Consider the following 55,507-nt stretch of genomic DNA (forward strand, 5'->3'; position numbering starts at 1 on the left):
GGCGTCGGGGTCGGGGTCGGCGTGACCGTCGGCGTCGGCGTCGGGGTCGGCGTGGGCGTGGGCGTCGGCGTGGTCGTGCCGCCGCCGCCGATGTTCACGTCGCTGCACAGGAAGTACGTCTGGTCCTGGTGGCTGGCCTGCCAGATCGTGTAGATGATCGCGCGGCCCGAGCGGCCGGACGGGATCGTCACGTCGGTCTGGTAGTCACCGGTCGTGGGGTACGAGCCGGTCGTCTTGATCAGCTCGAGGTCGCCCCAGCCGAGCGCCTTCGTGGTCGGGTCGTAGCCGGCCTTCGACACGTAGATCTTGAGCCAGTCCGCCCCGTGCTTCGCCCCGTCGGTGAGCGTGAGGTGGAACGTTGACGCGACGGTCTTCGCCTGCCAGTTGCCGGGCGTGTCGAGGAAGTCGTACCGCGGGTCCGCCTTCGGGCCGCCCGAGCAGAGCTGACCGTCGGGGATGTTCTCCTCGAACTTGCCGGCCAGCCCGTTGACGTACAGGCCGTTCCAGTTCCACATGTCGTCGGGGTTCGTCTGGAACGCCTGGTAGCACATGGGGTCCTGGGTCACGATGTCGCCCTGGTACCACTTGTCGCCGTTGCCCCACCGCTCCCAGCAGCCGTAGTTGCGGGTGGGCGGGTCGGTGACGGAACCGTGCGCGGACGCCGGGGTGGCTGCCACCGTGAGGGCGACCATGGGGGCGATCACCGCGAGGGGTACGGCGAAGGCGAGGGTGCGGAGGCGTGCTCGTAAGGACATGGAGGTCTCCTGGTGCTCGAGGTGTCGGCCCGTGTCGTCGCTGGCCCGGGGCGTGCTGCTCGCACGCCCCCTGCGGAACCACCTGAGTCGCACCCCGGTCGTGCCCCCGCCGGACGCGTGCAGGTACACCGTGGTGGGAGGCGGTGGAGGTGACCACCGCGTAAAGCGTTTAGGCGGGAGGTTTCGACACCTACGCGGGTGAGCGCTTGCCCAGCACGTAGATCCGCGGGTGGTGGCCCTTGGCGAACACCCGGACCGTCTCGCGCGGGGTCCACAGCGCGTCGGCCTCGCGCAGGCAGCGCTCCATCACGGTGATCTCGTGCGTGAGGACGACGAGCGTGCCGCCCTCCTTGGTGACCCGGTGCGCCGCCCGGAGCAGCCCGCCGTGGACGTCGGCGGCCGTCGCGTGCGAGCCGTGCAGCGTGCCCCAGGGCGGGTCGGCGTACACGACGTCGAACGGCGCCCCGGTGAGGTCGGCGTCGGTCGCCAGGGCGTCGGCCTCGACCAGGGTCACGCGGCGGGTGAGGGCGGCGGCGTCGAGGTTCGCCGCAGCCGCCGTGAGCGCCTCGGGGGCGTTGTCGACCCCGACCGCCGCCTCCGTGGGGCCGGTCAGCAGCCGCTCGACGAGAAGGGTGCCGGACCCGCACATGAGGTTGAGCACCCGGTCGCTCGCCGTCACGCCGCCGAGCCGCACCATCGCGGCGGCGATCGTCGCGTTCACCGCTCCCGGGTAGTCGGCGGCCCGCCACGTGCGCGCCGACAGCGGCCGCGGGCCGACCCGGACGAGCACGTCCCAGCCGGGGTCCGGCGCGCCCGCCCCACGGGCGGCGCCCGAGCGCTCCGGGCCGCGCCGCGCGGCACCCCGACGGACGCGGATGACGAGCTGGCCGTCGCGGTCGTCGTGCTGCAGCCCCGTCGCCTCCCGGATGAGGTCCGCGAGCCGCAGGAACACCGCCGAGTCGCTCCCGGCGGCCTCGAACCGGAACGACGAGGACCCGCCTGCCCGCAGCGAGGCGTACACGGCGTCGACGATCCTGGCCAGGTGGTCGCCGCTGGTCAGCGACCGGGGACGGGGCACGTCGAAGTGCAGGTGCACGAACGCGGCGACGGCCGTGCGCAGCCGCAGGACGTCGGCGAGCGGGCCGGTGTGCCGCAGCTCCAGGGCGTCGTCGCGTCCGGGGACCGGGACCGGAGGCCGGGTGGGCGCGAGCACCTCCGCGACCTCCGCGGCGAGCACGTCGGCGAGGCCGGGCAGGAACGTGAGCTCGACGGTGGTGGGCCGAGGTCCGGCCGGCGCGGGTCTCCCCGCGGTCCGCCGCCGGTCGTCGTGCCGTGGGCCGCCTCGGTGGGACGACGTCGGCCGCCGACCGGGCTGGTCACCCGCGCCGCGCGACGGCCGTCCGCCGCCGCCCTGCCGTCCGCCGCCCTGCGGTCCGCCGCCCTGCCGTCCCCGGTCGCGTCCCCGCCGGTCCTCGGTCACGCGGGGACGGGGACCGCGGCGCCGACGGCCCGCAGCACGAAGGCCTCGGTCTGGGCGATGGCGCGCTCGCGGGCGGGGCCGTCCTCGGCGACGCCGCGGCCGGACAGGCACGCGTTGACGAGCGGGACGGTGACGTCGAGGTCCTGCTCGGGGAACGCGCCGCTGGCGACGCCGGCCGCCAGGATCTGGCGCAGGAGCTGCTCGACCACGACGACGTGCTCGCGGACGCGGGCCTGCGAGCCGCGGGACAGCACAGTGCGCAGCTCGGGGCCGGGGGCGACGTGGTAGACGCGCTTGAGCTGTGCCTGCGCGCGGACGTACGCGCGGAGCTGCTCGACGGGGTCGTCGATGTCGTCGAGCGCGCGCTGCAGGGTGGCGGTGTACTGCTCGGTCTCGTGGGTGATGAACCCGAGCAGGAGCGCCTCCTTGTCGGGGAAGTGGTTGTAGACGGCCGTGCGCCCGACGCCCGCGGCGTGCGCGATGTCGGCGAGGGTGATGGCGTCGAAGCCCTGCTCGGCCATGAGGGTCGACAGCGCCGCGAAGAGCTTCTGCCGGGTCTGCTCGCGGTGCTCGTGCAGGGACCCGCCGATGATCTTGGGCATGGTGACATCGTCGCACGTTCTGTCAGAAAATCCGACCGGCGGATCTGGTCACTCGTTCGTATGCTCGCAGGACGGGGGGATCTGCTCGACGACGGGCGGGAAGGAAGCGCGATGGTCGACGCCGTGCGCGCCGCGCACGAACGGTTCGTCACCACAGGACACGCCCCCGGGCGGCACGTCCGACGCCTCGTCGTGGACTCCTGGCGGCGCAGCGCACGCAGCGGCGTCGACCCCGAGTTCGCCGCCGCCCCGGTGGACATGGCGGGCCGCACGCTCACCGGCTACCGCCGCCAGCACCCTCTCGCGGGCGCGATGCCGGTCGTCCGCGACCTCCTCGTGACCCCCGGTGCCGACGCCGGGTGGGTCACCGCGCTCACGGACGACGTCGGGCGGATGCTCTGGGTCGAGGGGGACGGGGACGTGCGCCGTCGCGTCGAGGGCGTCGGGTTCGTCGAGGGAGCCGTGTGGCGCGAGGACTGCGCCGGCACGAACGCGCTGGGCACCGCGCTCGTCACCGACCGGCCGGTGCAGGTCGTCGGCACCGAGCACTTCGCCCGTCGCGTCCAGCCGTGGAACTGCGCCGCCGCCCCCGTGCACGCGCCGTCGGGTCAGGTGCTCGGCGTGCTCGACGTGACCGGCGGGTCGATCGTCGCGTCCGCCCTGGCGATGTCGCTGGTCCGCGCCACCGTCGCGGCCGTCGAGGCCGAGCTCGCCCGCGCCGCCGGCGTCGACCGTGCCGGGCCCACCCAGGCGCTCGCACTCGGCCACCTGCGTGGCTCGGCCGCCGGAGCACCGGTCGACCTGACCGCCATGCCGCCGACCGTGCCCCCCGTCGGACCTGCCGCCCGGCTGCGCGTCCTCGGCGCCGGGGAGCCGGTGCTGCGGATCGCCGGTGCGCCGGTCCGGCTGAGCCTGCGGCACGCCGAGATCCTCCTGCTGCTCGCGGCGCACCCCGCCGGGCTGTCCGCCGACGAGCTCGCGGTGCTGCTCAGCGCGCACGACCTCTCGGACGTCACGGTCCGTGCCGAGGTCTCGCGGCTGCGCCGGTCGGTCGGGCCCCTGATGTCCGCGTCGCGGCCGTACCGGCTCACCGCTCCGGTCCCCACGGACATCGACCTGGTCCGGTCGCTGCTCGACGCGGGGGACACGTCCGGCGCGCTCGCGTCCTACCCCGGGCCGGTGCTCGCACGGTCGGTGGCACCGGGGGTCGAGCAGCTGCGCGACGAGCTGACGGCCGACGTCCGCGCCGCCGTGCTGGTGAGCCGGTCACCCGAGGTCGTGAGCCGGTGGCTCGCGTCCGACGAGGGCGCGGAGGACTGGCAGGCGTGGGAGCACCTCGCCTGGCTGTCGCCGCGGGGCACCCCGGCGCACGCCCGGGCTCTCGGACGGCTCGACCTGCTCACCCGCCGGCTGGGCTGACCCGTCCCGACCGGCGGGCGGCGACACCGCCGGCAGGTCGGGACGACGGCCGGGTCAGGACGGTCGGGGCACGCAGACGACCCCGGTGCACTGCGGCTCGTTGCCGTTGCGCCGGGCCGTGTTGCCGCCGAGGTCCGTCACGCCGGGGGTGTGGATGCCCCACCCCGTGTTGTTCTCCACGCGGTTGCCGCCGAGCTGCAGGAGTGTCCAGTCCTCGTCGGTGGGCTGCGTGACGATGCCGTCGCCGTTGCGCACGACGACGTTGTCCTGCAGCACGAGGTCCCAGTAGTAGGGCGCCTGCGTGGCGTTGAAGGCGACGCCGTTGTCACGGAACGTCGTGCCGCTGATCAGGCCGCCGGCCAGCTCCGTCACGACGGCCGACGTGTTGCGGCTCAGCGTGGAGCCCTCGATGACGACGTAGCCGAGCCCGGCACTCACCGCGGTGTCGCTGCCGCTGACCGTGGAGCCGCGCAGGGTCAGGGACGACGTCCCGCCGACGGAGATGCCGCTCGTGTTGCCGACGAACCGGCTCGCGTCGACGAGGAAGCTCGCCTCGTTCCCGGACAGCCCCTGGGCGTTGCGGCTGAACGCCGTGCCGCTGACCTGCACGGCCGACGCGTCCGACGAGATGGCGGTGCCGTTGTCCTTGAAGACGCTGTCCTCGACGGTCGCGACGCCGTACCACGTGATGTCGAGCCCGGTCTCGTTGCCGCTGAACGTGGTGCGTCGGACGACGGTCGGACCCCAGGACCCGAGGAACTCTCCCTGCGTGCGCAGCGCGACCCGGTTGTCGGCGAGCCGGACGTCCTCGACGAGGAGCGTGAGCGGGTCCGACTCCGCGTCGGGGTTCGCGGGCTTGTTGCTCACCGCGACGCCCCAGCCGCGGACGGTGCCGTTGCGGACCGTCGCGCCCTCGGGGGCGGCGGAGATCGCACTCCCCGAGCCGTTCCCGACGACGGCGTGGCCGCCGAGATCCAGCGTGACGCCCTTCGCGAGGTGGAAGGCCGGGGACGCGCCCGGGCAGCGCACGTCGGCGGTCAGCGTGGTGTCCTCGCTGAGCGTGGATCCGCAGGCGGGCGGCGCCACGGCCTGGGCCGCGGGTCCGACGGTCAGCGCGGCGGCCCCGAGGGCAGCCACGGCGAGCGCTCGGGCGGCGACGGCGGACCGTCGGGTGGTGACGTGCGTGTGACCTGGCATGACGCGTTCTCCCCCCATGAGCGCCCGCCCTCCTGCGGGCGCGATCAGGCCCATGGTCGAGGGCGGGCCCGGCTGGACGCATGCCCGATAGGACCCGATATCGGGTGAAATGCCCCTCACGTCCTGCACGGGCCCGGTGTGAGGCGGGGGTGCAACGGTCGTGCAACGTTCCCCGACCTACGGTGCGTCCAGCACGAGGCAACGACGCCGCGTGCTCGGGTGCCGTGCCACGAGCGAGGCGCCCGGCAGCTCGCCCCCCAGGAGATGCGATGACCGTCTACGCCGCACCCGGCACCCCCGACAGTCTGGCCACGTTCCGCGACCGCTACGACCACTGGATCGGCGGCGAGTACGTCGCCCCGTCGGCCGGCCGCTACTTCGAGAACCCGAGCCCCGTCACCGGCCGCACGTTCACCGAGGTCGCCCGCGGCGACGCGGACGACATCGAGCGTGCCCTCGACGCCGCGCACGGCGCCGCGCGGGCCTGGGGCAAGACGTCCGCGACCGAGCGCGCCGTCATCCTCAACAAGATCGCCGACCGCATCGAGGCGAACATCGAGTCGCTCGCCGTCGCGGAGTGCTGGGAGAACGGCAAGCCGATCCGCGAGATCATCGCCGCCGACCTGCCCCTGGCCGTCGACCACTTCCGCTACTTCGCCGGCGCGATCCGCGCGCAGGAGGGGTCGATCTCCGAGATCGACGGCGACACGATCGCCTACCACTTCCACGAGCCGCTCGGCGTGGTCGGGCAGATCATCCCGTGGAACTTCCCGATCCTCATGGCCGTCTGGAAGCTCGCACCGGCGCTGGCCGCGGGCAACTGCGTGGTGCTCAAGCCCGCCGAGCAGACGCCCGTGTCGATCCTCGTGCTCATGGAGCTCATCGGTGACCTGCTGCCGCCCGGCGTGCTCAACATCGTCAACGGGTTCGGCGTGGAGGCCGGCAAGCCGCTCGCGTCGTCGTCCCGGATCCGCAAGATCGCCTTCACCGGGGAGACCACCACGGGCCGGCTGATCATGCAGTACGCGTCGCAGAACATCATCCCCGTGACCCTGGAGCTGGGCGGCAAGTCGCCGAACCTGTTCTTCGAGGACGTCGCCCGTGAGAAGGACGACTTCTACGACAAGGCCCTCGAGGGCTTCGTGATGTTCGCCTTCAACCAGGGCGAGGTCTGCACCTGCCCGTCCCGCGCGCTGGTCCAGGAGTCGATCTACGACGGCTTCATGACCGACGCGATCGCCCGGACGGCAGCCGCCAAGCAGGGCAACCCGCTCGACACCGAGACGATGGTCGGCGCACAGGCGTCGAACGACCAGCTCGAGAAGATCCTGTCGTACATCGACATCGGCAAGGCCGAGGGCGCGAAGGTGCTCCTCGGCGGCGAGCGCGCCCAGCTCGACGGCGACCTCGCCGACGGGTACTACGTGCAGCCGACGATCTTCGAGGGCAAGAACTCGATGCGGATCTTCCAGGAGGAGATCTTCGGGCCCGTGGTCGCCGTGACGAGCTTCTCCGACTACTCGGACGCGATCCACACGGCCAACGACACCCTGTACGGCCTCGGCGCCGGGGTGTGGTCCCGCGAGGCGGCGATCCAGTACCGGGCCGGGCGCGACATCCAGGCCGGCCGGGTGTGGACGAACTGCTACCACGCGTACCCGGCGGCGGCGGCGTTCGGCGGGTACAAGGGCTCGGGCGTCGGCCGCGAGAACCACAAGATGATGCTCGACCACTACCAGCAGACCAAGAACCTGCTCGTGTCGTACTCCGGCAAGGCGATGGGGTACTTCTGACGGGTCGTGGGGCCCGGACGCTTCGGGGGATGCGTCGGGGGGGTCCGGTCGGGTGGGGCGCGGAGGGGACGCACCACCCGACCGGACCGTGGGTCGTGCGTGCGGTTCCGGTCGCGGTTCCGCACGGCCGGGAGGAGGGTCGAGAGCATGGACGTGCCCGAGCGTGTCGCGGTGACCGACGCCGCGGCGGACCTGCTGCGGCAGCTCCGCGCGCAGCACGGCGAGCTGATGTTCCACCAGTCGGGGGGCTGCTGCGACGGGTCGTCGCCGATGTGCTTCCCCGCGGGGGAGTTCCTCACGGGAGACGTCGACGAGCACCTCGGCGACCTCGACCTGGGCGACGGGGTCGTCGTCCCGGTGTGGATGACGAAGGCGCAGTACGAGTACTGGAAGCACACGCACCTGACGATCGACGTGGTCCCGGGCCGCGGCGCGGGGTTCTCGCTGGAGGCTCCCGAGGGCGTCCGGTTCCTGCTGCGCTCGCGGCTCCTGACCGACGACGAGGGGGTCGCCCTGCGGGCGGCGGGCGTGCTCTGACGCCTCAGCCGCAGTCCTCCCTGGGCGCCTCGGGGGCGCCGACGGCGACCTCGACGACGGTGCCCGTGCCCGTGGGGGAGTCGACGACGAACGTCACGCCGTCGACGGTCAGCTGCGTCGACCCACCGTCCGGGTCGACCTCCCAGGGCATGTTCGGGTACGCCGCCTGCAGCTCCGTGACCGTGGAGCCGAGACCGATCCCCTCCGCGGTGCGGGGGCCTGCGGCAGGGTCGGCGTCGCCGGTGGACAGCGCGTAGATGCCGTCGACCAGCCCGGGCACGGCGTAGGACTGGGTGACCCGCAGGTCGTCGATGCCGGCGAGGCCGCCGATCGTCATCGACAGGCACTCGTCGGGGGCGGGCGCCGTCCTGCCGGTCGCCGCCGCGAGGTCGCCGAGCGCCATGCCGAGGTGCGCCGGGCCGATGCCGGTGGACGTGATCGCCCCGACGGGGGCCACGGCAGCGCTCGGCGTGGAGGTGGTCGCGGGAGCCGTGGTGCCCGGAGCGGACGGGCCGCCGATCGAGCACGCGGTGAGGGTGCCGAGCGTGACGGCGGCGAGCACGAGCGGGCGACGCATGCGTGGGGCTCCTGGGGCGGGCGGGGCGAGGGGAGCGGACCCGTCGACCGTATCGGCCGCGGGTGTCCGTCCGGGGCGGTTCGCCCCGTTCCGGACGGCAGGAGATCGACGGTGGGCACGTCTGTCGCACGGCGGGTTCTGCGTCTACCGTGCGGGCATGACGAGCGAGACTCCCGCCACCGACGTCCAGACCGGCATCGAGCCCGACACCAAGGACTGGACCTGGGTGCTGCACGAGCGCTGCCCGGAGTGCGGCTTCACCGCCGCCGACGTGGACCCGCGCGCGATCGGCGGCACGGTGCGTGACCTCACGCCGCGGTGGGTGTCGGCCCTGCACCGCGAGGACGCGCGCGAGCGCCCGGAGCCGGCGACGTGGAGCACGCTGGAGTACGGCGCGCACGTGCGGGACGTGCTGCGGGTGTTCGACGAGCGGCTGCGGCTGATGCTCGACCAGGACGATCCGCCGTTCGCGAACTGGGACCAGGACGCGACCGCGCTGGAGGACCGGTACGACCTGCAGGACCCGGCGGTGGTGGCCGACGAGCTGGTGGACGCGTCCGAGGTGATCGCCGACCGGTTCGACGCCGTGGGGGACGACCAGTGGGAGCGGCCGGGCCGCCGGTCGAACGGGTCGGCGTTCACGGTGCGCACGCTCGGGCAGTACTTCCTGCACGACGTGGTCCACCACCTGCACGACGTGCGCGCCTGAGCCTCCGCCAGGAGTTGTCCACAGGGTTCGTCCACACCCGTGTGCAGAGCGGGTGAAGCCTGTGGATGACGGCTGTCACCGCAGGTCATCGCGACTCGCCGGGCGCCACGCCGAGCCGAAACATGCCTGAATCACCGCCTGTGTACCGTCCGCCGCCATGAGCCTGGCTGCTGTCGCGTTGCCGGTGGGTCTGAAGGACAGGCACGTGCTGGTCGTGCCGCGCGGGACGGACGTGCTCGCGCTCGCGGCCGCCTGGTTCCCCGGCGCGGCGTGGTCGATACCCCCGGTGCAGGCGGGCGCGAGCGGTCGGATGACGGGGGCCCGGTTCCGCGGCATGGCCGCCCAGCCGGCGACCGGGTCCGCGGGGCTCCTGCAGCTCGACGCGACGATGACGCTCCACGGGCCCATCGCGCTCGACGCGGACGCCGCCCGTGAGCTCGGTCTCGCGCCGCGTGACGTCGACGCGTACGCCCTGGCGTCCGCGGACCCGGCGGTCCGGCTCCAGGGCGCCGCGATGGACCTCGTCACCGGCTGGCTCGTCGCCGCGGCCCGCCGCTCGGGCGGCGCGATCGTCCCGGCCGACCGGGCCCGGCTCGTCCAGCCCGACCCCTCGGCGGCCGTCGACCTGACGCTGTGGTCCGCCGTCCCGATGTCCGCGCACGAGGCCGTCCCGCTGGTCCGCCCCGCTCTGCACGGCGCCCGGATCGGTGCGGGCGAGGTGCCGAGCCAGGCCTACGCGCCCGAGGGGGCGTTCTCCGTCACGGCCGTGTTCGAGTACGACGGTGCCGTCACCGTGCGGGCGGACCGCTCGACGGACGTGCCGATGGTCCTGTCGACGCTGGACTGGCGGGAGTACGGGCCCTGGGCGTACCACGTGGTGTGGCAGCCGACCTCGCCCGAGGAGCTGACGATGGACCAGCCGTCGCCGCTGCACGTCATCGCCCGCTCGCGCGTCAGCCCGGGCATCGCCCGCGCGACGGCCGCCCTGTGGCGGGCCGTCGGCGGGTCCGTGGTCGACAGCATGGGTTTCCTCGTGACCCCCGACGAGCTGCGGGAGCGTGCGTCGAACATCGCGCGCTGACGTCCCTCCCGGTGCGCCCGGGAGGGACGTCAGGGTGAGCGGTCAGTCGGCGATCCGCAGGTAGCTGTCGATCAGGCCGACGAACTCCGACCGCAGGCCGTAGGGGTCCTCGCCGACGGCGGCCTCGGCACGGTCGCGTGCCCGGGTGGGGCTGGCGTCCTCGGCGTGCTGCGAGCCGGACACCGCGAGGCCGAACTCGGCGACGGCCGACGCGAACCGGAAGTCGGTCGAGGGCCGCGTGGTGTACGTGTCGGCGCCGGCGGGGAACACGACCTCGGTGCTGGTGCTCGCGCCCGGGTTCTTGTAGCGCACGTGCACGGTGAGGAAGTCGTCGGAGTGCCCGGGCTTGACGTCCTGGTAGTCCAGGTCGTCGTCGGGCGACCCGTCCCGGGCCGGGACCAGCTCGTAGAACGCGGTGACCTCGTGCCCGGCGCCGACGTCACCGGCGTCCTTGGCGTCGTCGTCGAAGTCCTCGTCCTCCAGCCGGCGGTTGTCGTACCCCAGCAGCCGGTACTGGGACACGGTCGCGGGGTTGAGCTCGACCTGGACCTTGAGGTCCTGCGCGACGACGAACATCGTCGAGTCGAACTCGTCGACCAGGACCTTGCGCGCCTCGTCGAGGGTGTCGATGTAGGCGTAGTTGCCGTTCCCGTGGTCGGCGATGGCCTCCATCGTGTTGTCCTTGAGGTTGCCCATGCCGAACCCGAGCACCGAGATGTAGACGCCCGACCGGGCGTGCTCCTCGATCAGGTCGGTCAGCTCCTCGGGGCTGGACGGCCCGACGTTGAAGTCGCCGTCGGTCGCGAGGACCACCCGGTTGTTCCCGCCGTCGACGAAGTTCTTCGCCGCGAGCTCGTACGCGGTCTGCAGGCCCGCCGCGCCGCCCGTCGACCCACCGGCCCGGAGCTCACGCAGGATCCGCACCAGCTCGCCGTGCTCGTCGCCGCGCACGGAGTCGGCGAGCACCTCGTCGCTGCCGGCGTAGGTCACGATCGAGACGGTGTCGTCCTCGTCGAGCTGCTCGACGAGCAGCTCGAACGAGTCCGCGAGCAGCGGCAGCTTGTTCGGCTCGTCCATCGACCCGGACACGTCGAGCAGGAACACGATGTTGTTGCCGCGGTGGGTGGCCTTCTCCGCCGTGGCCTGGACGCCGATCATCGCCAGCTGGTGGCCCGGTGCCCACGGCGCGTCCGCGACCTGCGTCGTGACGGTGAACGGGTCCGCAGCGTCCGGCTCGGGGGTCGGGTAGTCGTAGTCGAAGTAGTTGACGAGCTCCTCGATCCGGACGCCTTCCGGCGCGACGCCCTCGTTCAGCTGGCGGCGCAGGTTGCTGTAGGACGCGGTGTCGACGTCCGAGGCGAACGTCGACAGCGGGCTCGTCGCCACGTCCTGGAACGCCTGCTCCGGGGAGGTGTCGTACTCCTCCTGCCCGTCCACCGGGGCCTGGCGCGACCTCTCCTGGGCGAAGGAGTCGTCGTAGCCGCCGTCCGGTCCGTAGGAGGCGTCGCTCGAGCCGGCCGCGCTGCAGGCCCCCAGCACGCCCACGACGGCGAGCGCAGCGCATCCCGCGACCAGACGGCTCGGTGCCTTTGTGCGCACGTCCGCACCAGCACTCCGGGTCGCAAGAATGGTGCCCATCAATGACCGTCCACGCATCGTCGCCTCCATTGTTCGAGGACTGAAGCGTGGCGGGCGCCGCGGGGCCCGACCAGCACGGGAGAGTCACGCGACCGTCCCGTTCAGGTAACGAACAACTCGATTCGGTAACTCCGCGACCTCGGCCGCGAGGGAGAGGAACCGCAATTCATCGGCATCAAGAATCGAGACCGAAATGTGACACCGGGACATTCCCGGCGCACTCTCTCACTCGAACGGCACCGAGCCGGCCGGCACCAGGTCCACGGCGACCGTCGGGTGCGCACCGGAGCCCTCCGTGAAGATCACGCCTCGCAGCGGCGGCACGTCGCCGTAGTCACGCCCCCAGCCGAGCAGCACGTACCGGTCGTCGACGAGCTGGTCGTTCGTCGGGTCGATCTCGACCCACCCGGCGCCCGGCAGCCACGCGGACACCCACGCGTGCGACGCGTCCGCGCCGCGCAGCTTCTCCCGGCCGGCGGGCGGCCGGGTCTCGATGTACCCGCTCGTGTACCGGGCGGGCAGGCCGTGCAGCCGCAGCGCGGCGATCATCAGGTGCGCGAAGTCCTGGCACACCCCGGCGCCCTGCGCGAGGAGCTGGGCCTGGGTCGTGTGCACCGTCGTCGAGCCGGAGCGGTACGTCAGCTCGGTGCGGATGCGGTGCGCGAGGTCGACGAGCACCGCGGCGAGCGGCCGACCCGGGGTGAACGTCGGCTCCGCCCACGCGCGGACCTCGTCGACGAGCCGCACGTGCGTCGAGGGCAGGACCGCCTCCCGCAGGCCCACGAGCGCCTGCTCGTCGACGGCCGCGACCTCCAGCGCGCCGTCGGCGACGGCCCGGGCGACGTCCTCCCACGCGACCGTCGGCAGGGTGTCCGGGTCCGGGGCGACGCGGGACACCTCGACCGACGACCGGGACGTCACGACCAGCCGGGTGTGCGGGGTGGTGACGCCGAAGAACGTCGTCCGGTTGCCGAAGTAGTCGACGTACGTCGCGGTGTCGGCCGGGGCGGGGTCCACGACGACCGCGGTCTCGTGCACCGTCTGGCCCGGCAGGTCCCGCGGGGTGATCGTCGTGCGCCCGTAGGAGTCGGTGACGGGCTGCGGGTACTCGTACGTGGTGCGGTGCACGAGGTCGTAGGCGCGGCTCATGCGTCCCACGCGTCCTCGAGCGGGCGGCTCGGCACCGGGCGGACGAAGTGCTGGCGCTCGATCTCGTCGGACGCGGCGCGCAGCCGCCACAGGATCGAGTCGAGCGTCTCGGCGAGCCGGGTGCGGCGCCCGTCGTCGGACACGGTGGTCGCCGCGGTGGCGGGGTCGAGCTCGGTGAGGAGGTCGACGACGTCGGACAGCAGGTGCGTCGGCGTCGGGCCGGGGACGGCCACGAGGTCCTCGCGCAGGCGCTGCACCTGGTACCGCAACGAGCGCGGGTTCGACGGGTCGAGCAGCAGCAGGTCGAGCACCTCCGCGACACCGCCGTCGGACTGGTACCGGCGGCGGAACGTGATCGCCGACTCCTGCGTGAGCAGCACGGAGTCGACCACGAGCCGCTCGACGCCGCGGGGGCGCCGGTCGACGAGCGTGGCGAGCAGGCTCTCGACGAGGTGCTGCGCGCGCTCCACGCGCCGTCCGGCGTCGAGGAACTGCCACCCGACGTCCCGGACGAGCCCTTCCGCGCTGATGCCGGCGACGGCGAGCAGACCTTCGAGGACCCGGTCGAGCGCGGGCCGCAGCCCGACGGTGACCGTCTGCGCGTCGGTCGTCGCCCCCAGGTCCAGCGTCTCGGCCGACCGGGACCGGCTGCGGGACCGGGCGCGCTCGTCGCGCAGCGCGCGCTCGATCCGGGCGAGCGGGATGAACGTGTCCGTGGAGAGCTGGTCGCGGACGGCGGCCGCCGCGGCGGCGAGACGACGGACCGACCGGGCCACCGTGCCCGGCGTGGTCGGGTCGAGGACGAGGGCCCGGAACGCCGGGGTGCCGTCGCCGGCGGTGCGCGGGTGGTCGCCGAACAGGGACGCGTGGTGCTCGTCGGCCGCGGGTGCCGTGGGGTCCACGTCGGCCGTGAGCGCGTCGATGAGCACGGTGAGCGCCCGCCCGCCGGCGGAGGCGGGCCGCCGGTGGAAGTCGTCCCAGCGGTCGACGACGACCCGCAGCACCCGCACCTGGTCCTCGGCACGCTCGGCGTACCGGCCCATCCAGTAGAGGTTCTCGGCCGTGCGCGGCGAGATGCCGGTCGCGGGCCGGCGGGGGCTGACGAGCTCCGTGGGTGCCTCGTCGGGCGCTGCGGCGTCGGTGTCGGCGTGCGCGGCCAGCACCCACACGTCCTTCGCGGTCGCCCCCGTCGCCGAGGAGACGACGTGGTCGTCGGCCACCCGGGCCAGGCCCCCGGCCATCACCGTGTACGACGAGCCGTGCCCGACGGCGTACGTGCGCAGGACCGCCGCCCGGGGGCCGGGAGTCCCGGCCGCCGCCGGCTGCTCGCTGCCGACGCCCACCGCGGTCTCGTCGACGACCGGCCCGGCCGGGCCGACGGCCTCCTGGCCGACCCACGCCCACGGCTCCGCCTCGACGCGCGCGGCGAGCTCGGCGCGCTCCCGGTGGCTCAGCGTCCAGCCGAGCACCGCGCCCGCGCCCGTGCCGCGGGTCGCGGGGAGCAGCACCAGGTCCGTCATCCGCGTGAGCACGTGCTGCCGGGCCGTCGCGTCGCCGCACCACCACGTCGGGGCCGACGGCAGGGCGAGGTCCTGGTCGAGCACGGTGCGGGCCAGCCGCGGCAGGTACGCCAGCAGCGCGGGGCTCTCGAGCACGGACGAGCCGAGCGGGTTCACGATGCTCACGTTCCCGTGCCGGACGGCCCGCACGAGCCCGGGGACGCCGAGCCGGGAGCCGGTCCGCAGGTCCAGCGGGTCGCACCACTCGGCGTCGACGCGCCGCAGGACCACGTCGACCCGCTCGAGCCCGTCGAGCCCGCGCATCCACACCCGGCCCTCCCGGACCAGCAGGTCGCTGCCCTCGACGAGCGGCAGGCCCAGCATCGACGCGAGGTACGCCTGGTCGAACGCCGTCTCCGACGCGGGCCCGGACGTCAGCAGCACCACGTGCGGCTGCTCGACGCCGCCCGGCGCGACGTCCCGCAGCGCGAGGCGCATCGCCTGGAAGAACGGCCCGAGCCGCTGGATGGGCGCCTGCCGGTACACCCCGGCCATGACCTGCGCGACGACCCGGCGGTCCTCCATCGCGTACCCCGCGCCCGACGGCGCCTGGGTCCGGTCGCCGACCGCGCACCACCCGCCGTCGGTGTCCCGCACGAGGTCGGTGGCCGTGAGGACGAGCTCGCGCCCGCCCGGCATCCGCAGGCCGTCGACGGCCCGCAGGAACCCGGGGTGGCCGAGCACGACGGTCGGCGGCAGCAGGTCGTCGGTGAGCAGGCGGCGGGCGCCGTAGACGTCCTGCAGGACGGCGTCGAGGAGCTCGGCCCGCTGGACGAGCGCCGCGTCGAGCCGCGACCACTCCGGCTCGTCGACGATGACGGGCGCGGGGTCCAGGAGCCACGGGCGTGCGCCGTCGAGCTGGTCCGTGCCGTACGTGACGCCGTGCTCGGCGAGCAGCAGGTCGCTCGCGTCCCGGGCGCGGGCCAGGTCGGCGGGCGTCGGCTCGTCGGCCGGGTCGGTGAGCCAGGACCAGTCCGGTGCGTGCACCGGCCCGTCGCCGACCGCGGGCGCGCTGGGCTGGTCCAGGCGCGGCCGGGGCGACGAGAGCAGGTCGGTCACACGGAGAGTCTGACCCACGCGGGACGCGGACGCGCAGGTCGGCGCGCTGGGTGGACGTGTCGCGGTGCCGGTCGGTGGGCCTCGGGCCAGACTCGGAGCCGACAGTCCGAGCGAGCGGGAGGTGGCACATGGACCCCGGTGCGGTCATGACGTGGGTGGGGGAGTACGAGCGGGCGTGGCGGGAGCGGGACGTCGATGCGGTCGGTCGCCTGTTCGCCGACGACGCGTCGTACCTGCGCAGCCCGTACGACGACCCGCCGCTGCGGGGCCTGGCGGCGATCCGGGACTTCTGGGAGGACGACACGCCCTTCGAGATGACGGCCGAGCCGGTCGCCGTCCAGGGCGACACGGCGGTGGTGCGGGTCGAGGTGCACTACGGCGGCGACCGCCCGCAGGAGTACCGGGACCTGTGGGTCGTCCGGTTCGACGCCGAGGGCCGGGCGTCGTGGTTCGAGGAGTGGGCCTACTGGCCGGACAAGCCGTACACGCAGGCGCCGCAGTGACCGACAACTGTCGGGTTTCTCACATGCTGGAGGCAATCGAGCAGGTCAGCGCGGTGTCGCACCTGCGCGCGAGTGGATCTTGGACGAACGTCTTACTACGGTGCTGAACGGCCGATGTGAACTGAGAGCCGTTGGAAGAGGAGGTCCCCATGGACACCAGCACCACCACCCCGCGTGCGACCGTCGACACGTTCGAGTCGGCGAACCCGTTCCTCGGCGAGACCGAGACGCTCGTCGTGGCCGGCCGCGCCCTGGACGGCCAGCGCGTCAACGACATCCCGACGCAGCGCTCGCGCGACTGACGTCGACCGTCGTCGCGACCGTCCGCGCTCAGCCGACGGTCGCGACGGCCCGGCGGACCGCGTCGAGCGTCGCCGCCACCTCGTCCGGGCCGGTGGCCCAGTTGCTCACCGAGAACCGCACCACGTCCCGCCCGCGCCAGCGTGACGGGTACGCGTACGCGACCCCCTCGTCGCGCAGCGCCGCCGAGACGGCACCCGTCGTCGCGTCGTCCGCGAACGCCACGCACACCTGCGTGTAGACGACGTCGTTGACCACCTCGGCGCCGGGCACGTCCGCCAGCCCGCGTGCCAGGGCGGCCGCCCCGTCGGCCAGCCGGTCGACCAGCGCCGCGACCCCGTCGCGCCCGAGCCACGCGAGCACCGCCCACACCGGCACCCCGCGCGACCGCCGCGACATCTCCGGCGCCATCTCGTGCGGGTCCGTCGACCCCTCCGCGGCGACGAGGTACGCGGCGCGCACCCCGAGCGCGGTGTGCGCGTCCTGCGGCGACGCGACGATCGCCACCCCGCAGTCGTACGGCACGTTGAGCGTCTTGTGCGCGTCCGTCGCCCACGAGTCCGCCGTCTCGTAGCCCGCCGTGAGGTGCCGCAGCCGGGGCGACGCCGCCGCCCACAGCCCGAACGCGCCGTCGACGTGCACCCACGCGCCCCGTTCGTGCGCGACCGCGACCGCCGCGCCCACGTCGTCGAACGCCCCGGAGTGCACGTTGCCCGCCTGCAGGCACACGATCGTCGGCCCGTCACCGGCGGCCAGCTCGTCCGCGAGCGCGTCCACGACGATCCGGCCCTGGTCGTCGGCCGGCACGAGCGTCGCCGCCCCGAGGCCCAGGTACCGCAGCGCGAGGTCCACGGACCCGTGCCGTTCCGCACCCGCGAGCACGCGCACCCGCGGAGCGCCCGCGAGGCCGTGCGCGTTGACGTCCCAGCCGGCCTTCGCCAGCACGTGCTCCCGGCCCGCGGCCAGCCCGACGAAGTTCGCCGTCGTCGCGCCCGTCACGAACCCGACCCCCGAGTGCGCCGGCAGCCCCAGCAGGTCGAGCAGCCACTGCGCGGCCAGGTCCTCGACGGCCGTGGTGCTCGGGCTCGCGTACCGCATGCCGCCGTTCTGGTCCCACGCGCCCGTCAGCCAGTCCGCCGCGAGCGCCACCGGGTACGTGCCCCCGATGACCCACCCGTAGAACCGCGGCGACTGGCTGGCCAGCAGCCCGGGCTCGACGGCGTCCGCGAGCCGCTCGACGACCTCGCGCGCGTCCTGCGTCGACTGCGGCAGCTCACGCCCGAGGGCGTCCTTGACGGCCTCGCCGTCCACGCCCGGCGGGATGGGCCGCTCCGGCATCTGGTCGAGCCAGCCGAGCCCGCGGTGCAGCGCCGCCGCCAGCGGGTCGCGGTAGTCGTCGCGGGGTGTCATCGGGCGCCGTCGCCCGGACCGGGGTGCACCTCTGCGAGTGTTCTCGCGTCCTGGACGGGCGTCAACGCCCCGCGACGGTCAGGCCCGTGCGCCGGCGAGCTCCCGCCACGTCGCCGAGCCGGCACCCTCGCGGTCCTCCCGCGACGGCAGCATCGCCCGGCACGTCGACACCGCGTCGACCAGCATCGCGACGAGGTCCTCGTCGCACCTCGGCCCCGTCGCCACCGCGGCGAGCGACACGTCGACGACCCCGCGCGGCAGGTCGCGGGTCCGGCGCGGGCGGCCCATCGCCCGCGTGAACCGTTCGGCCCACGCGGCGTCGACGGGGACCCTCGCGAGCGCCTCGTCCGTCGTGCGCCGGCGCTTGCCGGACGCCCGCCCGTCGACGGGCTCCAGGAGCCGGTCGAGGGTGATGAGCGCGACCGCGAGGACACGTGCGTCCTGCGCGCGGGCGACGGGCAGGGCGTGCCGGGCGGCCACGTCGGCGATCTCCAGGGACCACGCCGGGTCGTCGCTCGCCGTGCCGACGAGGTCCGGGACCAGGTGCGTCAGGCGCATCCGGGAGCCGTCCTCGACGAGGTCGTTCACCGACCGCGCCAGGTGGGCGAGGAGCGGGTGCGTGCACGTGGGGTGGTCGCTCCAGCGCTCGCCCGCGAGCACGCTCGTCCACTCCATGAGGCAGCCGCCCTGCTCGGGGCGGCGATGCCTGCCGGGCCGCAGCTCGGGCAGGACGTCAGGGATGCTGGGGGCGGGACGGGTGCGCATGATGGACCTCCGACCGGTGATCCGGTCAGTGTCCGTCCGACACGCCCCGAGGGCAACGGGTACGTGCTCCCGACGCACAGGCACGGGCCTCATCCTGTGCGCACCCGACGAAGTAGTCGGGGTGGGGCCGCTCCAGGTCCCAGCGGCGGACCGCCCCGTCGCGGTACCTCAGGAGCTCGTGGCCCTGCACGTCGATCCAGTACCAGCCGTCGGTGAGCGCGAACCAGTGCGAGGACTGTCGTGCCAGCAGGTACGCCGGGATGACCGCGTTGCCCCCGGCCAGGCCACCCGTGACGTCGGTACGGACGATCTGGGTGGCCGACGTCGCGTGATGGGCGAGGCTTCGGGGGAGACGCTTCCTGCGGGCGTCGACGTCCTTCGGACGTGGTGTCACATGCGAGAGGCCCCGGCCGGGATCGTCGTCCTGGACAGGGCCTCGCTGTGGTGGAGCGGGTGACGGGAATCGAACCCGCGCTATCAGCTTGGGAAGCTGATGTTCTGCCATTGAACTACACCCGCATGTCGATCCCAGAGGCACGTGGTGCCCTGGTCGGCCCGGACAGCATACCCGGGACGCCCCACGCCGCGAAGCCGGTCCCGAATTCGTCGACCGGGCACCGGGCCCGTGTGGAAACCTCGACCCCATGCCCGCCGCGCTCCGCCCGTACCACCCGTCCGATCTCGGCGCGATCTACCGGATCTGCCTGCTCACCGGCGCCGCCGGGGGTGACGCGTCGGCGCTGTACCGCAACCCCGACCTGCTGCCGCACCTGTACGCCGGCCCGTACCCGGTGGCCGACCCGGGGCTGACGTTCGTCGTCGTGGACGAGCTCGGCGTGGTCGGCTACATCGTCGCGACCGCTGACACGTTCGGCTTCGAGCGGTGGCTCGACGAGCACTGGTGGCCGACGCTGCGGACGCAGCACCCGCGGGTCGACGACCCGGGCGACGGCACCGAGGACCATGTGCTGATTGACCGGATCCACGACTGGAAGGCCGCCGACGACACCCTCTACGACACCCACCCGGCCCACATGCACATCGACCTGCTGCCCCGCGCGCAGGGCCAGGGCTGGGGCCGCAGGCTCATCGAGACGCTGTCCGGGGCGCTGCGCGAGCGGGGTGTCACCGGCCTGCACCTGGGCGTCGACGTCCGCAACACGGGCGCGATCGCGTTCTACGAGCGGGTCGGCTTCCAGCGGGCCCGCACCCACGACTGGGGCGCCACCCTCACGCTCGACCTCTGACGTCGGCGGTCGCCGCTGACGTCGTGCCGCCGAGCGGGTGGTAGGTGGCCGTCGTCCCACGGTTCACCCGCGATCTCCCGGCGCCGGTGGTCGGCCGTCGGCTACAAACGCCGTGCGGCGCGGACGGCGACCGCGGCTCGGGGGTGTCGGATGCGGTACCTGTGCGCCGAGCGGGGGTGCCTGCGCGGGAGCGTCCCCGTCGCCGAGACGATCTGTGCGGCGTGCGGGTCGCGGACCCGCGGGCTGGAGCCGACGTCGCAGGTGGGCATGCTGCGGCGGATGGTGCTGGTCGCGGCGGTGACCGCGCTGCCGTGGCTCCTCATGAGGGTCTCGCTCGGGCTCGTCGTGCTCGTCGCCGGCGGTGCGCTCGCCGCGTGGTGGGCGACGCGGCGGTCGAGGGCCGAGGGGCAGCGGACCCCGGTCTACTGGATCGTGTTCGCCGGTGCGCTCGTGCTGACGCCGGTCGCCGTGCTGGTCGTGGGCGCGGCTCTCTTCGTCGTCACGGGGTTCATGGGCCTGCACCCCTGACGTCGGCACCTCCTGACAGCTGTCGGAGGTGCGTGCTGGACTGACCTTCGCTCGGGACGGACGACGACCACGGAGGCGGCGATGGGCAGCACGGTCGAGCTGGTGCGGTTCACGGTGGGTGACGGGCGCACGCAGGAGATGCTCGACGCCCGCCGGCGGATGGTCGACGAGTTCCGCGCCGAGCGGGAGGGGTTCGTCGACTCCCGGCTGATCGCCCTGCCGGACGGCCAGTGGCTCGACGTCATCGAGTGGCGCACGGCCGCGGACCTCGACACGTCCCGCGCCCGCGGCGCAGACCTCCCGGGATTCGCCGCGTTCCTCGCGACGGTCGCCACGGTCGTCGCCGACGAACGAGGCGACCTCACCAGCGCCTGACGGCCCTGGCCGCCCGTGGTGGGGTCAGGCGCGGACCGTCACCGTGAAGGCGCCGGACTGCTCCTCGCCGGGCTCCAGGACGAAGACCCCGGTGCCGGGCACGCCGCGGGCGTGCAGCGCGAAGCCGCCGTTCACGTTGGTCACCGGCTCGACGGCGAAGTACGAGCGGCGGCGCGGCGCGTACACGACGAGGTGCGAGTAGATCGGGTCGGCGTGCACGTCGACGTCGACACCGGCGTCCTCGTACGCGATGCGGATCGGCGCGCCGGGGTCCCACCCGGTGAGCACGTCGTCGACGAACCGGGACCCGAGCGGGCGCCCGTCGCGGAAGTCGGCGCGTGCGGGGATCTCGCCCGCGGGTCCGGCGGCCATGGCGTCGACGAGCGAGTAGCCCTGGCGCAGCGGCACCTGGAGCAGCGGGTTGCCGGGCTCCGTCGGGCTGGGCGTGCCGACGGGCCGCAGCGTGCGCTGCAGGTACGGGTGGTGCCCGAACCCGGCGGGGAACGACTCGCGGTCGATGTTGCGCAGGGACGTCCCGACGGTGAGCCGGTTGCCGGTCAGCGCGTAGGTGATCTGCGCACGGAACTTCCACGGGAAGTTGATGCCGACGAGCTGTGACGTGTCGAGCTCGAGCACCACCCGGTCGTCGAGCTGCTCCACGACGTCCCAGGCGTGGTGCCGGGTCGTGCCGTGGATGGCGGTGCCGTCGGCGCCGTTGCGCTGGAGCTGCCAGGTTCGCCCGGCGAACGCGAGGAGCCCGTCACGGATGCGGTTGGACCACGGCACCATCGGGAAGCTCGCGCACTTCTCGGCCTCGCCGAGGGCGGTGCGCCGGGTGGGCCGCAGCAGGTCGCGCCACACGCCGTCGGGCGTGCGGATGCGACCTGCTGCGAGCGACGCACCGGTGCCGGGCACCACGTCGAGCTCCCAGGACGAGCTGCGCAGCGTGAGGACACGTTCCGCCGACCCGCGGGCAGCGAGGGACGGAAGCGCTTCGACATCCTGGAGTGCCGTCATGATGCGTGACCTCGTCGAACCCCGGAGGGTCAGACGGTGACCTCGACGCGCACGGTCGAGCCGGCGGCCGCGTAGGGGACGTGGTTGCCCTGGACCGGGGTGCCGTCGACCGTGAGCGACCCACGGGCGCCACGGGCACCCGAGTTGGTCACGTGGATCTCGTACGTCGCGCCACGGGCCACGCGCGTGACCGTGAACGACGGCACGTCGGGGCCGATCTGCGGGTCGACGACGAGGCCGTCGTAGTCGGGCCGCACGCCGAGCAGGTACTGCGACACCGCGACGAAGTTCCACGCCGCCGTGCCGGTCAGCCACGAGTTCTTGGCCTCGCCGGCGCGCGACGCCTCCTTGCCCGCGATCATCTGCGCGTAGACGTAAGGCTCGAGCTTGTGCGTGTCCGAGATCTCCTCGCGGTACGCCGGGGTGATCCGCTTGTAGTAGTCGAACGCGCGGTCACCGCGGCCCACGACGGTCTCGCCGATGATGACCCACGGGTTGTTGTGGCAGAAGATGCCGCCGTTCTCCTTGTACCCGGGCGGGTACGTGGAGACCTCGCCGAGCTCGATCTGGTACGTCGTGTACGCCGGGTACTGGAGCACCAGGCCGTGCGGCGTGCCGAGCATCTCGCCGACCGAGTCGAGCGCCTTGATCGCGGGCGACTCGGGCGACGTGCCGTCGACGCCGATGCCGGCCATCGTCGCGAAGCCCTGCGGCTCGATCCAGATCTTGCCCTCGGGCTTCTCGTCCGTGCCGACCTTGTTGCCGTAGTAGTCGTACGCGCGCAGGAACCACTGGCCGTCCCAGCCGTGCTCGAGGACGGCCTCGCGGACCTCGTCGACGTACTTGCGGGCCTGCCCGGCGACGTCGTCGAGGCCACGACGCGCCGCCAGCTCGGCGTACTCGGCGCCGTAGAGGACGAACTGCGCGGCGATGAAGACGGACTCCGCGGCGCCGCCCGACTGGTTCTCGGTGGTCTGGAAGGACTCGCCCGGGGTCGTCGAGAAGCAGTTGAGGTTGAGGCAGTCGTTCCAGTCGGCGCGGCCGATGAGCGGCAGGCCGTGCGGGCCGCGGTTGTCGACCGTGAACTGGAACGAGCGCGTCAGGTGCTCGAAGAGGGAGACCTCGGAGCCGGGCTCGTTGTCGAACGGCACCTGCTCGTCGAGGATCGAGAAGTCGCCGGTCTCCTTGACGTACGCGGCCACGCCGGCGATGAGCCACAGCGGGTCGTCGTTGAAGCCGGAGCCGATGTCGTTGTTCCCGCGCTTCGTGAGCGGCTGGTACTGGTGGTACGCCGAGCCGTCGGGGAACTGGGTCGACGCGATGTCGATGATCCGCTCGCGCGCCCGCTCGGGGATGAGGTGCACGAAGCCGAGCAGGTCCTGGTTGGAGTCGCGGAAGCCCATGCCGCGGCCGATGCCGGTCTCGAAGAACGACGCCGAGCGCGACATGTTGAACGTGACCATGCACTGGTACTGGTTCCAGATGTTGACCATCCGGTCGAGCTTCTCGTCGTCGGACGTTACCGAGTACGTCGACAGGAGGTTCGTCCAGTACGCCTGGAGGGCGTCGAACGCCGTGTCGACCTGCTCGGTCGTCGCGAAGCGGCCCAGCAGCGCGTGCGCGGGGGCCTTGTTGATGACCTGGTGGGCGTCGTCGGCCCACTTCTCGTCGTCCGGGTTCTCGATGTAGCCGAGCACGTAGGTCAGGGTCCGGGACTCGCCGGGCTCCAGAGTGACGTCCACCGAGTGCGAGCCGATCGGGTACCAGCCCGAGGCGACCGAGTTCGACGAGACACCGGCGCGCGGCACGGCCGCCTCGCCGAGCCCGTTGTACGCCCCGACGAACGTGTCGCGGTCCGTGTCGAAGCCCGTGGCCTGCGTGTTCACGCCGTAGACGGCGTAGTGGTCCCGGCGCTCGCGGTACTCGGTCTTGTGGTAGATCGCCGAGCCGTGCGGGGAGTCCTGCTCGACCTCGACCTCGCCGATCGACAGGTTGCGCTGGTAGTTCGTCTGGTCGTCCTGCGCGTTCCACAGGCAGAACTCGGCGAACGAGAAGAGGGTGACCGTCTTCGCCGCGTCGGACGTGTTGGTCAGCGTGACCTTCTGGACCTCAGCGTTCTCGCCGAGCGGCACGAAGTAGAGGGTCTCGACGGACAGGCCGCCGCGCTCGCCCGTGATGCGCGAGTAGCCGAGGCCGTGACGGGCCTCGAAGTGGTCGAGGTCGGCCTTGACCGGCAGCCAGGACGGGGTCCACACGTCGCCGGCGTCGTGCACGTAGAAGTAGCGGCCGCCCGCGTCGGCGGGGATGTTGTTGTAGCGGTACCGCGTGAGGCGGCGCATCTTCGCGTCGCGGTAGAACGTGTAGCCGCCGGCCTGGTGCGAGATGAGGGAGAAGAACTGCTCGTTGCCCAGGTAGTTGATCCACGGGTAGGGCGTGTGGGGCGTCGTGATGACGTACTCACGTGCGTCGTCGTCGAAGTGGCCGAACCGCATGGACTTGCCTCTCGAGTGCGCTGAGCGTCGGAGCCGGATCCGCGTGCACGCGCGCCGGCACCGCTGCCGGCCACGCGTCTGGGGCCGACGCGACTTCTGGTCGTTGCGAGAGCGCTCCCACGCGATCTCACGGAGAGAGCATAGCCGCCGCCCCGCCCGGACGGAACGGCCCCTGTCACCCTTCCGTGGAGGCCCGTCGGCCGGTCGGGAGCGGCACCGGCACCGCGTGCCGGGCGTCGCCGCCCGGTCCGGACGTCGCACGCACCCCCTACCGAGGTCGGTCGACCAGGTCAGAGCACGTTCCTAGGCTCGGGGCCATGACGTCCCTCCCGCAGCCCGAGTGCCCGCCCGGATCCGCCGCGCGGGTGTCCCTCGTCAGCGTCGCGCCGGCCCTCGCCGGGCTCGCGCTCCTCACCGTCGCGGCCACGTGGACCACGATCACGCAGGGGTCGACCGCCGTCCCTGCCGCCGTCGACGTCGCTGTCGGGATCCTCTCGCTCGGTGCCCTCCTGCTGGTGCGCGACCGCCCCCTCCCGGCGGGTCTGCTGCTCGGGCTGCTCGCGGCGCTGAGCCCCGCAGCGACGCCGGCGGCGACGGCCGGCACCCTCGCCGCCGGGCGGCTGCACCCCGTGCGGACGGCCTGGACGGTGGCGGCCGCGAGCGTCGTCGGGCACGCGGTGCAGGGCCTGTGGCGGCCGCCGGGGATGCCCTATGGCTGGTGGTTGCTCTGCGACGTCGCCGTGCACGCCGCGCTGCTCGGCTGGGGGGCGTACGCACGGACGCGCGCCGAGCTCGTCGCCGCGTGGCGGGAGCGGGCGGTGCGCGCCGAGCAGGAGCAGGCCCGCCGGGTCGACGAGGCGCGGCTCGCGGAGCGGACCCGGATCGCCCGCGAGATGCACGACACGCTCGCGCACCGGCTGTCGCTCCTCGCGACGACCGCGGGCGCGCTGGAGTACCGCACGGACCTGACGCCCGCCCAGGTGGCGCAGGCCGCCGGGGTGGTGCGGGCGAGCGCGGGGGAGGCGCTCACGGAGCTGCGCGAGGTGATCGGTGTGCTGCGGTCGGCGCCCGACGAGCTGCGGCCCACCCCGGGCGTCGGGGACCTGGCCCGGCTCGTCGAGGAGTCGCGCCTCGCCGGGACGGACGTCGAGCTGTCCGCGCCCGACGACCTCGACGTGCCGCCCGCCGTCGGCCTGGCCGTGTACCGGGCGTGCCAGGAGGGCCTGACGAACGCCCGGCGGCACTCGCCCGGGAGCCGGGTGCGGATCGACGTGACGCGCTCGGACGACGGCGTTGCGGTCCGGGTGGCCGACCACCGTCGCGGCGGCACCGGTGGCAGTCTGGTCGGGCCCAATGGCGAGGGGTCGGGAACCGGGCTCGTGGGGCTCGCCGAGCGGGTCGAGCTGCTCGGCGGCCGCCTCGACGCCGGGCCGAGCGACGACGGGTTCGTGCTGACGGCGTCGGTCCCGTGGTCCCGATGACGAGCGAGGTGGTGAGCCGGGTGGCGAGCGTGACGACTGACGGGGCGGTGCGTCCGACCGTGCGGGTCGTCGTGGTCGACGACGACGCCCTGGTCCGGTCGGGCCTCGTGCTGATGCTCGACGGCGCCGACGGGATCGCGGTCGTCGGTCAGGCGACGGACGGGGGCGAGGTGCCCGCGGTGCTCGACGCGCACGCCGCGGACGTCGTGCTGATGGACCTGCGGATGCCGGGCGTCGACGGCATCACCGCGACCCGGGCGGTCCGGGCGCGGCCCCGGCCGCCCGCGGTCGTCGTGCTGACGACGTTCGACACCGGGGACGAGATCGACGGCGCGATGGCCGCCGGCGCGAGCGGGTACCTGCTCAAGGACACCCCGCCCGCCCGGATCGTCGACGCGGTGCACGCCGCCGCCGCGGGGGAGCCCGTGCTGTCGCCGCGGGTCGCCCGCCGTCTCATGGACACGACCGCCCGAACGGGTGGTGCCCGCGAGGACGCGAGGGCCGTGCTCGGCCGGCTCACCGCCCGGGAGCGCGACGTGGTGCTGGCGATCGGGCGGGGCGCGTCGAACGCGGACGTGGGCCGTGACCTGTACCTGAGCGTGCCGACCGTGAAGTCGCACGTGTCGAGCATCCTGCTCAAGCTCGGGCTGGAGAACCGGACGCAGATCGCGCTCCTCGTACGGGATGCGGACCTCGGGTGACCACGGGTCGGCGCCGGGGCGGAACCGCACAGAACGACCGACTACCTTTACCCCGTGCTGCTCTCCGACCGTGACATCAGGGCCGAGCTCGAGTCGGGCCGGGTGGCCCTCGAGCCCTACGACCCGGCCATGATCCAGCCGTCCAGCATCGACGTGCGGCTCGACCGGTTCTTCCGGCTGTTCGACAACCACAAGTACCCGGTGATCGACCCGTCGATCGACCAGCCCGAGCTCACGCGGCTCGTCGAGGTCGAGCCGAGCGAGCCGTTCGTGCTGCACCCCGGCGAGTTCGTGCTCGGGTCCACGTACGAGCAGGTCACGCTGCCCGACGACGTCGCGGCGCGGCTCGAGGGCAAGTCGTCGCTCGGCCGCCTCGGCCTGCTGACGCACTCGACGGCCGGGTTCATCGACCCCGGGTTCTCCGGGCACGTCACGCTCGAGCTGTCGAACGTGGCGACGCTGCCGATCCTGCTCTGGCCGGGCATGAAGATCGGGCAGATGTGCTTCTTCCGCCTCTCGTCGGCCGCGGAGCAGCCGTACGGCGCCGCCGGGTACGGCTCGCGGTACCAAGGGCAGCGTGGCCCGACCGCGTCGCGGTCCTGGCAGAACTTCCACCGCACCGAGGTCTGACGCGTGACGAGTCCCCGCCTGGTCGCCGCCGACCCGCAGCTCCGCAACCGTCACCTGCTCGCCCTGCCGGACGGGATCGGTGCCGACGAGGTCGAGACGCTCGCGCTCAGCCGGTTCGGCACCGCACGCTGGGAGGAGGCCGAGGAGGAGGCGCCGCAGACGCGCGGGATCATGCGGCCCGTGACCGCCGCGTTCGGCATCCGGGCGGTGTCGCCGACGACGCCCACGGCCCCGGCCCTGCGGCTCGCGCGACTGTCGCGGCTGCGCGGCCCGTACCTGGTCGAGGCCGAGGACTGCGTGAGCCTGGGCCTGCCGCCGTCGACCGCCGTCGTGTACGACCTCGACTGCCCGCGCGAGCGGGGGCGGCCGCCGTACCCGGGCGGTGACCGCGACGGCCTCAAGCGCGCGTTCCCCGACGGCATGCCCGTCCGCGAGGAGGAGCGGGTCGTGCAGTGGCTCGTCGCCGCCGCGCGGCGGCTCGGCGGAGCGGTCCGCATCGGCGGGTCGGGCGCGATCCTCACCCCGGACATCGACGCGGCCATCGACCTCACGCTGCTCGCGAACCGCTGGCTGGAGCCCGAGGAGGCGCTCGCGGTCGTGCAGTCCGTCGTGTCGCGGGCACGGCTGTCCGAGGCCGCCCCGTCGTCGTCGTGGACCGGGCCGATGCCGGGTGCCGGCCGGGCGGGCGACGGGGTGCCGGCGTTCCTGCCGGAGGCGGGCGGACGCGGGCTGCGTGCCGCGCTGGAGCGGTCCGGCGTGTCCGACGAGGCCGAGCGTGCGCGCCTCTACGCGGAGGCCGCGGCGTACGACGAGCTCATGCTCGCGGCGCCCCCGACCCCGGAGTCGTACGGCGTGCTCGTCGACCTCGCCGTGGACGGGACGATCAGCGTCGAGGCGTCCTTCGAGACCGAGGTGCCGCCGCTGATGCGGGCCCTGCCGTGGACGGCGAACGGTGTGGTCGCGTACCGGGTGCACTGGGAGCCGCTGCTCGTCGAGGAGCTCGAGGCGGAGAAGCCGTCGTTCGAGCACCGCGTCGCCCGGGGCCGGGCCTCTCCTCAGGTGCAGGCGGTCACGCGGGCGCTGCACGCCGAGCTCGGCGGCGAGATCGCCGACGAGGCCGACTTCCTGGTGGACCCCGCGGACCTCTGACCGGTCAGGGTCGCGGGTTCGGCCTGACCACGCACCACTCGTTGCCCTCGGGGTCCTGCAGCACCTGGAACGTGCCGGGTGCGGCGGAGTGCACGGGGCCGAGGCGGGTGGCGCCGAGGGCCTCCGCCTGCGCCGTCGCGGCCTCGATGTCGTCGACCAGCACGTCGAGGTGCAGGCGGTTCTTCACCACCTTGCCCTCGGGGACGCGCTGGAACGACAGCTGCGTCCAGCCGGGCGGGAGGACGTAGTGCCAGTCGTCGTCGCGCGCCCGCGGCTCGCCGCCGAGCACGCCCGCCCAGAACCGGGCGAGCAGCCCCGGGTCGGCGCAGTCGACGACGACCTCGTCGATGGTTCCGATCATGCGCCGCAGCGTACGGGCGCAGGTGCAGGTCAGGCGACCGCCGGCTCGTCGTCGTGGCCGCGGAACTGCGTCCGGTACAGCTCGGCGTAGAGGCCGCCGCGGGCGACCAGGTCGGCGTGCGTGCCGTGCTCGACGACGCGGCCGTGCTCGACGACGACGATCGCGTCGGCCTGCCGGACGGTGGACAGGCGGTGCGCGATGACGAGCGACGTGCGGCCCTGCAGGGCCTCGTCGAGCGCGACCTGGACGGCGGCCTCCGACTCGGAGTCGAGGTGCGCGGTGGCCTCGTCGAGCACGACGACGTCGGGGGCCTTGAGCAGCAGCCGGGCGATCGCCAGCCGCTGCCGTTCGCCGCCCGAGAGCCGGTAGCCGCGGTCGCCGACCACGGTGTCGAGGCCGTCGGGCAGCGACTCGACGAGCTCCCAGACGTGGGCCTGCCGGAGGGCGGCGACGAGCTGGGCGTCGGTGGCGTCCGGGCGGGCGAACCGGAGGTTGCCGGCGATCGTGTCGTGGAACAGGTGGGCCTCCTGGCTGACGACGCCGACGGTCGCGCGCAGCGACTCGAACGTGACGTCGCGCAGGTCCTGGCCTGCGACGCGGACCGTGCCCGCGGTCGGGTCGTACATGCGGCTGACGAGCTGGGAGATCGTCGTCTTCCCGGCGCCGGACGGCCCGACGAGCGCGACCATGTGCCCGGCGGGGACGGTGAACGAGACGCCGGTCAGGGTGTCGTGCGTGACGTCGTGACGCAGCGCGGCGACGGACTCGAGGGAGGCGAGCGACACGTCGTCGGCGCCGGGGTACCGGAACGTCACGTGATCGAGCTCGACGGACGCGCCGGTCTGGCGGACCGCGGCGCGCAGGTCGGACGCGTGCGGCTTCTCCGCGACGGTCGGCTCCAGGTCGAGCACCTCGAGCACCCGCTCGAAGCTGACGAGCGCGGTCATCACGTCGACCTGCACGTTGGACAGGCTGGTCAGCGGCCCGTACAGGCGGCCGAGGTAGGCGGCCATCGCGACGACGACGCCGACGGTGAGCTCGCCGCGGATCGCCATGACGCCGCCGAGGCCGTAGATGATCGCGATCGCGACGGACGCGAGCGTGGTCAGGCCGACCCGGAACCACGTCGAGAGCAGCGCGCGCCGCACGCCGATGTCGCGGACCCGACCGGCCTGCGCGGCGTAGGCGGCGGACTCGCGGGCCGGGTCGCCGAACACCTTGACGAGGTGGGCGCCGGCGACGTTGAACCGTTCGTTCATGATCTGCGCGGCGTCGGCGTTGAGGTCGTAGCTCTCGCGGGTGATGACGGCCATCCGCTTGCCGAACCAGCGGGCGGGGAAGACGAACGCGGGGAGCAGGACGAGCGAGAGGGCGGTGAGCTGCCAGGACATCGAGAACATCGCGGCCAGCACGAACACGACGGTGAGGCCGTTGCTGACGGTGTTCTGGAGCGTCGAGGTGAACGCCTGCTGGGCGCCGAGCACGTCGCCGTTGAGCCGCTGCACGAGCGCGCCCGTGCGGGACCGGCTGAAGAACGCGAGCGGCATGCGCTGCACGTGGTCGAACACCGCGGTGCGCAGGTCGAGGATGAGGCCCTCGCCGACCTGGGACGACACCCACCGGTCGGCGACGGACAGGCCGGCGCTGAACAGGGCGAGGGCGACGACGACCGCGGCGATGCCGAGGACGAGCCGGGTGTCGGAGTTCGCGATGCCGTCGTCGATGAGGGTGCGGAACAGCATCGGGGTGACCGCGCCGGCGGCGGCCTCAAGGGCGATGAGCAGCAGGAACACCGCGAGGCGGCCCCGGTAGGGCCGGGCGAACGTGAGGATGCGGCGCAGGGTGGCGCGCGTGAGCTTGTGGTCGCTCACCGAGCGGTCCTTGAAGAAACCGCGCATCGTGGTGGCGCCGCCGCGCCCGGGGGCGGGGTGGTTCATGGTCATGGTGGCCTCCGTCCGTACTCGGCCGATGCTGAGGTTAGTTCACTATGTGGCTACCTCACAACTGCGGTACGCTCGCGGCCGTGACCACGCACGACGACCCCGGGGAGTTCCTCGAGCTCCTGTACGCCGTCGTCCGCGGCCTGCACCGCGACGCCGCCCACGCCGGCTCCCCGCTCGGCACCACCCCCGGGCAGGTCCGGCTCCTGCGCACCCTCTCCCGCTGCGACGGCCCGCGCCGGCTCGGCGAGCTCGCGGTCGCCCTCGACGTCGCGCCCCGCTCCGTCACCTCCAAGGTCGACCAGGCCGAGGAGGACGGGTGGGTCCGCCGCGTCGACGACCCGAACGACAGGCGCGCCACGCTCGTCGAGCTCACCGAGGAAGGCCGCGCGGTGCTCGACGAGATCGCCGCGCGGAGGCAGAGCGGTGCCGCCGAACGGCTCGCCCGGCTCGACGCCGACGAGCGCGCGCGGCTGCTCGACATGCTCCGGCGGATGGGCGCACCCCGCCCCGGGTGAGCCGCCAGGGAGCGGGCGCGCACCGGCCGGACCGACCCGGCTCCGGTAGGGTCCGCGCGTCGAGCCGACGCACTCCGGGGCGCCGACCTAGGGTGGTCGCGCGTCGACGAGGACGGTCGGGTCGACGAGACGGTACGGACCAGCGCGACGGACGACGGGGGGACCGATGAGCCAGGCACGACCCGGTGGGCGGCTCCCCGCGCGCGTCTACTGGGTGCGCCGGTTCGTGGTGCTCGGCATCCCGCTGCTGCTCGTCGTGCTCGTGGTGTGGCTCGTCGCCGGACGAGGCTCGGGCGCGGACACCCCCGCCGCGGCGTCCGACACGACCAGCACCGCGCCGACGGCCAGCCAGACGCCCACGAGCACCACCGGCGGCATCCTCGCGTGCACGCCCGACCACCTCGCGCTCACCGTCGCCGCGGCCGCCGAGTCCTTCCCCGCGGGCGTCAACCCCGCGTTCACCGTCACCATCGCCAACACCGGGTCCGAGCCGTGCCTCGTCGACGCCGGCGAGGCCCAGCGCCAGATCGTCATCACCTCGGGCGAGGACCGCGTCTGGTCGAACCAGGACTGCGTCGCCACCGGGACCGAGACCCGCTCGCTGCTGCTGAGCCCCGGACCCGACGGGGCCGACGCCCAGCAGCTCGCCTGGAACCGCGTCCGGTCGGCCGCGGGCTGCCCCGACGGGCTGCCCGCGCCCGGGGCGGGGACGTACTCGATCGCGTTCGGCGTGGCCGGCGCGGCCGCGCCGCCGGTGGTGTTCGGGCTCGGCTGACGCCTATTTGATGGCGCCCTGCGTGACGCCGGCCATCACCCACCGCTGGGTGAACAGGTAGACGATGATCGCGGGCGCCATCGCCATGAGGTACGACGCGAACGCGACGTTGTAGTTGCTGCTGAACTGCGTCTGGAACACGCTCTGCAGCACCGGGAGCGTCTGCAGCGTGGAGTCGGCCGTGATGAGCGACGGCATCATGAAGTCGTTCCACGAGGCGAGGAACGCGAAGATCGCGACCGTCGCGCTCATCGGCGCCATCATCGGGAACACGATGTGCCGGAACACCATCCACGTCGTCGCGCCGTCGAGCCGGGCGCTCTCCTCGAGCTCCTCGGGCAGCCCCCGGATGAAGGCCGTGAACAGCAGGACGCTGAAGGACAGCTGGAACATCACGTGCAGCAGGGCGACGCCGACCGGGTTCGCGAGCCCGACCATCCCGGTGAGCTTGACCTGGGACAGCGCGAGGACCGGGAACGGCAGGAACATCGCGGCGAGCAGGTAGAAGAAGGACCAGCGGAAGAACGAGCGGTCCCAGTTCCGTGCGATCGCGTACGCCGCGAACGACGCCAGCAGCACGGTGCCGACGACCGTCACCGCGGTGACGAACACCGAGATGGCGAAGCCGCGCGGGAAGTTCGTGAGCTTCCACGCCTCGACGAACCCGTCCACGCTGAACGGCGCCGGCAGCGAGAACACCTGACCGTCGACCGTCTGGGCGGTCGTCTTGAACGCCATGGTGAGCGTGGCGTAGAGCGGCAGGAACACGGCGACCGCGCACACGAGCAGGACGGTCGTGGTGCGCCAGCTCGGGCGGTCCTCGCCGCCCCGGCGGCCGAAGCGCCGGCGAGGACGGACCTGGACCTGGGCGGGGGTGGTGGTGAGCAGCGTCTGGGCAGTCATCAGAACGCACTCCTTCCGCGGTTGAGGCGCAGCTGGATCACGGCGAGGACCACGGCGATGAGGAAGAAGATCGTCGCGTTCGCCATCTGGTAGGCGTAGTCGCCGCCGGTGAAACCGGAGAAGATCGTCATGGCGACGCTGCGGGTCGCCGTGCCGGGACCCCCGTTGGTCAGGCCGACGATGATGTCGTAGGCGTTCAGGAAGTTCTTGAAGCCGATGACCAGGTTGATGACCACGTACCCGGCGACGAGCGGCAGGGTGATGGAGACCAGTCGCCGGGCCGCCGTCGCTCCGTCCATCGACGCCGCCTCGTACACCTCGCCGGGGATCGACAGGATGCCCGCGATGTAGATGAGCAGGGCGCTCGGGATCGCCTGCCAGGCCGTGACGATCACGATCGTGATCCACGCCAGGTCGGGGTTGGCGAGCAGGCTCTGCTCCAGCGCCGAGATGCCCACCGCCTGCCCGAGCTGCGGCAGCGAGTTGGAGAACAGGAAGTTGAAGACGTACGCGATGACGATGCCCGAGATGACCATGGGCAGCACGAACACGGCGCGCAGCGCGATCTTCGCCCGGATCTTGGCGGTCAGCCCGACCGCCAGGAGGAACGCGACGAGGTTGACCACCAGCACGGTGACCAGCGCGAACCCGATCGTGAACAGGTACGAGCTGCGGATCGCCGGGTCGGAGAACAGCGCGATGTAGTTCGTGAGCCCGGTGAACTGGAACTCGCCGAACCCGACCGAGTCGGTGAAGCTCAGCGTGATGCCCATGACCGCCGGCAGCGTGATGGCCAGCGTGAACAGGACGAGCGTGGGCAGGAGGAAGAGGTAGAAGGTCCGCGGGACCTTGGCGCGCCGCATCCTGAGGGGCGTCGGTGCCGCGACGTCGCGGCTCCCCGGTCGGGTCGCTGCTGCTGTGACCATGAGAGGTCTCCGTTCGGGTGCGGGTCGTCAGGAGCGGTAGGCGAGGCGACGCCAGTCGGCGTCGAGCGTGCGCAGCACCGGCTCCGGGGAGGCGCCGGCGGCGAGCGACTGCGTGTAGTTCTGCAGCGGGATGGACTGCGGGACGAGCTGCGAGGCGCCCAGGTAGAAGGCGGCGCGGTCGTAGTACTCCTTCAGCTCGACGAGCGTCGCGTTGGTCACGGGCGACGCGTCCGTCGTCACGCCGAAGCCGAGGGCGTGCGCGTTGTACGCGTCGATCACGTCCGGGCGCATGAGGAACGACAGGAACTCCCGGGCCGCCTCCTTCTTGCGCGAGCCCTCCGGGATCCACAGGGCGAGGTCGATGTTGACCCGCACCTTGCGGTCCGCCGGGTCGTCCGTCATCGGCAGCGGGAACGCGCCGACGTCGAGGTCCGGGTTCGACTTCGCGATCTCCCCGATCGCCCACGGGCCCTGCAGGTACATGGCGGCCTCGCCGTTCGCGAACGCGAGGTTGCCGTCGCCGTAGCCCCGGCTCGTGGCGTTCTCCTGCGAGTACGCGACCAGCTCCTGCATCCGCTTCACGGGCTCGAGGAACTGCTTCTCGAACGACACGGGCGACCCCGGTCCGACCTCGGTGCCCTCCTTCTTGAGCCGGTTGAAGAACGCCGTGGTGTCCACCGTGCCGCCGACCGAGTAGTCGAAGTGGCCCTGCGCGATCGTCCACGGGTCCTTGAACGTGCTGTAGATCGGGGTGACGCCCGCCGCCGTGAGCGCCTCGCACACGGCGACGAACTCGGCCCGGGTCGTCGGCACGGACAGGCCCTGCGCGGCGAAGATCTGCCGGTTGTAGAGCACGGCCGCCGCCATCAGCGAGTACGGGATGACGCTGGTGCGGTTCGGGTAGCTCGCCGTGACGTCGATGAGCGGCTGGAGGTCCGGGCGGATCCGGCCGGCCTCCGGCATGTCCGACAGGTCGCTGAGCGCGCCCCGCTCGACGTAGCGGGAGACCTCGAAGTTGTAGTTGAGGCAGCCGATGTCGGGCGGCGACTCCCGGACGAACGACCCCGCCAGGTTCGACGTGGCGTCGTGCCGCACCCGCACCCGGGACTGGGTCTGGTGGAACTGGTCGATCAGGTCGTCGAAGTACCCGATCACCTCGGGCTTCGACTGGTAGAACACGATCTCGGTCGGGCCGGAGCCGGAGCCGGTGCCGCGCGCGCACGACGCGAGGGCGAGGCCGGCGCCGACCGCCCCCACGCCGCGCAGGAACCCGCGTCGGCTGAGCTCGTGCGACAGCAGCGGTGGTCTCGCGTCCTGCGTCACCGGTGTCGACCGTCCGGATGAGGTCCAGGTTCTGGGCACGTCGTCGTCTCCCCTCGGGATGTCACCCGGCGGCAGGGGTGCCGCCGCTGTCGTGCTCGTCAGCGGTCGCGCAGGCCGTCCTGCCACAGCCAGACCGTCGTCTCCGCGGGCACGTCCTGCCCGGTGAGCGGGGAGCTCGACACGATCACCTGCCCGGCCGGCAACGGCACGGGCTCGCTCCCGAAGTTGGTGACCGACGTCCACCCGCCGGGCCGCGTGAACGCGACCACCGTGGTGGGCGTACCGGTGAGCCAGTCGAGCGTCTCGGCTGTCTGCAGGCGCCGCCGCTCGGCGAGCGCCCGCCGGTAGAAGGCCAGGGTCGAACCGGGGTCGACCTCCTGGCTCTCGACCGCGAACCGGTCGAAGTCCGCGGGGACCGGGAGGTGCGCGAGCTCGTCGCCGAACCCGAGGGTCGGACCGTGCGAGGCCCACGGCAGCGGCACGCGGCAGCCGTCGCGGCCCTTCTGCGCACCGCCGGACCGCAGGAACGTCGGGTCCTGGAGCGCCTCCGCGGGAAGGTCGGCCACCTCCGGCAGCCCCAGCTCCTCGCCCTGGTAGAGGTAGGCGGAGCCGGGCAGGGCCAGCGTGAGCAGGGTCGCCGCCCGTGCCCGGCGGCGGCCCCGCTCCTCGTCCGGCGCCGGCTCTGTGCCGTCGTGCCGGAGCCACGCGTCGAGGTCGGTCCCGTCGGGCAGGGCGTACCGGGTCGCGTGCCGCACGACGTCGTGGTTCGAGAGGACCCATGTCGAGCTCGCCCCCGACTCGTGCGCGAGCTCGAGGTTCTTGTCGATGATCGAGGCGAACCCCGTCGCGTCCCACTGCGCCTCGAGGAGGTCGAAGTTGAACGCCTGGCCCAGCCCCTCCGGGGAGGCGTACCGGGAGCGGCGGTGCGCGGGGACCCAGGCCTCGGCCACGGCGGTGCGCGGCGGGTCGTACTGGTCGAACAGCCGCCGCCAGTCGCGGTAGATGTCGTGGACCTCGTCGCGGTCCTCGAGCGGGTGCGCGCCGCCCCAGATGTCGGCCTCGAGGTCCGCCTGGCTCGGCAGCGGCTCGGTGAGGTCCTTGGCGAGCGCGTGCGCGACGTCGATGCGGAAGCCGTCGACCCCGCGGTCCGCCCAGAACTTGAGCGTGGTGAGGAACTCCTGGCGCACCTCGTCGTCGGCCCAGTTGAGGTCCGGCTGCTCGGGGGCGAACAGGTGCAGGTACCACTCGCCGTCGCCGACGGGCTCCCACGCCGGGCCGCCGAACGTCGACGTCCAGTCGCTCGGCGGGAGCTCGCCGTGCTCGCCGAGCCCTGGGCGGAAGACGTAGCGCTCGCGGGCTCGTGACCCGGGCGGGGAGGCGAGCGCCTCCTGGAACCAGACGTGCCGGTTGGACGTGTGGTTCGGGACGATGTCGACGATGACGCGGATGCCCGCCGCGTGCAGGGCTGCGAGGAGCTCGTCGAACTGCGCGAGCGTGCCGATGCGCGGGTCGACGTCGCGGTAGTCGTCCACGTCGTAGCCGCCGTCGGCGAGCGCCGAGGGGTAGAAGGGGCTCAGCCAGACGGCGTCGACACCGAGCTCGCGGAGGTAGCCGACCTTGCCGGTGATGCCGGGCAGGTCGCCGATGCCGTCGCCGTTCGAGTCGGCGAAGCTGCGCGGGTAGATCTGGTAGACGACCGCCTGCCGCCACCAGGTCGCGTCCTGCCGGGGCAGTCCGGCCGCCGTGTTCCCGAGCACCGACAGAGCTGTCACGCGTTCCCCCTGGTTTGATGTAGGGCTTAAATTTAACTCGCGGCACTAGAGTGACCCCGTCGACGGAGGAGGTCAAGAGGTGGCGCGGATCCCGGTGTCGTCGCGTCAGCTGCGCGACGTCAGCACCCGGCTCGTGCTCGACCACGTCTGGGACGCAGGTGAGGTCACCGGCTCGGCGTTGATCGAGGCCACGGGCCTGTCACGGGCGACCGTGCACGACGTGTGCGACGAGCTCATCGCGCAGGGCTGGCTCGTCGAGCTGGACAGCGTGCGCGAGGGCGAGAAGGGCCGACCCGCTCGCCGGTACGCCTTCGACGCCCGCGCCGGGGTCGTCGTCGGCGTCGACGCCGGACAGCACCGCGTGAGCGCCACCGTGACCGACCTGCGCGGAGAGTCGCTCTCCCGCGCCGTGCTGCCCGTCGGACCGGACGACGGCACGCCCGACCGCCGCCTCGCCCTCATCGAGGACGCGGCGGTCACGGCCCTCGTCGACGCCTCCGCGCCTCCCCGGAGCGTGCTCGCCGTCGCCGTCGGCGTGCCCGCCCCGGTCGACAGCGACGGCCGCACCGCGTTTCGGGACAACCCGTTCTGGGACCTCATGAACCCCGACATCGCCGGCCGCCTGCGCGACCGGCACGGCTGGACGGCCCTCACCGACAACGACGCGAACCTCGCCGCCGTCGCCGAGCACTGGCGAGGGCACGGCCGAGGGGCGCGATGCCACATCACGCTGCTCGCCGGCGAACGGTTCGGCGCCGGCGTCGTCGACGACGGCCGCCTGCTGCGCGGAGCCCGCGGCGGCGTCGGGGAGATGCGCTACCTGGACCTCGTCGAGGGCGTCGGCTCGGCCACCGGCCTCGCGGCGCTCGTGCGCGACGACGCCCGCGCCCAGCTCCACCGCCTCGACGGCCACGCCGGCTCGTCGTCCCTGCAGGAGATCCCCGCGGCGAGCCTCGACGCGACCCACGTGTTCGCGGCGGCTCTCGACGAGGACCCGCTCGCCGTCACCGTCGTCGAGCACGTCGCCGCGCTGCTCACCCGCGTCATCGCGACGTTCGCCAGCATCTACGACCCCGAGCGGGTCATCATCGCCGGGGCCGTCGCCGAGTCCTGCGAGCCGCTGCTCGCACTCGTCCGCGACCAGCTCGACCGGTACGTCGACCCGCCCGGCATCGAGGTGCTCGCCTCAGACCTCGGCCGTGACATCGTCACCGTCGGCGCCGTCAAGCGGGCCCTCGACCACGTCCGGGAGCGCGCGCTGGAGATCGCACCCGCGTCGCTGCGCTGACCGGGGGGCCGCGCCGGCGAAGCCGACGTCGCCCTGCCCCGTGTCGCGGGCCGCTGGGTCAGACGTAGCGCTCGAGGATGCTCGACTCCGCGAGCCGGGACAGGCCCTCGCGGACGGCCCGCGCGCGCTGCTCGCCGACGCCGTCCACCGCCATGAGGTCCTCGATGCCCGCGGCGAGGAGCTTCTGCAGCCCACCGAAGTGCGTGACGAGGCGGTCGACGATGGTGCCCGGCAGACGCGGGACCTTCGACAGCAGGCGGTAGCCGCGAGGACCGGCCGCCGCGTCGAGCGTGTCACCGCCGCCGGGCAGACCCAGGACGCGGGCGATGTGCGCCATGTCGAGCAGCTCGGTCGAGTCGAGCTCGGCCAGAGCGGCCAGCACCTGGTCGACGTCGCGGCGGGTCGTGTCGAGGTAGTCGCGGATCACGAGCGCACGGTCCGAGCCGAGGCCGCCGACGAGCTCGTCGAGCTGGAGCGTGAGCAGGCGGCCGTCCGTGCCGAGCTCGACGACGTAGCCCTCGATCTCCTCCGAGATGCGGCGCACCATCTCCAGACGCTGCACGACCGCGCACACGTCCCGGACCGTGACGAGATCCTCGATCTCGAGGGCCGACAGCGTGCCGCTGACCTCGTCGAGGCGGGACTTGTACCGCTCGAGGGTCGCGAGCGCCTGGTTCGCGCGGGACAGGATCGTCGTCGAGTCCTCGAGCACGTGCCGCTGGCTGCCCACGTACAGGGCGATGATCCGCATCGACGCGGACACCGAGATCACCGGGAAGCCCGTCTGCTTCGCGACCCGCTCCGCGGTGCGGTGCCGGGTACCCGACTCGGACGTCTCGATCGTCACGTCCGGCAGGAGCTGCACGGCGGCGCGCACGATGCGGTCGCCGTCGACCACGACGGCGCCGTCCATCTTGGCCAGCTCACGCAGCCTCGTCGCCGAGAAACCGACGTCGAGCACGAAGCCGCCCGAGCAGATCCCCTCGACCGTCGGGTCGAAGCCGAGCACGATCAGGGCGCCCGTGCGGCCCCGCAGGATCCGCTCCAGACCGTCGCGAAGCTCGCCACCGGGCGCGACGGCGGCGAGCGTGGACCTCAGGAGGTCGTCGGGGACGTGCGAGTGCGGCACGGATGCATGGTAACGAGCGCTGTCCAGCGGGTTGTTCGCGACCCGCGAGCGGGCGGCTGTCAGTTTGCTGAAAGTCCAGGTCGGCGCCCTGCTCGGCGTCGAGGTGCTCACATCCCCACCGCGCCGACCGCCTGCGCGAGGTCCGACGCCGTCACCACGCTGATCCCGTCCGGCGCCGTGAACCCGTCGAGCGCGCCCGCGGGCACGATCGCGCGCGTGAAGCCCAGCCGGGCCGCCTCGGCGAGCCGACGGCCCACACCCGACACCGTCCGGATCTCCCCGGCGAGCCCCACCTCGCCGATCGCGACCAGCCCGCGGGGGAGCGCCACGTTCTCGCGCGAGCTCACCGCGGCCAGCGCCAGCGCCAGGTCCGCCGCCGGTTCGACCACGCGTGCGCCGCCGACCGTCGAGACGTAGACGTCCTGGTCCGCGAGCCGCGCACCGAGCCGGCGCTGCAGCACCGCGAGCACCATGGCCAGCCGGCTCGAGTCGATCCCGCTCGTCGTCCGCCGCGGGTTCGGCACCGCGCTCGGCGCGACCAGGGCCTGCACCTCGGTGGCCAGCGGACGACGTCCCTCCAACGTCACCGTCAGGCACGTGCCCGGCACCGGCTGCTGCGCCTGCGACACGAACAGCCCGCTCGGGTCCGCGAGCCCGACGATGCCCCGCTCCGACAGGTCGAAGCAGCCGACCTCGTCCGTCGGGCCGTACCTGTTCTTCGTCGCGCGCAGCATCCGCAGCCGCGAGTGCCGCTCGCCCTCGAACTGGCAGACCACGTCCACCAGGTGCTCGAGCGTGCGCGGGCCCGCGACCGACCCGTCCTTCGTGACGTGCCCGACGAGCACCACCGGCATGTCCCGGGACTTCGCGGCGGCGATGACGGCCGCCGTGACCTCGCGGACCTGCGCCACCCCGCCGGCGGTGCCCTCGATCGCCGCCGACGCGATCGTCTGCACCGAGTCGAGGACCAGCAGGTCGGGCTGCACCTGCTCGACGTGGCCCAGCACCGTCGCCAGGTCCGTCTCGTCGGCCAGCAGCAGCTGCGGGTCCAGCGCCCCGATCCGGCCCGCGCGCAGCCGCACCTGCGCCGCGGACTCCTCGCCCGTCACGTACAGGACCCGGCGGCCGGTCCGCGCCGCGCGCGCGGCCACGTCCAGGAGCAGCGTCGACTTGCCGACCCCCGGCTCGCCCGCCAGCAGCACCACCGCGCCCGGCACGATCCCGCCGCCGAGCACCCGGTCCAGCTCGTCGACCCCGGTGGGCCTGGCCCGGGCCGTCTCGACGTCGATCTCGTCGATCGGGCGCGCCGGAGCGCGGGTCGGCGCGGTCGCCACGGTGCGCGGCGCGCCACCGCCCGGCCCGGCGTCCTCCGCGACCGTGCCCCACGCCTGGCACTCGCCGCACCGGCCGACCCACTTCGTCGCCGTCCACCCGCACTCGGTGCAGCGGAACGGCGGGCGGGCCGTGCGGTCGGCGCGCTTGACGGTGGTCGAGGTCACGCGCCGCACGGTAGCCGCTGGGTCCGACATGCCCCGGGATCGCCGCGTCCGGGTGACCAACCGAGGCCCCGACGCGGCACGCTGGGTAGGCTGCGGCCGTCCGGCGCTCGTCGGGCGCTCGAACCTAGGGGGAGCCCCGATGACCGACAACGGCCAGCCTGGACCCGACCCGGCGCAGCGCGGGGCCCGTCCCGCCTGGGCGCCGACCGGTGCCGAGGCCGCCCCGTCGCCGGTGGCCCCCACCGCTCCCTCGGGGCAGGGTCCGGACGCGCCTCCGGCGGGGTCCGCGCCCGTCGCGCCCCCGGCCGGGAACCCCGGCCCGCCCTCGCCGTACACCGGGTACCGGGCCGCACCGCCGGCCGGGCAGCACGCGTCCGTGCCGGGCGCCGCCTGGCCGCCCGCGCCCGCGCAGGCACAGGCCGGACCCGTCGCCCAGCCGTCGGCGCCGCCGCAGCCGCAGGCCGGACCGGTCGGCGCGCAGCCCGTGCCCGCCGCCCCGCCCGCACCGGCGCCCCTCGCTCAGCGGACCCCGCCCACCGACCCGGCCGGGCAGACGCCCGCGTGGGTCCCGCCGGCACCGCCCGCGCCCCTTGCGGAGCAGGGCACAGCCGCCCGGACCGCGCCGCCGGTGGCCCAGCCCGGTCCGGCTCAGCCCGCCCCGGCGGCACCGCCCGTCCCGGTGGCCCAGCCCGGTCCGGTGGCCCAGCCCGGTCCGGTGTCCCAGCCCGCTCCGGTGGCGCAGGCCGGCCCGGTGGCCCCCCAGCCCCCGGGGCCGATCGGTCAGCCCGAGCCGAAGGTCCTCCTGTCGCCGCCCGCGGAGCCGACGCCTCTGGTCGCACCCGACCCGATCCGGTACGCGTCGCGGCCGTCGGGCCGCACGGTGCAGAACAGCTTCCCCGCCGCCACCTCGGCCCGCCTCGCCGCGGAGGGGGAGCAGCCGTCGGCGGACGGCGGTGCCGACGGGTCGTCGACCGACACCTCCCGGTCGCGTCCCGCGTGGCTGCTGCCGGCCGCGATCGGCGTCGCCGCGGTTCTCGTCATCGGCGTGGTCGCGGCCGTCGTCGCGTCGCGGAACAACGGGACGGACGACGCCGGCCCGCCCCCGGTGGCGAGCACGATCCTGCTGCCGTCGCCCACGCCGACAGTCGCGCCGGTCGCGCGGTCGGCCACCACGGCGTTCGCGTCGGCGCTGCCGACCTCGGTGCTGCAGTACGCGCTGGCCACGTCGGACCCCTACCCGGACTGGCAGGCCGCGGGGGCCATCGAGGCCTACACGGAGACGTACACCGACGGCGCGTCGGGCACGGTGAGCCTGCAGGTCGGTCAGTGGGAGTCCGCCGAGGAGGCCGACGCGTTCGCCGCGACGCTCGTCGCCGCGCTCCCGCAGGCCGGCGCCGCTGCCCCGTCGGCGTCCCCGTCGGCGTCGGCCGACGCGCAGGGCCCGTCGCTCCCGCAGAGCGGCGACGTGACGGCCGGCGGGCAGAAGGCCGGCACGTACACCATCGTCGACGCCGGTGACGGCACCGGGATCGCCGTCTGGACCAACGGCACGGTCGTCTTCCGCGTCGTCGCGCCGGTGGCCGAGATCGTCGACGTCTACTCGGCGTTCCCGCTCTGACCTGAGCCGATGGCGTCCGTCGTCGTCACGGGAGCCGCAGGGGGCGTCGGGCGCGCCGTCGCCGCGCACCTCGCGGACCGCGGTGACCACGTGGTGGTGCTCGACACGCGCCCGCCGGACGACGGTGACCCGCGGCTGTCCGTCGTGGTCGGCGACGCGGGCGACGAGGACGTGTGCCGGGCCGCCGCCCGGGTGGCCGAGGAGCACGGCGGGCTGACCGGATGGGTCAACAACGCGGCCGTGTTCGACGACGTCGAGCTGCACGTCGACCCGGCGGCGGCGTTGCGGGCCGTCACGGCGAACCTCGCGCCCGCGCTCGTCGGGTCCGCGGTCGCCGTCAGCACGTTCCTGGCCTCGTCGACCGCCGGCGCCGTGGTCAACGTGTCGTCGCACCAGGCGCAGCGGGCCGTGCGGGGCGCCCTGCCGTACGCGACGGCGAAGGCCGCGGTCGAGGGGCTGACCCGGGCGCTCGCCGTGGACTACGGGCCGCACGGGATCCGCGTGAACGCGGTTGCGCTGGGCTCGGTCCGCACGGCCCGGTACGACGACCTGCTGGCCTCCCTGCCGGACGACGGTCGCGCGGCGGTCGTCGACCAGATGCGGCGGCTGCACCCGCTCGGCCGCGTCGGGGAGGCGTCCGAGGTGGCGTCGGTCGTCGCGTTCCTGCTCTCGCCCGCGGCCTCGTTCGTCCACGGGGTCGTGGTGGCCGTCGACGGCGGGCGTGCCGCGCAGGGGCTGGATCCCGAGTCGGCCTGAGCGTGCTCGCCGGCCCCGCCTGCCCGTCGTCGGGGCGACCGGCCGCCGTTCGCCCGTCGGACGCGACGCGGACCCAGTAGATTCGCCCGCGCCCGTCGCCCGGCGGGGGTGACGGCACGAGGAGGTGGGCCGACGGCTGCGGACCCGAGGGAAATGCGTCCGACGGACTCCGTGCCGACGACGCCCGGGCTCGTCGCGGTCTGGCTCCTCGGCCTCACCCTCGCGCTGGTCACGTGCGTGGCGTGGTTCGTGGACCTGCCGACACCCGTGCTCGTCGTGGCCGCGGTGCTGCTCGCCGCGGGGATGGTGCTGTGCGCGGTGCTGGCGTTCCGGGCCGCCCGGGCGGCCGGCCGGTCGGTGCTCAGGGTGCTGTGGTCGACGGCGGTCGCCCCGGTGCGGTTCTTCTTCGACTTCACGTTCTGACAGCGCGAGGCCCGGCCGGGTGTGGCCGGGCCTCGCGTCGGAGCCGCTGCGTGGGTCGGGGCCGTCAGGTGTCGAGGGTGCTCGACGCGCCGCTCAGGTCGTACAGCGTGGTGCCGTCGACGGTCTGGGCGGTGAAGTTCTCCTGCACCCAGGTGCTGATCTGCGACGACGAGCCCGAGCCGCCCATGCTGCCGCCGAAGCCGCCGCCGCCGATGAACCAGTGGATCTTGCCGTCGGCCACGAGCTGCTGGAACTCGGCCAGCGTGGGTGACGGGTCCGAGCCGTTGAAGCCGCCGATCGGCATGACCGACTCCTGCGTGGCGAGCTGGTAGCTCGCGGCGTTCTGCGAGCCGATCGCGGCCGCGACCCAGGTGTAGTCGTCGGCGTCCTCCAGCAGCAGGGCCTCGACCTCGGTGCTGACAGTGGCGCCGTCGAGCAGGCCGCCCATGCCGCCGGTGCCGCCGGTGCCGTTCTGGCCCGTGGGGGGCTGCCCGTTCTGCGTCTGGCCGCCCGGGACCTGGCCGTTCTGCTGGGGCATCTGACCCGTCTGGCCGCCGGGGCCGCCGGGGCCGCCGGGGCCGCCGGGGCCGCCCTGACCGCCCTGACCGCGCGGGCCGCCGAAGCCGCCCGGCCCGCCCATCCCTCCGGCGACGGTCGGGCCTGCGGTGACGATCGAGCCGGTGTGCCCGGTCGACACCGTCTGGATCGTGTACGCGGCCGGTCCGGCGAGGCCGCCGACGAGGGCGAGCGCCGCTCCGGCGCGCAGCACGGACCGTCCGGCCCAGTGCCCGGCGAGCAGCAGGGCGGCCCCGCCGATCCCGGCGACGAGCACGACCGGCCGCAGCCACGGCATCCAGTCGGCCGAGCGGCCGAGCAGCGCGAACGCCCAGGCGCAGGTCGCCACGGTGACGCCTGCGAGCACGGCCCCTGCCCAGAGCTCGGCTCGACGCGTCCACAGCCCCCAGGTTCCGATGCCGACCAACGCGGCGACGGCCGGGGCCAGCGCAACCGTGTAGTAGGCGTGGAAGATGCCGGCCATGAACGAGAACGTCAGCCCGGTGACCAGCAGCCAGGACAGCCAGACGACGATCTCCGCGCGCCCGCCGTCGGTCCGCGGGAAGCGCCGACGCAGCCAGAACGCCACGGCGCCGAGCACGAGGGCGGCGGGGATCAGCCACGCGATCTGGCCGCCGATCTCCGACCCGAACAGCCGTGTCAGGCCCGTCGCACCCCACTGCGCGCCGCCGCCGGCGCCGCCGCCTCCGCCGCCGACCGAGCCCGTCTCGTCACCGGTGAGCCGGCCGAGGCCGTTGTACCCGAACGTCAGCTCGAGGAAGGAGTTGTCCTGCGACCCACCGACGTACGGGCGGGCCGAGGCGGGCACGAGCTCGACGAGCGCGACCCACCACCCGCCGGCGACGACCATCGCGACGACGGCGAGGAGACCGTCGCGGAGGCGACGACCGAGCGAGACGGGCGCGGCCCAGAGGAACGCGAGCGCGAGGCCCGGCAGCACGAGGAACGCCTGCAGCTGCTTGGTCAGGAACGCGAGACCGACGAGCACGCCGGCGAGCAGCATCCACCGGGTGGTCCGCGGACCCTCGACGGCCCGCATCGTCGCCCAGACCGCGCCGACCAGCAGCAGCACCAGGAGGGCGTCCGGGTTGTTGAACCGGAACATCAGCGCCGCGACGGGTGTCAGCGCGAACACCACACCCGTCAGGAGCGCGGCCGGTGCGGAGAAGCGTCGCCGGACGCTCGACCAGAGCAGGCCGACCGTCGCGACCCCCATCAGCGCCTGCGGTACGAGGATCGACCACGACGACAGCCCGAACACCCGCACGGACAACGCCATGACCCACAGGGACGCGGGCGGCTTGTCCACTGTGATCGACGCGGCCGCGTCGGACGCGCCGTACAGGAACGCCTTCCACGACTGGGAGCCCGCCTGGGCCGCGGCCGAGTAGAACGAGTTGGCGTACCCGGAGGACGAGAGGTCCCAGAGGTAGAGGAGCGCGGTGCCGAGCAGCAGGGCGACGAGCGCGGGCCGCTCCCAGCGGGTTCGCGCCGCGGGGTCGGTGAGGGCGGCGGGTGCCGGTGTCGGCGGGTGCTCGACGGGTCCGTCGGGCGGGAGGTCGGCGAGGCCGGTCGGGGGTGTCGTCGTGGTGGTCATCGGAGGGTCCCTTCGGAGGGTGCCGTCGTGTCGGCGGCGGCAGGAGCCGGTACGGCGCGGAGGGCGGTGGGGGCCGTCGCGGCGCGCAGGGCGGCGGGAGTCGTGCCCGCCGGGGTGGCACGGTCGTGCTGGCGGAACACCCAGGTGCGCAGCAGGACGAACCGCAGGACGGTCGCCGCGAGGTTGGCGGCGACGAGCACGACGAGCTCGGCGGTCCGCGGCGCGGCCGGCGCGACGGCGTGCAGTGCGGCGAGCGACCCCGCCGTGAGGGCCCAGGCGAGAGCGAACACGGCGAGGCCCTGCCCCTGGTGCCGGACGGCGCGCGACCGGCCACGGACCCCGAACGTCAGGCGCCGGTTCGCCGCCGTGTTGGCGACCGCGGTGAGCAGGAGCGCGGTGACGTTGGCGGACTGCGGCCCGATCGGACCCGCGAGCAGCAGGTACAGCACCGCGTACGCGACCGTCGAGAGCACGCCGACGACCGCGAACCGCACGAGCTGCCGGAGCAGGAGGCCCCCGCCGGTGACGGCCGTCGACGACCGGGCGTCCCCGACGAGCGGCAGGTGCTCGCGCACGGAGGCGAGCGGGAGCCGTCCGGCGGCCAGGTCACGGCCGACCCGGACGATCCCGCGGAGGTCCGCCTTCGCCGTCGCGAGGACGTCGACCCGGGAGTCGGGGTCGTCGACCCAGTCGACGGGCACCTCGTGGATCCGCAGCCCCGCCTTCTCGGCGAGCACCAGCAGCTCGGTGTCGAAGAACCACCCGTTGTCCGCGACGAGCGGCAGCAGCCACTGCGCGGCGTCGGAGCGGATGGCCTTGAACCCGCACTGCGCGTCGGAGAACCGGGTGGCGAGCGTGCCGCGCAGCAGCAGGTTGTAGCACCGCGAGATCACCTCCCTGCGTGGGCCGCGCACCACGCGGGAGGTGCGGCTGAGCCGCGTGCCGATCGCGAGGTGCGAGTGGCCGGACACCAGGGGGGCGACCAGCGGGAGCAGCGCGGACAGGTCCGTCGACAGGTCGACGTCCATGTAGGCGAGCACCTGCGCGTCGGAGCCGAGCCAGGCGGTGTGCAGCGCGCGCCCCCGGCCCTTCGCGTCGAGGTGGACGACGCTGACGCCGTCGAGCTCGTCGGCCAGCCGGCGGGCGATGTCGAGGGTGCGGTCGTCGGACGCGTTGTCCGCGATCGTCAGACGGGCCGGATAGGGGAACTCGGTGTCGAGGAAGTGGCGGGCGGCGCGGACGGCCCGCTCGAGACCGGCCTCCTCGTCGTAGACGGGGATGACGAGGTCCAGCACGGGGCCGGGCGTCGGGTCACCGGTGCGGAGGGTCGACGGCTGCGGGTGGGTCGTCCGCCCGGGCTGCGGGTCGCGGGTCGTCGTGGTGTCCATGCCTCGACGATGTGCTGCGCGCCTCGCTGCCCTCTGGGGGTGGGCTGTGCCCGGTCTGTGAGGTCGGGCCCCGGGAGGCGGACGGCACCGCGCCGGGCGAGCGGTGCCGTCCGTGGGGTCAGGCCCGGACGAGGAACGCCTCGATGCGGTCGAGCGCCCCGACCCAGACCTTCTGCGTGAAGAAGTCGCGCACCTCGACCGCGGGGAACCCGCTCTGCACGATCGTCATGAGCGTCCCGTCTCCCTGCGCCTCGAACGTGATGTCGACCCGCGTCGTCATGGTGAGACCGTCGGGGCTGCTGCCGGTGGACTCGGTGACGAGGCGGCGGGGCCGCTCGATGACGAGGAACGTCTGCTCCTCACGGAAGAGGGTGTCGCGGTCCGGCCCCCACACGGCGACCTGCTTGCCGCCGACCCGCAGGTCGACCTCGATCTCCACGATCCCCGGCGACGCGTCGAGGATGGAGAACCAGATCTTCTGCTTCTCGGCGTCGGTGTAGGCGTCGAACACCTGCTCCGGGGTGGCGGGCAGCACCCGCGTCATGCGCATCTCGAGCGTGTCGGTGGTGGTCATTCGTCCGTGCCTCTCTGCAGGGTGAAGTAGGCGTCGAGACCGTCGAGCCGACGCTCCCAGAGCCGCTGGTAGAAGGAGATCCAGGCCATCGCGTCGTCCAGCCGCTCCTCGCCGAGCCGGCACTGCCGTGACCGGCCGACCTTCTCGGTGACGACGAGCCCGGCGTCCTCGAGGACCTGCACGTGCTTCTTCATGCCGGTGAGGGTCATCGCGTGCGGCGCGGCGAGCTCGCCGATGGTCGCGGGGCCCTGCCCGAGCCGTGCGAGGACGTCGCGCCGGGTCGCGTCTGCGAGTGCGGAGTAGATCCGGTCGAGCGCCTCATGCTGAACCATGTGGTTCACCATACAACACTGAACCGGAAGGTTCAATGATTCGCGCCGGGCGACGTCGTCGGTACCGGGCGTCGGTCGAGCTGCCAGGCCGCCACCAGTGCGGGCGGGCTCAGGCGTCGATGACCGACAGGACGTTGCCCGCCGGGTCGGTGAACCAGGCGATCAGCGGGCCGCCACCGCGGAACACGAAGTCGTCGTCCGTCTGCACCGGTGTGCCCTCGTACCTCTCGAACTCGACGCCCCGGCTCCGCAGCTCGGCGACGGCCGCCGGCACGTCGGTCACGGGGAAGTTGAGGATCGTGAACGACGCCGGCGTGTGGGCCTCGCCCTTGGGGTACACGATCACGTCCCGCCCGCCGGCCAGGTGCAGCGTGAGGATGTCGTTCGACTCGGTCACGTCGAGACCGAGGACGTCGCCGTAGAACCGCTGCGCAGCCGGGATGTCGTCGACGGAGAACCCGCTGAACGCGTTGCTGAGGTCGAGCATGTCCCGCTCCTTCGTCGTCGCCCGTCGTCCCAGGGTGGACCGGCCGGGGCGATCAGGCGATCCGGGCCGACGGCGCGCAGAACCCGAGGGCGACGGTCAGGCGCGGACCGGCTCGGGCTCGACGAGCGGGACCGGCGCAGCGGCGGGTGCCGTGCCTGCGGCGGGAGCCGGGCGGCCCGCCGAGGCGTGCGGGAGGCGCACGGTGAACGTCGTGCCGGTCGCGTCGCCGGTCGCGCAGTCGACGTCCAGCGTGCCGCCGTGCGCGCTGACGACCGCGTGCGCGATGGCGAGGCCGAGCCCGGTCGACCCGCCGTTGCGCGTCCGGGACGCCTCGCCGCGGGCGAACCGGTCGAACACGCGCGACCGCAGCTCGGGTGGGATCCCGGGCCCGTCGTCCGCGACCTGCACGACCACGGACCCGGCGGAGCGCCGGACGCGCACGGTGACGGTCGTGCCGGCCGGGGTGTGCACGCGGGCGTTGGACACGAGGTTGGTGAGGACCTGCCGGAGGCGGTCCTCGTCGCCGGTGACGAGCAGCTCGGCGTCGTCGTCGGTCACGGGCACGTCGAGGCGCCACACGTGGTCGGGTCCGGCGGCGTGCGCGTCGGTGACGGCGTCGACGGCGAGCACGGCCACGTCGACGTCGTCGGTGGCGAGCGGCCGGCCGGCGTCGAGGCGGGCGAGCAGCAGCATGTCCTCGACGAGCCCGGTCATGCGCTCGGACTCGGACTCGACGCGGCCCATGGCCTGCAGGGCGCCGGCGGGCACCTCGTCGGGGAGGCGGCGGACGAGCTCGGCGTACCCGCGGATCGACGCGAGCGGGGTGCGCAGCTCGTGGGAGGCGTCGGCGACGAACTGGCGGACCTGCGACTCGGACTCGTGCCGGGCGGCGAGGGCGGACTCCACGTGCCGCAGCAGCCGGTTGAGCGCGGCGCCGACCTGGCCGACCTCGGTCGCGGGGTCGGTGTCGCGTGCGGCGACCCGGTCGGCGAGGACGACCTCGCCGCGGTCGAGGGGCAGCTCGGAGACGCGGGTGGCGGTCGCGGCGACCCGGTCGAGGGGCCGCAGCTCGCGCCGGACCAGGAGCAGGCCGATCGCCGCGGCGGCGAGCAGCGCGAACATCGCGACGAGCGCCTCGACGACGACGTACTGGGTGACGGTGCTGGTCACGGCGTCGGTCGGGAGGGCGGTCGCGACGACGGCCCCCTCGGCGGTCTCGACCGCGACGGCCCGGTAGTCGCCGAGCCCGTCGAGGTCGACGTCGCGGGGGAGGCCGTCGTGCGGGAGGTCGAGCATCGTCGACGTGGCGGCGCTGCTGAGCGGCTGCGTCTGCCCGTCGTCGTCGAGGTAGCTGGCCAGGGTGGACGACCCGTCGGGCGGCGCGAAGACGCTGACGGTGCCGGTCGGCTGGCCGAGCATGCGGGCCCCCGGCGGCAGCCCCGGAGGGAGCGCCTCCCGCGTCACGGTCCCACCGTCGGTCGTCGTGAGGCCCTGCGGCGCGGCCCGGTTGGGGTCGGCGCGCTCGGCGCGCATGTTGGCGGCCGTGAGCTGCTGGTCGATCTGCGAGACGAGCGACCCGCGCAGCGCGAGCGTCGTCACGGTCCCCATCGCGAGGGCGACGGCGGCGACGAGGGACACGAGGACGACGACGAGCCGCCGACGCAGTGTCCACTGGCTGCGTCGGCGGCTCGCGGTGGCCGGCCGGGGGGTGGCCGGGCGGGGGGTGGTCATCACGCCGGCTTGAGCACGTACCCGACGCCCCGGAGCGTGTGCAGCATGGGCGTGCGGCCCTTGTCGATCTTGCGGCGCAGGTACGACACGTACAGCTCGACGATGTTCGCCTGCCCGCCGAAGTCGTACTGCCAGACCCGGTCGAGGATCTGCGCCTTGGACAGCACGCGCTTGGGGTTGCGCATGAAGTAGCGCAGGAGCTCGAACTCGGTGGCGGTGAGGTGGATGTCGTCGCCGCCGCGGGACACCTCGTGGCTGTCCTCGTCCATGCGCAGGTCGCCGACGGTGAGGACGGCCTCGTCGCGGGCGGACACGGCGCCGGTGCGGCGGAGCAGGGCGCGCAGGCGGGCGACGACCTCTTCGAGGCTGAACGGCTTGGTGACGTAGTCGTCGCCGCCGGCGGTGAGGCCGGCGATGCGGTCCTCGACGGCGTCCTTGGCGGTGAGGAACAGGATCGGGACGTCCGGGTGGGTGGCGCGGACGCGGTGCAGCACCTCGAGGCCGGTGAGGTCGGGGAGCATGACGTCGAGGACGATGACGTCCGGGTCGACGGCGCGGACCTGCCGGAGGGCGGCGTGGCCGGTGAGCGCGTGCTCGACCTTCCAGCCTTCGTACCGCAGCGCGGTGGAGAGCAGCTCGGCGAGGGTCGGCTCGTCGTCGACCACCAGTGCTCGCACGGGGGAGCCGTCGGCGCGCGTGATCGCGTGGGGGCGGCGGAGCGTCGTCGTCGTCATGGCACCCAGCGTCGTCAAGGAGGCTGGGCTGAGCCTGAACCGTTCCTGGGAATCTCCTGAGGATCGGCGAGGGGTCAGGCGAGAGGTCAGGCGAGGGGGTGCGGCCGGTCCACGCCGGCGAGCGCGGAGGACAGGATCGCCTCGATCGCGAACGCGGTGGCCTCGGGCAGGTCGACGGAGTCGTCGAGCAGCCACTGCACCTGCAGGCCGTCCATGACGCCGATGATCGCGGACGCGGCGCGGGCGGCGAGCTCGTCGCTGACGGCGTCCCCGCCGACCTCCCGGATGGCGGCGGCGATCTCGCTGCGCAGGATCGTGAACCGGTCGAGGACCCAGCCGCGGGCGGGGTGGTTCTCGGTGACGGACTCGCCGGTGAGCACGGTGTAGCCCTGCACGATGCCGCGGCGCTCGACGTTCATCCGGGCGGTGCGCACGAGGTGGCGGAACAGCTCGGCGCCGCCGGGGATGTGCTGGCCCTCGAGGTGGCGCACGTCCTCCTTGTCGCGCCACTCGAGGACCTCGACGAGGAGGGCCTCCTTGGACCCGAAGTGGTGCAGGACGCCGGCGTGCGTGATGCCGACCTGCTCGGCGACCTCGGCGAGCGAGCCGTTCTTGTAGCCCTTGGTGCCGAAGGTGTGCGCGGCGGCGCGCAGGATCTCGGCGCGCCGCTCGGTGGTGGCGGCGCGGGGTCGTCGTCGGGTGCGCGCCGGAGCGGCTGGTGCGGGAGCGCTCTCGTGCACGTCGTCGTCCATGGCCGAAACCATACTGTGACCAACCAACTTACTGACAGGTCAGTAAGTTGTGCTTGGATGACGGCAGAAGACGACGACGTCCGAAACGGAGCTCCCACCCCGTGACACTGCACACCGCGCCCACGCCGCCCGCGGCCGGCCGGCCCACCCTCGACGGCCTCCTCGAGCGGCTCTCGACCGAGGAGAAGGTCAGCCTCGTCGTCGGGGCCGGACTGTGGTCGACCACCGCGATCGAGCACATCGGCCTGCGCGCGATGCACGTGTCCGACGGCCCCGCGGGCGTCCGCGGCATCACGGGCGAGCCCACCGAGACGTCGGCCTCGTTCCCGGCGCCCAGCGCGCTCGCCGCGACCTGGGACGTCGACCTGGCCGACGAGGTCGGTGCCGTGTTCGCCGCCGAGGCCCGCCGCCACGGCGTCGACGTCGTGCTCGCCCCGCAGGTCAACCTGCAGCGCACGCCCGTCGGCGGCCGGCACTTCGAGTGCTACTCCGAGGACCCGCTGCTCACCGGCGCGATCGCGGTGCACGTCGTGCGTGCGGCGCAGGACCGCGGCGTCGGCATGTGCGTCAAGCACTTCGTGGCGAACGACTCCGAGACGCAGCGCACGACGTACCTCGCACAGGTCGACGAGAAGACGCTCCGCGAGGTGTACCTCGCGCCGTTCGAGCAGCTCGTGCACGAGGCGCAGGCGTGGTCCGTGATGGGCGCGTACTCAGGGATCGACGACGGCACCACCGCCGCGCCCGCGCTCGAGCACCGCCCGCTGCTCACCGGGGTGCTCAAGGACGAGTGGGGCTTCGACGGCGTCGTCGTCAGCGACTGGGTCGCCACCAACTCCGTCGAGGCGTCCGCCGAGGGCGGCCTCGACCTGCAGATGCCCGGGCCCGACGGCCCGTGGGGCGACGGCCTGCTCGACGCCGTCCGTGACGGCCGCGTGAGCGAGGACCTGCTCGACGACAAGGTCCGCCGGCTCCTGCTGCTCGCGCAGCGGGTCGGGGCGCTCGAGGGCGTCGCCCCCGCCGGGGACCGGCGGGACGAGGTCGGCGAGGTCGACGTCCGCGACGTCCTGCGCCGCCTCGTCGGGAGGTCCATGGTTGTGCTCCGCGACGACGAGCGCGCCCTGCCCGTCGCCCCCCACGACGTGCGCCGCGTCGCGCTGCTCGGCCCGAACGCCGTGCACCCGTTCGTCCAGGGCGGCGGCTCCGCGTACGTCCGTCCCGAGCGCTCCTCGACCCCGGCGCACGCGCTGCACGACGCCTTCGGCGCCGAGGTCGACGTGCACGCCGGTGCCGTGTCCCGGATGCTCCCGCCGCAGCTCGAGCTCGCGACCCGCTGCACCACGCCCGACGGGCAGCCCGGCGGCCTGGGCGAGCTCCTCGACGCCGACGGCCGGGTCATCGCCGCCCGCACGACCACCGAGTGGAACGGCTGGCTCCGGGAGGTCCCCGAGCAGGCCGTCGCGCTGCGGATCCGCACCACCGTGCGGCTCGACGAGCCTGGCCGGCACGAGGTCGGCGTCGGCACCGTCGGCCGGCACCGGATCCTCGTCGGCGGCCAGGTCGTGTCCACGGGCGACACCGTGGTCGGCGCCGAGGTCATCCTCGACTCGTCCGTCAACCAGCCGGCGCCCGCGACCCTCGTGATCGACGTCGACGCCCCGACCACCGTCGAGATCGACGCGACCGTGCAGGCCGTGCACCCCGTCGGGTACGAGTCGTTCGCGCGGGCCGAGCTCGTGCACCGCATCCCCGGCACCTCGCCCGACGAGCTGCTCGCCGCCGCCGTCGACGCGGCCGCCGCGGCCGACCTCGCCGTCGTGGTCGTCGGCACCAACGAGGAGATCGAGTCCGAGGGGTACGACCGGACGTCCCTCGCGCTGCCCGGCACGCAGGACCAGCTCGTCAAGGCCGTGCTCGCCGCCAACCCGCGCACGATCGTCGTCGTCAACGCCGGCGCCCCCGTGCTGCTGCCGTGGCTCGACGAGGTGCCGTGCGTGGTGTGGGCGTGGCTCGGCGGGCAGGAGTGGCCCGAGGCGCTGGGCGACGTGCTCACCGGCGTCACCGAGCCGTCCGGGCGGCTGCCGTGGACGCTGCCCGCGCACGAGTCCGACGTGCCCGTGCCGGACGCCGTCCCCGTCGACGGGGTCGTCGAGTACCACGAGGGCATCCACGTGGGTTACCGGTCCTGGCTGCGGCTCGGCCGCACGCCCGCCGCGCCGTTCGGGCACGGGCTCGGGTGGACGACGTGGGAGCACGAGTCGGTCGTCGCCGACGTCGGGCCGGACGGCGCCGTCGACCTCGACGTCGTCGTCCGCAACACCGGACCCCGCGCAGGCCGCGAGGTCGTCCAGGTCTACGTCGAGCCGCCCGCGGGGTCGTCCACCGACGACCGCCCGGTGCGCTGGCTCGGCGGTTTCGCCGTCGTGCACGCCGAGCCCGGCGAGCGCACGACCGTCCGGGTCCGGGTGGGCGCCACGGCGTTCCGGACCTGGGACACCGCACGTCCCGGCTGGCTCCACCCGGCCGGGACGTACGGGATCCGCGTGGGTCGCTCGTCCGGCGACCTCCGTCTCGCGGTCGACGTGACCCTCCCCGGGGACACGGCGGCCGGGCTCAGCGGTCCCGAGGGAGGCGCACCCCGAGGGACGTAGGAAACGGCGCGGTCCGCAGCCGCGTCGCAGCTCTCTTGTCGCAACACCCAGCACGTACCCCCATCCAGTGCAAGGAGGCACTCGTGAGAACGCGCAAGCTCGCAACGATGGTCGCCGGGGTGGCAGCCGTCGCGCTGCTCGCCACGGCCTGCTCGTCCGGCGGCGGCTCGACCGACGGCAGCTCGAACGGTGGCAGCACCAAGGTCCTGACCGTCGGCATGCCGAACGGCACGCTCACGGAGAACCAGAACCCCCTCGCGCCCACCGGCTCGGCGTCGAAGTCGCTCGGCTACGCCTGGGTGATCTACGAGTCGCTCATGCAGGTCAACGACGTCAAGCCGCTCGAGAACCCCATCCCGTGGCTCGCCGACTCGGTGACGTGGAACGACACGTACACCGAGGCGACGGTCGTCGCCCGCGATGGCGTGAAGTGGTCGGACGGCGAGGACTTCACGGCCGCCGACATCGCGTTCACGTGGAACCTGTTCCTCGACTACCCGGCCCTCAACGCCGACTTCCCCGGCTCGCTGCAGAGCGCGACGGCCGACGGCAACACCGTGAAGATCACGTTCAACAGCTCGCAGTACACCAACCAGGTCAAGCTGCTGAAGACGGTCGTCGTCCCCGAGCACATCTGGAAGGACGTCGACGACCCGGTGACCTACACCGACACCGAGCCCGTCGGCACCGGCCCGTACCTGCTCGACTCGTGGACGCCGCAGGCCGCGACCCTCGTCCCGAACCCGGACTACTGGGGCGTCAAGCCGACCGTCGCGAAGATCCAGTACTCGTCGTACAACGACAACAACGCGCTCACCACGGCCCTCACCACGGGCGAGGCGCAGTGGGGCTGGACGTTCATCGCGGACTACGAGGACGTCTACATCGGCAAGGACCCGGACCACAACAACCAGGTCGCCGGCGGCGGCTTCGGCGTGGACGTGCTCTACCTGAACAACGAGACGAAGCCGTTCGACAACAAGGCGTTCCGGCAGGCGCTCAACATGGTCGTCGACCGTGAGCAGATCTCGCAGCTCGCGGGCTCGGGCGTGTGGCCGGCCATCTCGTCGGTCACGGGCCTCCCGTCGCCGTCGGGCGACAGCTACCTGGCCCCCGACTACGAGGGCAAGGAGCTCAAGGTCGACGTCGCCGGCGCCAAGAAGCTGCTCACCGAGGCCGGCTACACGTGGAACGGCGACAAGAAGCTCGTCGACCCCGACGGCGAGGTCGTCACGTTCGAGCTGCAGAACCCGGCCGGCTGGAACGACTACCTGACGGCGCTCGACCTCATCAAGAGCGGT

Annotated in this window: 51 protein-coding genes and 1 tRNA gene (1 of these 52 cut by a window edge); 22 read left to right on the forward strand and 30 right to left on the reverse strand. The window is 73.6% G+C overall.

Annotation, left to right across the window (positions count from 1 at the left end; translation table 11 throughout):
• The 3 genes from Cch01nite_RS21100 to Cch01nite_RS21110 all read right to left on the reverse strand — a co-directional run.
• The coding region (locus Cch01nite_RS21100) for a lytic polysaccharide monooxygenase auxiliary activity family 9 protein (protein WP_203758484.1) at nucleotides 1-755 on the reverse strand (755 nt) is incomplete at its 3' end.
• 190 nt (nucleotides 756-945) lie between these two features.
• Nucleotides 946-1,992, reverse strand: coding sequence for a methyltransferase domain-containing protein (locus Cch01nite_RS21105; RefSeq protein WP_239071183.1), 1,047 nt, complete (start codon nucleotides 1,990-1,992; stop codon nucleotides 946-948).
• Between the two features lie 239 nt (nucleotides 1,993-2,231).
• Entirely contained in the window at nucleotides 2,232-2,837 is a 606-nt protein-coding gene (locus tag Cch01nite_RS21110) for a TetR/AcrR family transcriptional regulator (protein ID WP_203758486.1), read from the reverse strand.
• A 111-nt stretch (nucleotides 2,838-2,948) separates the two neighbouring features.
• Here Cch01nite_RS21110 and Cch01nite_RS21115 point away from each other — a divergent pair, with 111 nt between their 5' ends.
• On the forward strand, nucleotides 2,949-4,256 hold the full coding sequence (locus tag Cch01nite_RS21115; protein ID WP_203758487.1) for a sigma-54-dependent transcriptional regulator family protein: 1,308 nt from the start codon (nucleotides 2,949-2,951) through the stop codon (nucleotides 4,254-4,256).
• Nucleotides 4,257-4,310: 54 nt separating this feature from the next.
• On the opposite strand, the gene Cch01nite_RS21120 is transcribed toward Cch01nite_RS21115, so the two are convergent.
• A complete protein-coding gene (locus Cch01nite_RS21120; protein WP_203758488.1) occupies nucleotides 4,311-5,453 on the reverse strand; it encodes a right-handed parallel beta-helix repeat-containing protein in 1,143 nt (380 codons plus the stop codon).
• Nucleotides 5,454-5,722: 269 nt separating this feature from the next.
• On the opposite strand from Cch01nite_RS21120, the gene exaC reads away from it, so the two are divergent.
• Nucleotides 5,723-7,246: an acetaldehyde dehydrogenase ExaC gene (gene exaC / locus Cch01nite_RS21125; protein ID WP_203758489.1), complete on the forward strand. Its 1,524-nt coding sequence runs from the start codon at nucleotides 5,723-5,725 to the stop codon at nucleotides 7,244-7,246.
• A 147-nt stretch (nucleotides 7,247-7,393) separates the two neighbouring features.
• Nucleotides 7,394-7,783: a DUF779 domain-containing protein gene (locus tag Cch01nite_RS21130; protein WP_203758490.1), complete on the forward strand. Its 390-nt coding sequence runs from the start codon at nucleotides 7,394-7,396 to the stop codon at nucleotides 7,781-7,783.
• Between the two features lie 4 nt (nucleotides 7,784-7,787).
• Here the strand turns inward: Cch01nite_RS21130 and Cch01nite_RS21135 are convergent, their stop codons facing one another.
• Complete coding sequence (locus Cch01nite_RS21135; protein ID WP_203758491.1) at nucleotides 7,788-8,360, reverse strand: hypothetical protein; 573 nt, start codon at nucleotides 8,358-8,360, stop codon at nucleotides 7,788-7,790.
• A gap of 157 nt (nucleotides 8,361-8,517) precedes the next feature.
• On the opposite strand from Cch01nite_RS21135, the gene Cch01nite_RS21140 reads away from it, so the two are divergent.
• A complete protein-coding gene (locus Cch01nite_RS21140) occupies nucleotides 8,518-9,069 on the forward strand; it encodes a DinB family protein (RefSeq protein ID WP_203758492.1) in 552 nt (183 codons plus the stop codon).
• Nucleotides 9,070-9,226: 157 nt separating this feature from the next.
• Nucleotides 9,227-10,150, forward strand: coding sequence for a hypothetical protein (locus Cch01nite_RS21145; RefSeq protein WP_203758493.1), 924 nt, complete (start codon nucleotides 9,227-9,229; stop codon nucleotides 10,148-10,150).
• Between the two features lie 42 nt (nucleotides 10,151-10,192).
• On the opposite strand, the gene Cch01nite_RS21150 is transcribed toward Cch01nite_RS21145, so the two are convergent.
• From Cch01nite_RS21150 to Cch01nite_RS21160, 3 genes are all read right to left on the reverse strand, one after another.
• Entirely contained in the window at nucleotides 10,193-11,749 is a 1,557-nt protein-coding gene (locus tag Cch01nite_RS21150; RefSeq protein ID WP_239071184.1) for a vWA domain-containing protein, read from the reverse strand.
• A 264-nt stretch (nucleotides 11,750-12,013) separates the two neighbouring features.
• On the reverse strand, nucleotides 12,014-12,937 hold the full coding sequence (locus Cch01nite_RS21155; protein ID WP_203758495.1) for a transglutaminase family protein: 924 nt from the start codon (nucleotides 12,935-12,937) through the stop codon (nucleotides 12,014-12,016).
• Nucleotides 12,934-15,555: a circularly permuted type 2 ATP-grasp protein gene (locus tag Cch01nite_RS21160; RefSeq protein WP_203758496.1), complete on the reverse strand. Its 2,622-nt coding sequence runs from the start codon at nucleotides 15,553-15,555 to the stop codon at nucleotides 12,934-12,936. The genes Cch01nite_RS21155 and Cch01nite_RS21160 overlap by 4 nt, the downstream gene beginning before the upstream one ends.
• Nucleotides 15,556-15,683: 128 nt before the next feature.
• Between Cch01nite_RS21160 and Cch01nite_RS21165 the strand changes: the two genes are divergently transcribed.
• Nucleotides 15,684-16,058, forward strand: a complete 375-nt coding sequence (locus Cch01nite_RS21165) for a YybH family protein (RefSeq protein ID WP_203758497.1) — start codon at nucleotides 15,684-15,686, stop codon at nucleotides 16,056-16,058.
• 149 nt (nucleotides 16,059-16,207) lie between these two features.
• Nucleotides 16,208-16,360 (forward strand): hypothetical protein, encoded by a 153-nt coding sequence (locus tag Cch01nite_RS21170; RefSeq protein ID WP_203758498.1) that lies wholly within the window; start codon nucleotides 16,208-16,210, stop codon nucleotides 16,358-16,360.
• Between the two features lie 28 nt (nucleotides 16,361-16,388).
• Here Cch01nite_RS21170 and Cch01nite_RS21175 read toward each other — a convergent pair whose 3' ends face one another.
• From Cch01nite_RS21175 to Cch01nite_RS21190, 4 genes are all read right to left on the reverse strand, one after another.
• Complete coding sequence (locus Cch01nite_RS21175) at nucleotides 16,389-17,768, reverse strand: pyridoxal phosphate-dependent decarboxylase family protein (RefSeq protein WP_203758499.1); 1,380 nt, start codon at nucleotides 17,766-17,768, stop codon at nucleotides 16,389-16,391.
• 78 nt (nucleotides 17,769-17,846) lie between these two features.
• On the reverse strand, nucleotides 17,847-18,533 hold the full coding sequence (locus tag Cch01nite_RS21180; RefSeq protein ID WP_203758500.1) for a hypothetical protein: 687 nt from the start codon (nucleotides 18,531-18,533) through the stop codon (nucleotides 17,847-17,849).
• 25 nt (nucleotides 18,534-18,558) lie between these two features.
• On the reverse strand, nucleotides 18,559-18,927 hold the full coding sequence (locus Cch01nite_RS21185) for a DUF5984 family protein (RefSeq protein ID WP_203758501.1): 369 nt from the start codon (nucleotides 18,925-18,927) through the stop codon (nucleotides 18,559-18,561).
• Between the two features lie 51 nt (nucleotides 18,928-18,978).
• Nucleotides 18,979-19,052: transfer RNA gene (locus Cch01nite_RS21190), tRNA-Gly, on the reverse strand.
• A gap of 125 nt (nucleotides 19,053-19,177) precedes the next feature.
• Here Cch01nite_RS21190 and Cch01nite_RS21195 point away from each other — a divergent pair.
• The 3 genes from Cch01nite_RS21195 to Cch01nite_RS21205 all read left to right on the forward strand — a co-directional run bounded on the left by Cch01nite_RS21195 (nucleotide 19,178) and on the right by Cch01nite_RS21205 (nucleotide 20,683).
• Nucleotides 19,178-19,780: a GNAT family N-acetyltransferase gene (locus Cch01nite_RS21195; RefSeq protein ID WP_203758502.1), complete on the forward strand. Its 603-nt coding sequence runs from the start codon at nucleotides 19,178-19,180 to the stop codon at nucleotides 19,778-19,780.
• A 150-nt stretch (nucleotides 19,781-19,930) separates the two neighbouring features.
• A complete protein-coding gene (locus tag Cch01nite_RS21200; protein ID WP_203758503.1) occupies nucleotides 19,931-20,308 on the forward strand; it encodes a hypothetical protein in 378 nt (125 codons plus the stop codon).
• A gap of 81 nt (nucleotides 20,309-20,389) precedes the next feature.
• Complete coding sequence (locus tag Cch01nite_RS21205) at nucleotides 20,390-20,683, forward strand: NIPSNAP family protein (RefSeq protein WP_203758504.1); 294 nt, start codon at nucleotides 20,390-20,392, stop codon at nucleotides 20,681-20,683.
• 24 nt (nucleotides 20,684-20,707) lie between these two features.
• Here the strand turns inward: Cch01nite_RS21205 and Cch01nite_RS21210 are convergent, their stop codons facing one another.
• Both Cch01nite_RS21210 and Cch01nite_RS21215 read right to left on the reverse strand, forming a co-directional pair.
• Nucleotides 20,708-21,700: an aldose epimerase family protein gene (locus tag Cch01nite_RS21210; RefSeq protein WP_203758505.1), complete on the reverse strand. Its 993-nt coding sequence runs from the start codon at nucleotides 21,698-21,700 to the stop codon at nucleotides 20,708-20,710.
• A 29-nt stretch (nucleotides 21,701-21,729) separates the two neighbouring features.
• Entirely contained in the window at nucleotides 21,730-24,192 is a 2,463-nt protein-coding gene (locus Cch01nite_RS21215) for a glycoside hydrolase family 94 protein (RefSeq protein WP_203758506.1), read from the reverse strand.
• 317 nt (nucleotides 24,193-24,509) lie between these two features.
• Between Cch01nite_RS21215 and Cch01nite_RS21220 the strand changes: the two genes are divergently transcribed.
• From Cch01nite_RS21220 to Cch01nite_RS21235, 4 genes are read left to right on the forward strand one after another with little or no spacing between them, the layout of a single operon-like run.
• On the forward strand, nucleotides 24,510-25,673 hold the full coding sequence (locus Cch01nite_RS21220; RefSeq protein ID WP_203758507.1) for a sensor histidine kinase: 1,164 nt from the start codon (nucleotides 24,510-24,512) through the stop codon (nucleotides 25,671-25,673).
• Nucleotides 25,670-26,374: a response regulator gene (locus Cch01nite_RS21225; RefSeq protein ID WP_203758508.1), complete on the forward strand. Its 705-nt coding sequence runs from the start codon at nucleotides 25,670-25,672 to the stop codon at nucleotides 26,372-26,374. Before Cch01nite_RS21220 ends, Cch01nite_RS21225 begins: the two co-directional genes overlap by 4 nt.
• 54 nt (nucleotides 26,375-26,428) lie before the next feature.
• Nucleotides 26,429-27,004 (forward strand): dCTP deaminase, encoded by a 576-nt coding sequence (gene dcd / locus Cch01nite_RS21230; RefSeq protein WP_203758509.1) that lies wholly within the window; start codon nucleotides 26,429-26,431, stop codon nucleotides 27,002-27,004.
• 3 nt (nucleotides 27,005-27,007) lie between these two features.
• Nucleotides 27,008-28,153: a hypothetical protein gene (locus Cch01nite_RS21235; RefSeq protein WP_203758510.1), complete on the forward strand. Its 1,146-nt coding sequence runs from the start codon at nucleotides 27,008-27,010 to the stop codon at nucleotides 28,151-28,153.
• A 4-nt stretch (nucleotides 28,154-28,157) separates the two neighbouring features.
• On the opposite strand, the gene Cch01nite_RS21240 is transcribed toward Cch01nite_RS21235, so the two are convergent.
• Both Cch01nite_RS21240 and Cch01nite_RS21245 read right to left on the reverse strand, forming a co-directional pair.
• Nucleotides 28,158-28,514 carry a VOC family protein gene (locus Cch01nite_RS21240; RefSeq protein ID WP_239071187.1) on the reverse strand — a complete coding sequence of 119 codons (357 nt, stop codon included), beginning with the start codon at nucleotides 28,512-28,514 and terminating at the stop codon, nucleotides 28,158-28,160.
• A 29-nt stretch (nucleotides 28,515-28,543) separates the two neighbouring features.
• Nucleotides 28,544-30,457 carry an ABC transporter ATP-binding protein gene (locus tag Cch01nite_RS21245; RefSeq protein ID WP_203758511.1) on the reverse strand — a complete coding sequence of 638 codons (1,914 nt, stop codon included), beginning with the start codon at nucleotides 30,455-30,457 and terminating at the stop codon, nucleotides 28,544-28,546.
• 80 nt (nucleotides 30,458-30,537) lie between these two features.
• Between Cch01nite_RS21245 and Cch01nite_RS21250 the strand changes: the two genes are divergently transcribed.
• Nucleotides 30,538-30,972 (forward strand): MarR family winged helix-turn-helix transcriptional regulator, encoded by a 435-nt coding sequence (locus Cch01nite_RS21250; protein WP_239071189.1) that lies wholly within the window; start codon nucleotides 30,538-30,540, stop codon nucleotides 30,970-30,972.
• 166 nt (nucleotides 30,973-31,138) lie between these two features.
• Complete coding sequence (locus Cch01nite_RS21255) at nucleotides 31,139-31,747, forward strand: hypothetical protein (RefSeq protein WP_203758513.1); 609 nt, start codon at nucleotides 31,139-31,141, stop codon at nucleotides 31,745-31,747.
• A 3-nt stretch (nucleotides 31,748-31,750) separates the two neighbouring features.
• Here Cch01nite_RS21255 and Cch01nite_RS21260 read toward each other — a convergent pair whose 3' ends face one another.
• The 4 genes from Cch01nite_RS21260 to Cch01nite_RS21275 form a co-directional block, all read right to left on the reverse strand.
• Nucleotides 31,751-32,650: a carbohydrate ABC transporter permease gene (locus tag Cch01nite_RS21260; RefSeq protein WP_203758514.1), complete on the reverse strand. Its 900-nt coding sequence runs from the start codon at nucleotides 32,648-32,650 to the stop codon at nucleotides 31,751-31,753.
• Entirely contained in the window at nucleotides 32,650-33,576 is a 927-nt protein-coding gene (locus Cch01nite_RS21265; RefSeq protein WP_203758515.1) for a carbohydrate ABC transporter permease, read from the reverse strand. Before Cch01nite_RS21265 ends, Cch01nite_RS21260 begins: the two co-directional genes overlap by 1 nt.
• 27 nt (nucleotides 33,577-33,603) lie before the next feature.
• Entirely contained in the window at nucleotides 33,604-34,899 is a 1,296-nt protein-coding gene (locus tag Cch01nite_RS21270) for an ABC transporter substrate-binding protein (RefSeq protein ID WP_239071195.1), read from the reverse strand.
• A 98-nt stretch (nucleotides 34,900-34,997) separates the two neighbouring features.
• The gene (locus tag Cch01nite_RS21275; protein WP_203758517.1) at nucleotides 34,998-36,671 is read right to left on the reverse strand and encodes a glycoside hydrolase family 13 protein; all 1,674 of its coding nucleotides are present in this window, start codon (nucleotides 36,669-36,671) and stop codon (nucleotides 34,998-35,000) included.
• Between the two features lie 79 nt (nucleotides 36,672-36,750).
• Here Cch01nite_RS21275 and Cch01nite_RS21280 point away from each other — a divergent pair, with 79 nt between their 5' ends.
• Nucleotides 36,751-37,959, forward strand: a complete 1,209-nt coding sequence (locus Cch01nite_RS21280) for an ROK family transcriptional regulator (RefSeq protein WP_203758518.1) — start codon at nucleotides 36,751-36,753, stop codon at nucleotides 37,957-37,959.
• A gap of 58 nt (nucleotides 37,960-38,017) precedes the next feature.
• Here the strand turns inward: Cch01nite_RS21280 and disA are convergent, their stop codons facing one another.
• Together disA and radA are read right to left on the reverse strand one after the other, a co-directional pair.
• Nucleotides 38,018-39,088: a DNA integrity scanning diadenylate cyclase DisA gene (gene disA, locus Cch01nite_RS21285; protein WP_203758519.1), complete on the reverse strand. Its 1,071-nt coding sequence runs from the start codon at nucleotides 39,086-39,088 to the stop codon at nucleotides 38,018-38,020.
• Nucleotides 39,089-39,195: 107 nt separating this feature from the next.
• Nucleotides 39,196-40,617 (reverse strand): DNA repair protein RadA, encoded by a 1,422-nt coding sequence (radA, locus tag Cch01nite_RS21290; RefSeq protein ID WP_203758520.1) that lies wholly within the window; start codon nucleotides 40,615-40,617, stop codon nucleotides 39,196-39,198.
• Between the two features lie 109 nt (nucleotides 40,618-40,726).
• On the opposite strand from radA, the gene Cch01nite_RS21295 reads away from it, so the two are divergent.
• The 3 genes from Cch01nite_RS21295 (at nucleotide 40,727) to Cch01nite_RS21305 (ending at nucleotide 43,384) form a co-directional block, all read left to right on the forward strand.
• Nucleotides 40,727-42,205, forward strand: coding sequence for a hypothetical protein (locus tag Cch01nite_RS21295; RefSeq protein ID WP_203758521.1), 1,479 nt, complete (start codon nucleotides 40,727-40,729; stop codon nucleotides 42,203-42,205).
• Between the two features lie 9 nt (nucleotides 42,206-42,214).
• Complete coding sequence (locus Cch01nite_RS21300; RefSeq protein ID WP_203758522.1) at nucleotides 42,215-42,961, forward strand: SDR family NAD(P)-dependent oxidoreductase; 747 nt, start codon at nucleotides 42,215-42,217, stop codon at nucleotides 42,959-42,961.
• 153 nt (nucleotides 42,962-43,114) lie between these two features.
• Nucleotides 43,115-43,384: a hypothetical protein gene (locus tag Cch01nite_RS21305; RefSeq protein ID WP_203758523.1), complete on the forward strand. Its 270-nt coding sequence runs from the start codon at nucleotides 43,115-43,117 to the stop codon at nucleotides 43,382-43,384.
• A 64-nt stretch (nucleotides 43,385-43,448) separates the two neighbouring features.
• Here Cch01nite_RS21305 and Cch01nite_RS21310 read toward each other — a convergent pair whose 3' ends face one another.
• The 8 genes from Cch01nite_RS21310 to Cch01nite_RS21345 form a co-directional block, all read right to left on the reverse strand.
• Nucleotides 43,449-45,557, reverse strand: a complete 2,109-nt coding sequence (locus Cch01nite_RS21310; RefSeq protein WP_203758524.1) for a mannosyltransferase YkcB-related protein — start codon at nucleotides 45,555-45,557, stop codon at nucleotides 43,449-43,451.
• A complete protein-coding gene (locus Cch01nite_RS21315; RefSeq protein WP_203758525.1) occupies nucleotides 45,554-46,945 on the reverse strand; it encodes a bifunctional glycosyltransferase family 2/GtrA family protein in 1,392 nt (463 codons plus the stop codon). Before Cch01nite_RS21315 ends, Cch01nite_RS21310 begins: the two co-directional genes overlap by 4 nt.
• A gap of 118 nt (nucleotides 46,946-47,063) precedes the next feature.
• Nucleotides 47,064-47,519, reverse strand: a complete 456-nt coding sequence (locus Cch01nite_RS21320) for an SRPBCC family protein (protein WP_203758526.1) — start codon at nucleotides 47,517-47,519, stop codon at nucleotides 47,064-47,066.
• Nucleotides 47,516-47,851, reverse strand: a complete 336-nt coding sequence (locus Cch01nite_RS21325; RefSeq protein ID WP_239071197.1) for an ArsR/SmtB family transcription factor — start codon at nucleotides 47,849-47,851, stop codon at nucleotides 47,516-47,518. Before Cch01nite_RS21325 ends, Cch01nite_RS21320 begins: the two co-directional genes overlap by 4 nt.
• A gap of 109 nt (nucleotides 47,852-47,960) precedes the next feature.
• Nucleotides 47,961-48,338 (reverse strand): VOC family protein, encoded by a 378-nt coding sequence (locus tag Cch01nite_RS21330; protein WP_203758528.1) that lies wholly within the window; start codon nucleotides 48,336-48,338, stop codon nucleotides 47,961-47,963.
• 96 nt (nucleotides 48,339-48,434) lie between these two features.
• Nucleotides 48,435-50,069, reverse strand: a complete 1,635-nt coding sequence (locus Cch01nite_RS21335; RefSeq protein ID WP_203758529.1) for a sensor histidine kinase — start codon at nucleotides 50,067-50,069, stop codon at nucleotides 48,435-48,437.
• The gene (locus Cch01nite_RS21340) at nucleotides 50,069-50,803 is read right to left on the reverse strand and encodes a response regulator transcription factor (RefSeq protein WP_275407247.1); all 735 of its coding nucleotides are present in this window, start codon (nucleotides 50,801-50,803) and stop codon (nucleotides 50,069-50,071) included. The genes Cch01nite_RS21335 and Cch01nite_RS21340 overlap by 1 nt, the downstream gene beginning before the upstream one ends.
• Before the next feature lie 86 nt (nucleotides 50,804-50,889).
• Nucleotides 50,890-51,555, reverse strand: a complete 666-nt coding sequence (locus tag Cch01nite_RS21345) for a TetR/AcrR family transcriptional regulator (protein WP_239071202.1) — start codon at nucleotides 51,553-51,555, stop codon at nucleotides 50,890-50,892.
• 101 nt (nucleotides 51,556-51,656) lie between these two features.
• Between Cch01nite_RS21345 and Cch01nite_RS21350 the strand changes: the two genes are divergently transcribed.
• Nucleotides 51,657-54,206, forward strand: coding sequence for a beta-d-glucosidase (locus Cch01nite_RS21350; RefSeq protein ID WP_203758531.1), 2,550 nt, complete (start codon nucleotides 51,657-51,659; stop codon nucleotides 54,204-54,206).
• 83 nt (nucleotides 54,207-54,289) lie between these two features.
• Nucleotides 54,290-55,507, forward strand: partial view of an ABC transporter substrate-binding protein gene (locus tag Cch01nite_RS21355; protein WP_203758532.1) — the 5' portion only. The gene runs 468 nt beyond the window's last position; 1,218 of the gene's 1,686 nt are visible here — the first part of the coding sequence; it begins with the start codon at nucleotides 54,290-54,292; the stop codon falls past the right edge of the window.

This window comes from Cellulomonas chitinilytica (assembly GCF_016862675.1).
In the GTDB taxonomy this organism is placed as follows: Bacteria; Actinomycetota; Actinomycetes; order Actinomycetales; family Cellulomonadaceae; genus Cellulomonas; species Cellulomonas chitinilytica.

What these genes read in the sequence shown, in the direction of transcription:
- Cch01nite_RS21110 (WP_203758486.1), bottom strand. Translation starts at nt 2,837, where the DNA reads ATGCCCAAGATCATCGGCGGGTCCCTGCACGAGCACCGCGAGCAGACC.
- Cch01nite_RS21115 (WP_203758487.1), top strand. Translation starts at nt 2,949, where the DNA reads ATGGTCGACGCCGTGCGCGCCGCGCACGAACGGTTCGTCACCACAGGA.
- Cch01nite_RS21120 (WP_203758488.1), bottom strand. Translation starts at nt 5,453, where the DNA reads ATGCCAGGTCACACGCACGTCACCACCCGACGGTCCGCCGTCGCCGCC.
- exaC (WP_203758489.1), top strand. Translation starts at nt 5,723, where the DNA reads ATGACCGTCTACGCCGCACCCGGCACCCCCGACAGTCTGGCCACGTTC.
- Cch01nite_RS21130 (WP_203758490.1), top strand. Translation starts at nt 7,394, where the DNA reads ATGGACGTGCCCGAGCGTGTCGCGGTGACCGACGCCGCGGCGGACCTG.
- Cch01nite_RS21135 (WP_203758491.1), bottom strand. Translation starts at nt 8,360, where the DNA reads ATGCGTCGCCCGCTCGTGCTCGCCGCCGTCACGCTCGGCACCCTCACC.
- Cch01nite_RS21140 (WP_203758492.1), top strand. Translation starts at nt 8,518, where the DNA reads ATGACGAGCGAGACTCCCGCCACCGACGTCCAGACCGGCATCGAGCCC.
- Cch01nite_RS21145 (WP_203758493.1), top strand. Translation starts at nt 9,227, where the DNA reads ATGAGCCTGGCTGCTGTCGCGTTGCCGGTGGGTCTGAAGGACAGGCAC.
- Cch01nite_RS21155 (WP_203758495.1), bottom strand. Translation starts at nt 12,937, where the DNA reads ATGAGCCGCGCCTACGACCTCGTGCACCGCACCACGTACGAGTACCCG.
- Cch01nite_RS21165 (WP_203758497.1), top strand. Translation starts at nt 15,684, where the DNA reads ATGGACCCCGGTGCGGTCATGACGTGGGTGGGGGAGTACGAGCGGGCG.
- Cch01nite_RS21170 (WP_203758498.1), top strand. Translation starts at nt 16,208, where the DNA reads ATGGACACCAGCACCACCACCCCGCGTGCGACCGTCGACACGTTCGAG.
- Cch01nite_RS21175 (WP_203758499.1), bottom strand. Translation starts at nt 17,768, where the DNA reads ATGACACCCCGCGACGACTACCGCGACCCGCTGGCGGCGGCGCTGCAC.
- Cch01nite_RS21180 (WP_203758500.1), bottom strand. Translation starts at nt 18,533, where the DNA reads ATGCGCACCCGTCCCGCCCCCAGCATCCCTGACGTCCTGCCCGAGCTG.
- Cch01nite_RS21195 (WP_203758502.1), top strand. Translation starts at nt 19,178, where the DNA reads ATGCCCGCCGCGCTCCGCCCGTACCACCCGTCCGATCTCGGCGCGATC.
- Cch01nite_RS21200 (WP_203758503.1), top strand. Translation starts at nt 19,931, where the DNA reads ATGCGGTACCTGTGCGCCGAGCGGGGGTGCCTGCGCGGGAGCGTCCCC.
- Cch01nite_RS21205 (WP_203758504.1), top strand. Translation starts at nt 20,390, where the DNA reads ATGGGCAGCACGGTCGAGCTGGTGCGGTTCACGGTGGGTGACGGGCGC.
- Cch01nite_RS21210 (WP_203758505.1), bottom strand. Translation starts at nt 21,700, where the DNA reads ATGACGGCACTCCAGGATGTCGAAGCGCTTCCGTCCCTCGCTGCCCGC.
- Cch01nite_RS21215 (WP_203758506.1), bottom strand. Translation starts at nt 24,192, where the DNA reads ATGCGGTTCGGCCACTTCGACGACGACGCACGTGAGTACGTCATCACG.
- Cch01nite_RS21220 (WP_203758507.1), top strand. Translation starts at nt 24,510, where the DNA reads ATGACGTCCCTCCCGCAGCCCGAGTGCCCGCCCGGATCCGCCGCGCGG.
- Cch01nite_RS21225 (WP_203758508.1), top strand. Translation starts at nt 25,670, where the DNA reads ATGACGAGCGAGGTGGTGAGCCGGGTGGCGAGCGTGACGACTGACGGG.
- Cch01nite_RS21240 (WP_239071187.1), bottom strand. Translation starts at nt 28,514, where the DNA reads ATGATCGGAACCATCGACGAGGTCGTCGTCGACTGCGCCGACCCGGGG.
- Cch01nite_RS21245 (WP_203758511.1), bottom strand. Translation starts at nt 30,457, where the DNA reads ATGACCATGAACCACCCCGCCCCCGGGCGCGGCGGCGCCACCACGATG.
- Cch01nite_RS21255 (WP_203758513.1), top strand. Translation starts at nt 31,139, where the DNA reads ATGAGCCAGGCACGACCCGGTGGGCGGCTCCCCGCGCGCGTCTACTGG.
- Cch01nite_RS21260 (WP_203758514.1), bottom strand. Translation starts at nt 32,650, where the DNA reads ATGACTGCCCAGACGCTGCTCACCACCACCCCCGCCCAGGTCCAGGTC.
- Cch01nite_RS21265 (WP_203758515.1), bottom strand. Translation starts at nt 33,576, where the DNA reads ATGGTCACAGCAGCAGCGACCCGACCGGGGAGCCGCGACGTCGCGGCA.
- radA (WP_203758520.1), bottom strand. Translation starts at nt 40,617, where the DNA reads ATGTCGGACCCAGCGGCTACCGTGCGGCGCGTGACCTCGACCACCGTC.
- Cch01nite_RS21295 (WP_203758521.1), top strand. Translation starts at nt 40,727, where the DNA reads ATGACCGACAACGGCCAGCCTGGACCCGACCCGGCGCAGCGCGGGGCC.
- Cch01nite_RS21300 (WP_203758522.1), top strand. Translation starts at nt 42,215, where the DNA reads ATGGCGTCCGTCGTCGTCACGGGAGCCGCAGGGGGCGTCGGGCGCGCC.
- Cch01nite_RS21305 (WP_203758523.1), top strand. Translation starts at nt 43,115, where the DNA reads ATGCGTCCGACGGACTCCGTGCCGACGACGCCCGGGCTCGTCGCGGTC.
- Cch01nite_RS21310 (WP_203758524.1), bottom strand. Translation starts at nt 45,557, where the DNA reads ATGACCACCACGACGACACCCCCGACCGGCCTCGCCGACCTCCCGCCC.
- Cch01nite_RS21315 (WP_203758525.1), bottom strand. Translation starts at nt 46,945, where the DNA reads ATGGACACCACGACGACCCGCGACCCGCAGCCCGGGCGGACGACCCAC.
- Cch01nite_RS21320 (WP_203758526.1), bottom strand. Translation starts at nt 47,519, where the DNA reads ATGACCACCACCGACACGCTCGAGATGCGCATGACGCGGGTGCTGCCC.
- Cch01nite_RS21325 (WP_239071197.1), bottom strand. Translation starts at nt 47,851, where the DNA reads ATGGTTCAGCATGAGGCGCTCGACCGGATCTACTCCGCACTCGCAGAC.
- Cch01nite_RS21330 (WP_203758528.1), bottom strand. Translation starts at nt 48,338, where the DNA reads ATGCTCGACCTCAGCAACGCGTTCAGCGGGTTCTCCGTCGACGACATC.
- Cch01nite_RS21335 (WP_203758529.1), bottom strand. Translation starts at nt 50,069, where the DNA reads ATGACCACCCCCCGCCCGGCCACCCCCCGGCCGGCCACCGCGAGCCGC.
- Cch01nite_RS21340 (WP_275407247.1), bottom strand. Translation starts at nt 50,803, where the DNA reads ATGACGACGACGACGCTCCGCCGCCCCCACGCGATCACGCGCGCCGAC.
- Cch01nite_RS21345 (WP_239071202.1), bottom strand. Translation starts at nt 51,555, where the DNA reads ATGGACGACGACGTGCACGAGAGCGCTCCCGCACCAGCCGCTCCGGCG.